56 protein-coding genes and 1 tRNA gene (2 of these 57 only partly in view) are annotated in these 57215 nt (G+C 54.0%); 21 read left to right on the plus strand and 36 right to left on the minus strand.

Annotation, left to right across the window (positions count from 1 at the left end):
• The 7 genes from gyrB to mutM form a co-directional block, all read right to left on the minus strand.
• Positions 1–2155 carry the 5' portion of a DNA topoisomerase (ATP-hydrolyzing) subunit B gene (gene gyrB, locus COO92_RS07735; RefSeq protein WP_101301733.1) on the minus strand. It extends 302 nt beyond the left edge of the window, so 2155 of the gene's 2457 nt are visible here — the first part of the coding sequence; it begins with the start codon at positions 2153–2155; the stop codon falls past the left edge of the window.
• A gap of 20 nt (positions 2156–2175) precedes the next feature.
• On the minus strand, positions 2176–3336 hold the full coding sequence (recF, locus tag COO92_RS07740; RefSeq protein ID WP_101301182.1) for a DNA replication/repair protein RecF: 1161 nt from the start codon (positions 3334–3336) through the stop codon (positions 2176–2178).
• Positions 3337–3399: 63 nt separating this feature from the next.
• Entirely contained in the window at positions 3400–4518 is a 1119-nt protein-coding gene (gene dnaN, locus COO92_RS07745; RefSeq protein ID WP_101301184.1) for a DNA polymerase III subunit beta, read from the minus strand.
• Between the two features lie 323 nt (positions 4519–4841).
• A complete protein-coding gene (dnaA, locus tag COO92_RS07750) occupies positions 4842–6380 on the minus strand; it encodes a chromosomal replication initiator protein DnaA (RefSeq protein WP_101301186.1) in 1539 nt (512 codons plus the stop codon).
• Positions 6381–6771: 391 nt separating this feature from the next.
• Positions 6772–7032 (minus strand): 30S ribosomal protein S20, encoded by a 261-nt coding sequence (rpsT, locus tag COO92_RS07755; protein ID WP_101301188.1) that lies wholly within the window; start codon positions 7030–7032, stop codon positions 6772–6774.
• Positions 7033–7218: 186 nt separating this feature from the next.
• The gene (locus COO92_RS07760) at positions 7219–7995 is read right to left on the minus strand and encodes an enoyl-CoA hydratase (RefSeq protein WP_101301190.1); all 777 of its coding nucleotides are present in this window, start codon (positions 7993–7995) and stop codon (positions 7219–7221) included.
• A gap of 222 nt (positions 7996–8217) precedes the next feature.
• Entirely contained in the window at positions 8218–9057 is an 840-nt protein-coding gene (gene mutM, locus COO92_RS07765; protein ID WP_101301192.1) for a bifunctional DNA-formamidopyrimidine glycosylase/DNA-(apurinic or apyrimidinic site) lyase, read from the minus strand.
• A gap of 237 nt (positions 9058–9294) precedes the next feature.
• On the opposite strand from mutM, the gene COO92_RS07770 reads away from it, so the two are divergent.
• On the plus strand, positions 9295–10098 hold the full coding sequence (locus tag COO92_RS07770) for a TSUP family transporter (protein WP_101301194.1): 804 nt from the start codon (positions 9295–9297) through the stop codon (positions 10096–10098).
• A gap of 72 nt (positions 10099–10170) precedes the next feature.
• On the opposite strand, the gene COO92_RS07775 is transcribed toward COO92_RS07770, so the two are convergent.
• Positions 10171–11379: an MFS transporter gene (locus tag COO92_RS07775; protein ID WP_101301195.1), complete on the minus strand. Its 1209-nt coding sequence runs from the start codon at positions 11377–11379 to the stop codon at positions 10171–10173.
• Between COO92_RS07775 and COO92_RS22055 the strand changes: the two genes are divergently transcribed.
• On the plus strand, positions 11378–11536 hold the full coding sequence (locus tag COO92_RS22055; protein WP_165792301.1) for a hypothetical protein: 159 nt from the start codon (positions 11378–11380) through the stop codon (positions 11534–11536). The two genes, COO92_RS07775 and COO92_RS22055, sit on opposite strands and share 2 nt — an antisense overlap.
• A gap of 143 nt (positions 11537–11679) precedes the next feature.
• Here COO92_RS22055 and pyrF read toward each other — a convergent pair whose 3' ends face one another.
• From pyrF to aroA, 7 genes are all read right to left on the minus strand, one after another.
• Positions 11680–12402, minus strand: coding sequence for an orotidine-5'-phosphate decarboxylase (pyrF, locus tag COO92_RS07780; RefSeq protein WP_022733994.1), 723 nt, complete (start codon positions 12400–12402; stop codon positions 11680–11682).
• A 200-nt stretch (positions 12403–12602) separates the two neighbouring features.
• The gene (locus tag COO92_RS07785) at positions 12603–12917 is read right to left on the minus strand and encodes a LapA family protein (RefSeq protein ID WP_101301197.1); all 315 of its coding nucleotides are present in this window, start codon (positions 12915–12917) and stop codon (positions 12603–12605) included.
• Between the two features lie 206 nt (positions 12918–13123).
• Positions 13124–13399, minus strand: a complete 276-nt coding sequence (gene ihfB, locus COO92_RS07790; protein ID WP_028791807.1) for an integration host factor subunit beta — start codon at positions 13397–13399, stop codon at positions 13124–13126.
• 71 nt (positions 13400–13470) lie between these two features.
• A complete protein-coding gene (gene sppA, locus COO92_RS07795; RefSeq protein ID WP_101301199.1) occupies positions 13471–14394 on the minus strand; it encodes a signal peptide peptidase SppA in 924 nt (307 codons plus the stop codon).
• Between the two features lie 458 nt (positions 14395–14852).
• On the minus strand, positions 14853–16556 hold the full coding sequence (gene rpsA, locus COO92_RS07800) for a 30S ribosomal protein S1 (RefSeq protein ID WP_022733999.1): 1704 nt from the start codon (positions 16554–16556) through the stop codon (positions 14853–14855).
• Between the two features lie 235 nt (positions 16557–16791).
• Positions 16792–17436, minus strand: coding sequence for a (d)CMP kinase (gene cmk, locus COO92_RS07805; RefSeq protein ID WP_101301200.1), 645 nt, complete (start codon positions 17434–17436; stop codon positions 16792–16794).
• 60 nt (positions 17437–17496) lie between these two features.
• Positions 17497–18840 carry a 3-phosphoshikimate 1-carboxyvinyltransferase gene (aroA, locus tag COO92_RS07810; protein WP_101301202.1) on the minus strand — a complete coding sequence of 448 codons (1344 nt, stop codon included), beginning with the start codon at positions 18838–18840 and terminating at the stop codon, positions 17497–17499.
• Positions 18841–19199: 359 nt separating this feature from the next.
• On the opposite strand from aroA, the gene COO92_RS07815 reads away from it, so the two are divergent.
• From COO92_RS07815 to COO92_RS07825, 3 genes are all read left to right on the plus strand, one after another.
• Positions 19200–19505 carry an FYDLN acid domain-containing protein gene (locus COO92_RS07815; protein ID WP_022734002.1) on the plus strand — a complete coding sequence of 102 codons (306 nt, stop codon included), beginning with the start codon at positions 19200–19202 and terminating at the stop codon, positions 19503–19505.
• Between the two features lie 98 nt (positions 19506–19603).
• Positions 19604–19679, plus strand: a tRNA-Ala gene (locus COO92_RS07820).
• Positions 19680–19846: 167 nt separating this feature from the next.
• On the plus strand, positions 19847–20311 hold the full coding sequence (locus COO92_RS07825; RefSeq protein WP_101301204.1) for a YtoQ family protein: 465 nt from the start codon (positions 19847–19849) through the stop codon (positions 20309–20311).
• 21 nt (positions 20312–20332) lie between these two features.
• Here the strand turns inward: COO92_RS07825 and COO92_RS07830 are convergent, their stop codons facing one another.
• The 3 genes from COO92_RS07830 to COO92_RS07840 all read right to left on the minus strand — a co-directional run bounded on the left by COO92_RS07830 (position 20333) and on the right by COO92_RS07840 (position 23220).
• On the minus strand, positions 20333–21502 hold the full coding sequence (locus tag COO92_RS07830) for a pyridoxal phosphate-dependent aminotransferase (protein WP_101301206.1): 1170 nt from the start codon (positions 21500–21502) through the stop codon (positions 20333–20335).
• Positions 21499–22170 carry a TetR family transcriptional regulator C-terminal domain-containing protein gene (locus COO92_RS07835; RefSeq protein ID WP_101301208.1) on the minus strand — a complete coding sequence of 224 codons (672 nt, stop codon included), beginning with the start codon at positions 22168–22170 and terminating at the stop codon, positions 21499–21501. The genes COO92_RS07830 and COO92_RS07835 overlap by 4 nt, the downstream gene beginning before the upstream one ends.
• Positions 22171–22263: 93 nt before the next feature.
• Positions 22264–23220 (minus strand): NAD(P)-dependent oxidoreductase, encoded by a 957-nt coding sequence (locus tag COO92_RS07840; RefSeq protein ID WP_101301210.1) that lies wholly within the window; start codon positions 23218–23220, stop codon positions 22264–22266.
• Between the two features lie 102 nt (positions 23221–23322).
• Between COO92_RS07840 and COO92_RS07845 the strand changes: the two genes are divergently transcribed.
• The 3 genes from COO92_RS07845 (at position 23323) to COO92_RS07855 (ending at position 26115) form a co-directional block, all read left to right on the plus strand.
• The gene (locus COO92_RS07845) at positions 23323–24099 is read left to right on the plus strand and encodes a class II aldolase/adducin family protein (protein WP_101301212.1); all 777 of its coding nucleotides are present in this window, start codon (positions 23323–23325) and stop codon (positions 24097–24099) included.
• Positions 24100–24704: 605 nt separating this feature from the next.
• Complete coding sequence (locus COO92_RS07850) at positions 24705–24923, plus strand: hypothetical protein (protein ID WP_022734009.1); 219 nt, start codon at positions 24705–24707, stop codon at positions 24921–24923.
• Between the two features lie 268 nt (positions 24924–25191).
• On the plus strand, positions 25192–26115 hold the full coding sequence (locus tag COO92_RS07855) for a 50S ribosomal protein L11 methyltransferase (RefSeq protein ID WP_101301214.1): 924 nt from the start codon (positions 25192–25194) through the stop codon (positions 26113–26115).
• A 77-nt stretch (positions 26116–26192) separates the two neighbouring features.
• Here the strand turns inward: COO92_RS07855 and COO92_RS07860 are convergent, their stop codons facing one another.
• Positions 26193–27167 (minus strand): class I SAM-dependent DNA methyltransferase, encoded by a 975-nt coding sequence (locus COO92_RS07860; protein ID WP_101301216.1) that lies wholly within the window; start codon positions 27165–27167, stop codon positions 26193–26195.
• Between the two features lie 254 nt (positions 27168–27421).
• On the opposite strand from COO92_RS07860, the gene COO92_RS07865 reads away from it, so the two are divergent.
• The 7 genes from COO92_RS07865 to COO92_RS07895 all read left to right on the plus strand — a co-directional run bounded on the left by COO92_RS07865 (position 27422) and on the right by COO92_RS07895 (position 32998).
• Positions 27422–27862, plus strand: coding sequence for a YeeE/YedE family protein (locus COO92_RS07865; RefSeq protein WP_101301218.1), 441 nt, complete (start codon positions 27422–27424; stop codon positions 27860–27862).
• Positions 27862–28284, plus strand: coding sequence for a DUF6691 family protein (locus tag COO92_RS07870; protein ID WP_101301220.1), 423 nt, complete (start codon positions 27862–27864; stop codon positions 28282–28284). Before COO92_RS07865 ends, COO92_RS07870 begins: the two co-directional genes overlap by 1 nt.
• Before the next feature lie 175 nt (positions 28285–28459).
• A complete protein-coding gene (locus COO92_RS07875; protein WP_101301222.1) occupies positions 28460–29185 on the plus strand; it encodes a glutamine amidotransferase-related protein in 726 nt (241 codons plus the stop codon).
• A gap of 208 nt (positions 29186–29393) precedes the next feature.
• A complete protein-coding gene (locus tag COO92_RS07880; protein WP_101301223.1) occupies positions 29394–31094 on the plus strand; it encodes an adenylate/guanylate cyclase domain-containing protein in 1701 nt (566 codons plus the stop codon).
• 210 nt (positions 31095–31304) lie between these two features.
• The gene (locus COO92_RS07885; RefSeq protein ID WP_022734016.1) at positions 31305–31802 is read left to right on the plus strand and encodes an Hsp20 family protein; all 498 of its coding nucleotides are present in this window, start codon (positions 31305–31307) and stop codon (positions 31800–31802) included.
• A gap of 15 nt (positions 31803–31817) precedes the next feature.
• Positions 31818–32084 carry a DUF1150 family protein gene (locus COO92_RS07890; RefSeq protein ID WP_022734017.1) on the plus strand — a complete coding sequence of 89 codons (267 nt, stop codon included), beginning with the start codon at positions 31818–31820 and terminating at the stop codon, positions 32082–32084.
• 71 nt (positions 32085–32155) lie between these two features.
• On the plus strand, positions 32156–32998 hold the full coding sequence (locus COO92_RS07895; RefSeq protein WP_133125052.1) for an alpha/beta fold hydrolase: 843 nt from the start codon (positions 32156–32158) through the stop codon (positions 32996–32998).
• Between the two features lie 18 nt (positions 32999–33016).
• Here COO92_RS07895 and COO92_RS07900 read toward each other — a convergent pair whose 3' ends face one another.
• The 7 genes from COO92_RS07900 to cobA all read right to left on the minus strand — a co-directional run bounded on the left by COO92_RS07900 (position 33017) and on the right by cobA (position 40806).
• Complete coding sequence (locus COO92_RS07900) at positions 33017–33769, minus strand: MBL fold metallo-hydrolase (protein WP_101301226.1); 753 nt, start codon at positions 33767–33769, stop codon at positions 33017–33019.
• A 197-nt stretch (positions 33770–33966) separates the two neighbouring features.
• Positions 33967–35457, minus strand: coding sequence for a methyl-accepting chemotaxis protein (locus tag COO92_RS07905; RefSeq protein WP_276307557.1), 1491 nt, complete (start codon positions 35455–35457; stop codon positions 33967–33969).
• A 778-nt stretch (positions 35458–36235) separates the two neighbouring features.
• Positions 36236–36700 (minus strand): YcgN family cysteine cluster protein, encoded by a 465-nt coding sequence (locus COO92_RS07910; protein ID WP_240626361.1) that lies wholly within the window; start codon positions 36698–36700, stop codon positions 36236–36238.
• Positions 36701–36833: 133 nt separating this feature from the next.
• Positions 36834–38192 carry a cobyrinic acid a,c-diamide synthase CobB gene (locus COO92_RS07915; protein ID WP_101301227.1) on the minus strand — a complete coding sequence of 453 codons (1359 nt, stop codon included), beginning with the start codon at positions 38190–38192 and terminating at the stop codon, positions 36834–36836.
• 56 nt (positions 38193–38248) lie between these two features.
• Positions 38249–38863 (minus strand): SCO family protein, encoded by a 615-nt coding sequence (locus COO92_RS07920; RefSeq protein WP_101301229.1) that lies wholly within the window; start codon positions 38861–38863, stop codon positions 38249–38251.
• Between the two features lie 176 nt (positions 38864–39039).
• Positions 39040–39825 carry a sulfite exporter TauE/SafE family protein gene (locus tag COO92_RS07925; protein WP_101301230.1) on the minus strand — a complete coding sequence of 262 codons (786 nt, stop codon included), beginning with the start codon at positions 39823–39825 and terminating at the stop codon, positions 39040–39042.
• 117 nt (positions 39826–39942) lie between these two features.
• Positions 39943–40806: a uroporphyrinogen-III C-methyltransferase gene (gene cobA, locus COO92_RS07930; RefSeq protein ID WP_101301231.1), complete on the minus strand. Its 864-nt coding sequence runs from the start codon at positions 40804–40806 to the stop codon at positions 39943–39945.
• Positions 40807–41038: 232 nt separating this feature from the next.
• Between cobA and COO92_RS07935 the strand changes: the two genes are divergently transcribed.
• Both COO92_RS07935 and COO92_RS07940 read left to right on the plus strand, forming a co-directional pair.
• Positions 41039–42160, plus strand: coding sequence for a cobalt-precorrin-5B (C(1))-methyltransferase (locus COO92_RS07935; protein WP_101301233.1), 1122 nt, complete (start codon positions 41039–41041; stop codon positions 42158–42160).
• A gap of 75 nt (positions 42161–42235) precedes the next feature.
• Positions 42236–43021, plus strand: coding sequence for a cobalt-precorrin-6A reductase (locus tag COO92_RS07940; protein ID WP_101301234.1), 786 nt, complete (start codon positions 42236–42238; stop codon positions 43019–43021).
• A gap of 93 nt (positions 43022–43114) precedes the next feature.
• Here the strand turns inward: COO92_RS07940 and COO92_RS07945 are convergent, their stop codons facing one another.
• From COO92_RS07945 to COO92_RS07955, 3 genes are read right to left on the minus strand one after another with little or no spacing between them, the layout of a single operon-like run.
• The gene (locus COO92_RS07945; protein ID WP_022733807.1) at positions 43115–44410 is read right to left on the minus strand and encodes a TRAP transporter large permease; all 1296 of its coding nucleotides are present in this window, start codon (positions 44408–44410) and stop codon (positions 43115–43117) included.
• Complete coding sequence (locus COO92_RS07950) at positions 44407–44934, minus strand: TRAP transporter small permease (protein WP_101301236.1); 528 nt, start codon at positions 44932–44934, stop codon at positions 44407–44409. The genes COO92_RS07945 and COO92_RS07950 overlap by 4 nt, the downstream gene beginning before the upstream one ends.
• 7 nt (positions 44935–44941) lie before the next feature.
• Positions 44942–45952: a sialic acid TRAP transporter substrate-binding protein SiaP gene (locus tag COO92_RS07955; RefSeq protein ID WP_101301237.1), complete on the minus strand. Its 1011-nt coding sequence runs from the start codon at positions 45950–45952 to the stop codon at positions 44942–44944.
• Between the two features lie 194 nt (positions 45953–46146).
• On the opposite strand from COO92_RS07955, the gene COO92_RS07960 reads away from it, so the two are divergent.
• A complete protein-coding gene (locus COO92_RS07960) occupies positions 46147–47043 on the plus strand; it encodes a dihydrodipicolinate synthase family protein (RefSeq protein ID WP_101301239.1) in 897 nt (298 codons plus the stop codon).
• Complete coding sequence (locus COO92_RS07965; protein WP_101301240.1) at positions 47043–47720, plus strand: GntR family transcriptional regulator; 678 nt, start codon at positions 47043–47045, stop codon at positions 47718–47720. The genes COO92_RS07960 and COO92_RS07965 overlap by 1 nt, the downstream gene beginning before the upstream one ends.
• A 110-nt stretch (positions 47721–47830) precedes the next feature.
• On the opposite strand, the gene COO92_RS07970 is transcribed toward COO92_RS07965, so the two are convergent.
• Together COO92_RS07970 and COO92_RS07975 are read right to left on the minus strand one after the other, a co-directional pair.
• Complete coding sequence (locus COO92_RS07970; RefSeq protein WP_101301241.1) at positions 47831–48838, minus strand: complex I NDUFA9 subunit family protein; 1008 nt, start codon at positions 48836–48838, stop codon at positions 47831–47833.
• A 210-nt stretch (positions 48839–49048) separates the two neighbouring features.
• The gene (locus COO92_RS07975; RefSeq protein WP_101301243.1) at positions 49049–49951 is read right to left on the minus strand and encodes an SDR family oxidoreductase; all 903 of its coding nucleotides are present in this window, start codon (positions 49949–49951) and stop codon (positions 49049–49051) included.
• Positions 49952–50271: 320 nt separating this feature from the next.
• Here COO92_RS07975 and COO92_RS07980 point away from each other — a divergent pair, with 320 nt between their 5' ends.
• On the plus strand, positions 50272–51021 hold the full coding sequence (locus COO92_RS07980; protein WP_240626362.1) for a tetratricopeptide repeat protein: 750 nt from the start codon (positions 50272–50274) through the stop codon (positions 51019–51021).
• A gap of 89 nt (positions 51022–51110) precedes the next feature.
• Entirely contained in the window at positions 51111–52142 is a 1032-nt protein-coding gene (locus tag COO92_RS07985) for a substrate-binding domain-containing protein (protein WP_101301245.1), read from the plus strand.
• A gap of 304 nt (positions 52143–52446) precedes the next feature.
• On the opposite strand, the gene COO92_RS07990 is transcribed toward COO92_RS07985, so the two are convergent.
• From COO92_RS07990 to COO92_RS08010, 5 genes are all read right to left on the minus strand, one after another.
• A complete protein-coding gene (locus COO92_RS07990; RefSeq protein WP_101301246.1) occupies positions 52447–53289 on the minus strand; it encodes a class I SAM-dependent DNA methyltransferase in 843 nt (280 codons plus the stop codon).
• A complete protein-coding gene (locus tag COO92_RS07995) occupies positions 53286–53960 on the minus strand; it encodes a glutathione S-transferase family protein (RefSeq protein WP_101301248.1) in 675 nt (224 codons plus the stop codon). Before COO92_RS07995 ends, COO92_RS07990 begins: the two co-directional genes overlap by 4 nt.
• 214 nt (positions 53961–54174) lie before the next feature.
• Positions 54175–55704, minus strand: coding sequence for a cobyric acid synthase (locus COO92_RS08000; RefSeq protein ID WP_101301249.1), 1530 nt, complete (start codon positions 55702–55704; stop codon positions 54175–54177).
• Positions 55705–55790: 86 nt separating this feature from the next.
• A complete protein-coding gene (gene cobO, locus COO92_RS08005; RefSeq protein ID WP_022733794.1) occupies positions 55791–56417 on the minus strand; it encodes a cob(I)yrinic acid a,c-diamide adenosyltransferase in 627 nt (208 codons plus the stop codon).
• Between the two features lie 78 nt (positions 56418–56495).
• Positions 56496–57215 carry the 3' portion of an endo alpha-1,4 polygalactosaminidase gene (locus COO92_RS08010; protein WP_101301250.1) on the minus strand. It continues 120 nt past the right edge of the window, so the window shows 720 of its 840 coding nt (coding positions 121–840); its start codon lies beyond the right edge, outside the window; it ends in the stop codon at positions 56496–56498.

The raw sequence follows: 57215 nt of genomic DNA on the forward strand, positions 1-57215 counted from the left end.
CACCCTTTTCAAAGAGTTCACGCAATTCGCCCAGAATACCGGCAAGGGCGCGGGCTTCGACGGACCGTAGAATATTGCCATCAATCACGTGGCGCTGCTCAACACCGCGCAACATACGCCACAGAACGATTTCGTCCTGCGGAGCTTCGCCGTGCCAGCCGCGATCATAATCTTCTTCGAGGCTATCAAGATGCTTGGCCAGCGTTTCTGCGGCTTCGCGGCGCTTGGCATCGTCATCAAGCAAGGCCGGGTTGAGTGCGCCTGCAAGTGTTGCCTGCTCCAGAACCGAAATCGGCAGTTTAAGCGACAGCGGTTCAAGCAGCGACTTGGCTTTGCGCGCCAGTTCGACCACCCGCACCAGATCAGGACCGGCAACCTGCACACCACCGGTCAGGGTCAGAACGGCTTCTTCGGTACCCTGTGCGGTCAGGTACTGTTCCATTTCCCGGTCGCCCTTAAGGTACTGGACCGAGTTACCGCGCTTGGCGCGATAAAGTGGTGGCTGTGCGATATAGAGATAGCCACGTTCGATCAGTTCAGGCATTTGACGATAGAAGAAGGTCAACAGCAGGGTTCGGATATGCGCGCCATCGACGTCAGCATCGGTCATGATGATGATTTTGTGGTAGCGGGCTTTTTCAATGTTGAAGTCATCGCGCCCGATCCCCGTCCCCATCGCAGTAATCAGGGTACCGATTTCCTGACTTGAAAGCATTTTGTCGAAACGCGCACGTTCAACGTTAAGGATTTTACCACGCAGCGGCAAAATCGCCTGGAAACCACGTTCACGGCCCTGTTTGGCCGAGCCACCTGCGGAATCACCCTCCACGATGAACAGTTCGGCTTTGGACGCATCGCGTTCCTGACAATCGGCAAGTTTGCCCGGCAGTGACGAAATATCAAGCGCACCCTTACGCCGCGTCAGCTCACGCGCCTTACGGGCGGCTTCACGTGCGGATGCGGCCTCAACCACCTTGCCGACGATCTTGCGCGCATCTTGCGGGTGTTCTTCAAGCCACTGAGCGAGCTTGTCATTGACGATGTTTTCAACAACCGGGCGGACTTCGGATGACACCAGTTTGTCTTTGGTCTGCGACGAGAATTTCGGATCAGGAACCTTGACCGAAATCACACAGGACAGCCCTTCGCGCGCATCATCGCCCGACAGATTGACCTTTTCCTTTTTGGCAATACCACTTTCCTGCGCATAGGAATTGATCTGACGGGTCAGAGCCGCACGGAAACCGGCCATATGCGCCCCACCGTCACGCTGCGGGATGTTGTTGGTAAAGCACAGCGTGGTTTCGTGATAGCTGTCGTTCCACTGCAACGCCACTTCGACGGTGATGCCGTCTTTTTCGCCGACAATGACAATGGCTTCTTCGATCTGACGGGTTTTATTGCGATCAAGATATTCGACAAACGCCCGAATACCGCCTTCGTAATGCAGCTTTTGTTCGACCGGCTCGCCGCTTCGTTCATCACGAAGCGTCAGGATCACGCCAGAGTTCAGGAACGCCAATTCGCGCAAACGGTGCTCAAGGGTCGGGAGATCAAAATCCGTCATGGTGAAAATTTCACCATCTGGATAGAACGTTACCTCGGTCCCGGAAAGCGGTTTGCCGTCTTCGGTCAGCGGCGCATCGCCGACAACTTCCAAAGGCTTGATCGCATCGCCACCGGAAAATTCCATGTAGTGTTCTTTGCCATTGCGCCAGACGCGCAATTTCAAAAGGGTCGACAGCGCGTTGACAACGGAAACGCCCACCCCGTGCAAACCACCGGAAACCTTATAGGAGTTTTGGTCAAACTTACCGCCGGCGTGAAGCTGGGTCATGATGACCTCGGCCGCGGAGACGCCTTCTTCTTTATGCATGTCGGTCGGGATACCACGACCGTTATCGCGGATGGTCGCCGAGCCGTCACCATTGAGCTGTACCCAGACGGTATCACAATACCCGCCCAAGGCTTCGTCAATCGCGTTATCGACGACTTCATAGATCATGTGATGCAAACCGGTTCCGTCATCGGTGTCACCGATATACATGCCCGGGCGTTTACGCACCGCTTCAAGGCCTTTGAGAACCTTGATCGATTCTGCACCGTACTCCTGCACGACTTCGGCAGTATTCGGGGCTTCTGTTTCGTTGGTCATAGCGTCAACAACCTCGGCATTCACGGAGTGGTTTCTAGGGTCAGTGTGGCATCTTCCACGCGGAAAAATTGCGCACGACCGTCCAAACCTTCAAACAGCGCCCGGTCCGTACCTGTCATCCAGGCTTGGACGCCAAGCGCCACGATTTCATCAAACAGGTGTTTGCGGCGTTCTGCATCCAGATGCGCAACCACCTCGTCAAGTAACAGCAGCGGGCCAGCCCCGCGTGCTTTTGTCTGCAGGCGGGTATTGGCCATGATGATCGCCAACAACAACGCTTTTTGTTCCCCGGTGGAACATTGATCGGCTGACTGGCCCTTTGCATCGTGCCACACCAGAAGATCACTGCGTTGCGGGCCAACAATCGCCCCGCCATAGGCTCCATCACGTGACCGTCCGTCGCGCAATGCCGCCCGCATTTTGTCTTCGACCTCAACCGCCGGAAGATTTTCCAGCCAGCTTTCAAGATCCCCCGCCAGCGCCATGCGCGCCGCAGGAAACGGTCCGACCGCCATGGTCCCCGCCCGGCTTAAACGCGCCAGAAGGTCGGCTCTGGCGACGGCAACGGCGATTCCGTGGCGCACCATCGAGTCTTCGATAGAGGCCAGCCATTTATCATCGCCCTTGCCTTCCTTAAGCAGCTTTGCGCGACTGCGCAGGCTATGCTCGTAGGCGGCAACCCGGCTGCTGTGTTCTGGATCAAGGCCATAGACCAGTCGATCCAGAAACCGCCGCCGTGCCGATGGTCCGTCCAGAAACAAACGATCCATTTGCGGCGTTAACCACACAGCGGCACAGACCCGACCCAAGGATGCCTGACCGCGTTTTGTTTCACCGTCAATGCGAACCGCCCGGCGTTCACGTCCCTGTGCAAGGGCTGCCGGGTCAAGGCCACTTCCGACCTGAAAGGCACCATCTGGCGTTTCCAGATCGGCCGAGACGGCCCAAGCGCGGGTTTCACCATCCGGGTTTGCGGGAAAGTTCCGCGCAATTTCACCCAGTTTGGCGCGGCGCAAACCACCGCCTGGCGACAACAGCGACACCGCCTCAAGCAAGTTGGTCTTGCCCGCCCCATTTGGTCCCGTCAACACAACCGGCGTGCTGTTTAACGATAGCCGCAAGCTTTCGTAACAGCGAAATTCGCTCAGCTGGATGCGGGAAACTGCGAGACGGTTTGTCATCGACGCACCGTCTCTTGGCATGAGGTTATTGGCAAGAACAGCCACTGTGTTGTGCGCTTACCGTCAAACACGCATCGGCATAAGAACATACAATGCCGAAAGGTCATCGGTATCGCGAAGGATGGTCGGCGACGATCCGTCCGACATCAGAAGGTTGAGCGTATCGCCCTTGACCTGTTTTGCGATGTCGAGCAAATAGCGCGAGTTAAAGCCGATTTCGATATCCTCGGCGTCATAATTGATTTCAAGTTCCTCGGACGCAGTCCCATGTTCCGGGCTTGATGCCGAAAGCGTCAGAGTCGTGCCCGAAAGAACAACTTTGACCGCGCGCGATTTTTCAATCGAGATCGCCGAAACACGGTCTACCGCATCGGCAAAGCCCTTGCATTCGATATCAAGCGTCTTGTCATTGCCCGACGGAATGACACGCTCGTAATCGGGGAAGGTCCCATCGATCAGCTTGGAGGTCAAAATCGCCTTACCGAAACCAAAACGGATTTTGGTATCAGACATGGCGATATCAACTGCCTCGCCGGTTTCATCAATCAGTTTACGCAATTCCCCAATGGTTTTGCGTGGAACGATGACACCGGGCATGTTTTCCGCCCCATCAGGAAGCGGTGCCTCGACACGCGCCAGACGGTGACCATCGGTCGCAACCGCACGCAGGATTTTCGTCCCTTCGGCGTCGGTGGCGTGGAAATAAATCCCGTTGAGGTAATAGCGGGTTTCTTCGGTCGAGATCGCAAATTCGGCACGATCAATCAGGCCGCGCAGTTCCGCAGCAGCCAGGCCAAAGCTGACCGGCAGATCGCCACCCGACATGACCGGGAAGTCATCGACCGGCAGCACAGCGAGATTAAATTTCGACCGACCGGCCGACAGGGTCAAACGACCTGCACCCGGCTCAAGCGAGATTTGCACTTGCGAGCCTTCCGGCAGCTTGCGGACGATTTCATACAGGGTATGTGCGGGCGTGGTCGTCGCGCCAGCTTCAGCAACTTCCGCGGTCGTTGTTTCAACGACCTCAAGGTCCATATCCGTGGCGGTCAGGGAAAGCTGGTCGTTCTCTGCCCGCAGCAAAATATTGGACAGAATCGGAATGGTGTTGCGGCGTTCGACCACACTTTGAACATGGGTCAGCGATTTCAACAGAGCCGCGCGTTCGATGGTCAGCTTCATGCCCGTCCTATCCGTCTGTCAGTATTGGTTTAACAACTTGATTTTTAATAGGTTTTCTCACCTGACCCCCACCCTTACGGGTGAGGAAGAGGCATTATAACATGCATGTCGGGAAATCGAAGGATTTTTACGGCCTAAACCCAAGCAAATAAAAGGAGTCGACACCCCAAAAAACACCCAAAACGCGCAAACCAGCGCATACCGTGCGACTCCCGGTTTTTCGCATATATTTCAGGCCGGAAAACCCATTGGATTCATTGCATAAAACCCAACAAAAAAGCCGCCTGTTTTTGGCGGCCTTGATGAAAAATATCAAACAGCGATCACCCTTCGAGCATCCGCCGCAAAAGATCGATGTCTTCTGACAATGACGGATCAGTGGTGTGCAGTTCTTCGATCTTGCGCACCGCATGCATGACGGTCGTGTGATCGCGCCCGCCAAACTTGCGTCCGATTTCGGGCAGTGAATGGGTTGTCAGTTGCTTGGACAGATACATGGCCACCTGACGTGGACGTGCAACCGCACGGGCACGGCGGGCCGAATGCATGTCCGATACCTTGATGTTGAACTGTTCGGCGACGCGCTTTTGAATTTCCTCAATCGACACCCGGCGCTCGGATGCGCGCAGGACGTCATGGAGAATATCCTGAACCATCTCAAGGCTGATCTCGCGACCGACCAACTGGGAATGGGCAATCACGCGGTTAAGTGCGCCTTCAAGCTCACGGACGTTGGCCGTAATTTTATGGGCCAGGAATTCCATGACGCGCTGGGGCAGCTCAACCGCCTGACGTTCCGCCTTGGATTCGAGAATCCCCAGACGCAGCTCATAAGTGGTCGCATGGATGTCGGCCACAAGGCCCGATCCAAGACGCGAGCGCAGGCGCTCTTCGATATCTTCAAGATCAGATGGTGACTTGTCGGCAGACACAATGATCTGACGCCCCTGATCCACCAGCGCATTGAAGGTGTGGAAGAATTCTTCCTGGGTCGAGTCCTTGCCCGAGATGAACTGAACATCATCGACCATCAGAACATCGACCGAGCGGAACTGGTCTTTGAAATCAACGGTGTTTTTGTCACGCAACGCGCGGATAAAGCGATACATGAACTTTTCGGCCGACAGGTAGATCACTGTGCGGTGCGGCTGTGTCCGGCGGATATGCCAGGCAATCGCATGCATCAGGTGGGTTTTACCAAGACCAACCCCGCCATACAAAAACAGCGGGTTGAACGGCACCGATTCGGCCTCGGCCAAGCGGCGCGCTGCGGCGTAGGCAAACTCATTTGGCTTGCCGATGACGAAATTATCAAAGGTGTAGCGCGGATCAAGGGCTGCTGAAATGCCGTCATCTGACATGCTGGCAATTGCCGTGCGGCCATTTGACTTTTGCGGATGGGCGGGCTGCTGCGCGGTATTGGCCGCACTGCTGGTCCGGGAATTTTGCGAGTCGCGATAAGACGCATTTTGCGCCGGACGGGTTTCGGTCGCATCAGATGTGCGACGCGCGCCCGCAGCCCCGGCATTGGCCACAGAGACAATGTTGATTTCGATGAAATGAACATTGGGGTCTTCGGCGTGCCAGAAGGCCTGAATACGGTCCAGATAGTGCTGCGTCACCCAATCACGCATGGCCCGGGTCGGCGCGCCCAACCGGGCCACACCGGCTTCAACACCGATCAGGGCAACAGGCTCAAGCCAATAGCGATACGCCGTTGCGCCAAATTCGGCGCGCAGCTTTTCACGAATGACTTGCCATGTTGCTACCGCATGATCGTCTGGTGCTGCCTGCTGCTCACCCGACATCCCCCCACTGGTCTGTCCGAGAGCTGATTGCGTTCCCCTTGCGGCGTGCTGCACTGTTAGAACCTTTCCCCGCTATCCCAATTTCAACACCAACAAGACTGCAAAAGACAAAACAGTACTGCACCGCGTTCATCACGTTTGTGATCAACACGCTGGTCTTCCGCACTATCCTGGAAGCGTACTCGCGCCTTTTGTTTTTTGGTTCTTCGTCACGGACCGCTTTGCGCGGCCTGCGAAGTCGCAACACTGTACTGATGCGACCCACATCAGGCAAGGCGATCTTTAACAGAACGTTAAAAGGATTTCGGGACCAAAACGGCCCTTGATTCCTGCGGTTTTTTGCGCAAGCGGAATCATGGAACAAAAGGTGATTCACCGAAATCCGGGCAGCGAAAAGGCCGCACCAGAGGTGCGGCCTTCGACTCGCCATCCCGTAAGGGATAAATTAAAGCGCTTTAATGCGTGCAGTCAGACGCGAAACCTTGCGAGCAGCGGTGTTCTTATGCAGAACGCCAAGCTGTGCGCCACGCGCCATTTCCGGCTCAGCGATTTGCATCGCAGCCAGAGCAGCATCTTTGTCGCCAACGTTCAGCGCAGCTTCGACCTTCTTAACGTAGGTACGAATACGGCCGATACGTGCACCGTTAACGATTGCACGGGCGGCGTTGCGGCGAATGCGCTTCTTGGCCGATTTATGGTGAGCCATTGCGAACCTGTCTCTTCAAACAAATGTTACGTAATTCGGAGCGCGGCTTATAGCGCCGGGCGCACCCCTCGTCAACCCCCGATACCGTCCTAGCGCCTCATTTTCTGCGGCTTAGGAGTCTTTGGGGCTGCAATACAGATATGCAGCCGTGGAATCAGGGGTCAACTTATAACGATCCCGGCACAATCAACGGTGCTTGAAATCAGCTTTTCTCTTTTCCACAAAGGCTTTCATGCCTTCTGCGCGATCTTCAAGCGCGAAGGTCGAATGGAACTCACGCCGTTCGAACATCAGCCCTTCGGTCAGGGTCATTTCATAGGCCTTGTTGACCGATTCCTTGACCTTCATCGATACCGGCCCCGAGAAGGAGGCGATTTTTTCGGCCAATTGCATGGCTTCATCCATCAGCGAGTCGGCCGGAACGATTCGCGCCACCAATCCGGCACGTTCGGCTTCCTCGGCATCCATCATCCGCCCGGTCAGGCACATTTCCATGGCCTTGGCTTTGCCAACCGCACGTGTCAGACGCTGCGTCCCACCCGCACCGGGAATGGTGCCAATGGTGATTTCCGGCTGACCGAACTTTGCGGTATCGGCCGCCAGCATGATGTCGCACATCATGGCCATTTCGCAGCCACCGCCGAGTGCGAATCCGGCAACCGCCGCAATGGTCGGCTTGCGACAGCTTGCAACACGAGTCCAGCCTTTGGTGATGAAGTCGTTTTTATAGACATCCATATAGTCGTAATCAGCCATTTCCTTAATGTCGGCACCGGCGGCAAAGGCCCGGTCCGATCCGGTAATGACGATGGCACGGATGTTGTCATCGGATTCGAAATCATCAAGTGCAGCGCCGATATCGTCGATCAAGGCCGCGCACAGCGCATTCAGCGCCTTGGGACGGTTGAGGGTGATCAGCCCGACATTGCCCTTTTTCTCCGCGATGATGTTTTCGTATGTCATGCCTTAAGATCCTTTTGTCGCAATCAAGGCCCGCATTTTTCGGGGCCGATTCGCTTGAAACCATATTTTGATACTGTTTTACCGATTTTAACGGCAGACCGCAACCGGACGTCTGTATGGATGGGTATATTTCAGGTGAACCAGCAAAGAAACCAGCACACCCATCCGATATATTTGGGCGGGGTACGCAAGAGGGAGAACGATGTGCCGTCTGACAGGATGTTATCGCTGACAGGTCGGGCAGAAGAATGTTGAACGTCCGGCCTGCACCATGCGTTCGATGGTGCTGTCACACTCCGGCGCGTTGCAACCATCGCCTTCGCGGCCATACACCCGGAAATTATGCTGAAAATAGCCAAGCTCGCCATTGGCCTGACGATGATCCTTCAGGCTTGATCCGCCCGCAAGAATAGCATCTTCAAGCACAAGTCTGATTTCACGGTACAGACGGTCGATTTCCGCAAGCTTGAGGTCCTTTGCCAAACGGTTCGGCGCAATGCCCGACCGGAACAGGGCTTCGCAGACATATATATTGCCAAGCCCCGCCACCAGCTTCTGATCCAGCAACACGGTTTTGATCGGGCTGGCCCGCTTGGCGATCCCGGCCGCCAAGACCGCCGAGTTAAACGCATTACCAAGGGGCTCAGGCCCAATGCCCGCCAGCATTTTATGACTGGTCACCTCATCAGCGGCAATCAGGGTAATCACGCCAAAGCGCCTTGGATCGGTAAAGCGTACGACCGCACCACCTTGCATAACAAAATCAACATGATCGTGTTTTTCAGGTGCAGGCACCGCGGCAGTCCGGTCATCATGGATCGTCATGCGTCCGGACATGCCCAGATGGATCAGTAAAACCTGTCCGTCATCAAGATAGCCCAGAATATATTTCGCCCGACGGGTCAGCTGATCCACCTTGCGCCCGGCCATCCGGTCGACGAAGTTTTCCGGGAAGGGGAACCGCAGATTGGGCCGACGTTGCACCACATGGTCAATAACATGGCCTTCCATCACGGGGGTCAGGCCTCGTGTAACTGTTTCGACCTCTGGCAATTCGGGCATCTGCGTCCTCAATCTTTAACAAAGCGGATACCATATCTAGATGCCGGTCCAATGATTGGCAAGCTGCGTCAGCGTGTGGTTTTGCAACATCAAGACCCTCGCACCAGAACGCGCGTCATTCTTACAATAGACGCCGGTGCCAAAGCTCTTATGATGGCGCGGATTATTCACACTGACTTTAACATAATGTCCGTCAGGCTCTCCTGACCGCCGCCCCACAATATGGAATTTCAAACGATGGAATTTGGTTTCGACCTTCTCTTGATCATGTTTGCCGTCGCAGCACTTGCCGGATTTGTCGATTCGATTGCCGGTGGTGGCGGGTTGATTACCATCCCGGCCCTGCTTTGGGCGGGGATAACTCCGGCACAGGCGCTTGCGACCAACAAACTGCAAGGAAGCTTTGGCAGCTTTTCCGCATCGGTTAGCTTCATTCGCAAAGGCCATGTCGATCCGCGTGATATGGTGCTGGCGATTGCACTGACCTTTGCCGGGTCGGCCCTGGGCACCGTTCTGGTTCAGATGCTTGATCCCGGCATTCTGATGACGATCCTGCCGGGTCTCTTGATCCTGATTGCGCTTTATTTCCTGTTCTCCCCACGTGTCGGGGACATAGATGCGCACCAAATGATCAGCAAAGGTGCCTTTGCCTTTACGGCCGGATTTGGTATCGGATTTTACGATGGGTTCTTTGGGCCGGGTACGGGGTCGTTCTTTTCCATCGCCTTTGTCGCCTTGCTTGGTTTCAACATGACCAAGGCCACCGCGCACACCAAGGTCCTGAACTTTACATCGAACTTTGCGTCCCTTGTCATGTTCATTGCCGGGGGTGAAGTCGTCTGGGTCATTGGTCTGGTGATGGCAGTTGGTGCGTTGATTGGTGCACAGATCGGATCGCACATGGTGATGAAGGTCGGTGCGCGCCTTGTGCGTCCGCTGCTTGTTGTCACCTCTATCGCGATTTCGATCAAACTGATCATTGATCAATATGGCCCGACACTTAGCCAAACATGGGATCAGGTGTATCTGTGGATCGGATGATCCTTGGCACTGCCCCAATGAAAAACCCGTCAACCAACAGGCTGACGGGTTTTGTTTTAAATAATCTCGGAATCAGGCGCTTGCACCACTTTCGACAAAGACTTCGGCGCGACGGTCAAGCAGATGGCTCCAGATGGCAAACATCAAGGCCAGCACCGCAATCACCGCACCAAGCCATGGGAGGTGTTGATAGGAAACCCCGTGCGTGATCGCCAATCCGCCAAACCAAGCCCCACCAGCATTGCCCAGATTAAAAGCACCCTGATTAAGAGTAGAGGCCAAATTAGGCGCATCGGAGGCCTCGCTTACCACGCGCATCTGAAGTGGGGAGACCAGCGCAAAGGCAACAATACCCCACACCATCACCGTGATAACAGCCGGAACGAAGGAGGTCAGGGTTTCGCTAAAGACAGCCAGAACACCAATCAGCATGACAAAGGCAATGATAATGGCCGGCATCAGACGCCAGTCACCCAAACGTCCGCCGACATAGTTGCCCACCGTCAGCCCCACCCCGAACAACAACAGGACGTAGGTCACTTGACGCGGAGCAAGGCCGGTAACTTCGTTGAGCATCGGGGTGATATAGGTAAAGACACTGAACAAGCTGGCAGCCGACAAAACACTGATCAGCATGGCAAACAGGACTTGTGGCTTACCAAGCGATTTTGCCTCGGCCAGAAGACTGCCGGTTGAGGCGGCAATTTTGCGCGGCAGGGCAAAATAAAGCGCAATGGCGGCAAACACGCCAATGCCAACAACCGCCCAGAAAGTCGACCGCCAGCCAAGTTCCTGACCCAGTGCGGTTCCAAACGGAACACCCAGCACGTTGGCAAGGGTTAAACCCGAAAACATCAGGGCGATGGCCTGTACGCGCTTTTGCGGCGATACAAGGTTTGATGCGACGACCGCGCCAAGGCCAAAGAAGGCCCCGTGGCAAAAGGCGGTGATCACGCGGGCGGCCATCAGCAACCAGTAATCTGGCGCGATCGCACACAGCAAATTACCAACGATAAAGATCCCAATCAGCAGCAACAGCGCCCGGCGCCTGTCCATGCGTGCCGTTGCAATCGCCAGAAACGGCGCGCCAAATGTCACACCCAGCGCATAGCCCGTCACCAGCAACCCGGCATCTGGAATGCTGACAGCAAGATCACGTGCGACGTCGGGTAGAAGTCCCATGATGACAAATTCGGTGGTCCCGATGCCAAAAGACGCAAGCGCAAGCGCAAGAATCGGGAAGTTCCCGAGCAAACCCCAACGGGCAGAAGCAGCAGCCATGTCTGAATATCCAGTGAAACGTGATGGCCTGGAGCGCCCATCGCGTTTTGTGCAAGTGCGAGATAGCCATCTTGCACGGTTTCTTGAAACGATTCAATTGTCTCTAATTACGCCCAATGTGACCATCGCGAAAATCGCATGGCGCTATGCAGCATAATCAGCAGGTCGTATGGGAGCGGGAGTGGTGGGAGTGGCGGCAATGGGTTAATTGCTTAATGGGCGATTGGTCCACCAGATCATCTGCTCATTAAAAAGGCCCGATTTGACATCGGGCCTTCTGCATTTGAGTTTTGAGAGGTCTCAGGATACCTCGGCAACGATCCGACGTGCGGCATCAACCGGATCATCGGCCTTGGTGATCGGGCGGCCAATCACCAGCACGTCACTGCCCATGGCAACCGCATCGGCCGGGGTGACAACGCGCTTCTGATCGTTACTTGCGGCCCAGGCCGGACGAATACCCGGTGTAATCAGCTTGAAGTCAGGGCCACAGGCCGCACGTACAGAAGTGATTTCACGTGCCGAACAGACAACCCCGTCCAGCCCGGATTTTTGAGTGAGTTCGGCCAGCTTGACGACACGCTCGTCAATCGGCCCTTTGAGCCCGACATCGTCAAGATCGTGCTGATCCATGCTGGTCAGGATTGTCACCGCAATCACCCATGGGGCATCTACACCGGCCTTCGCCGCTGTTTCACGCGCGGCTTCGCCAGCACGTTTCATCATCTCAATCCCGCCTGCGGCATGGACATTGACAATTTTAAGCCCCATCGGCGTTACCGCCCGAATTGCACCCGCCACCGTATTGGGGATGTCATGATATTTCACATCCAAAAAGATCGGCATGCCCACTTTGGCAACAGCCTGCACACCCTGTGGCCCGTGGGCGGCAAAGAATTCCTTGCCGAGCTTTGCCCCGCCAATCACGCCCGAAAGCTTTGAGGCCAGATCAATCGCATGATCAAGATCGGTTGTATCAATCGCGCAAAAGATACGGTCTTTGGGGGAAATGCTCTGGGCCATGCTGGGTGTCCTCCTGCGGGGTTTGATGGGGGCGTCGGCCCACAATCATCAAACGGGACCAGACATGACTTAGCCGATTTAGCTCAAAAGGCCAATGTCAAATAGGACAACAGAGATGCATGGGGCCATGCGATGTGGCGCGGTCAATATAAAAAAAGGGCCCCTGATGGAGCCCTTTGATTTGAGGATCTGAGACGATCTTAGCTGTGGCCAAGCGCCTTGTGGTCCGATTTTGGGTGATCGGCCTTTGGCGTTTCATCCTCGGCCTTGACCCGTTTAAGTTCGCTGTCCATGCGACGTACGGCACGACGATGTTTGCCATGCACAAGCCATTCATACGCCAGACCAATGCCCAGCCCGACCAACAAGGCAACCATGATCGGCAAGAACAGCGGCAGTTCAAGTTCGTAGGGCAGTGGCCAAAGTGACAATGTCACAGCAGCCCGGTTCGATACGGCGAAAACCGCAATCAGAACCGCAATCGGGATGGCAATAATCCAGTAGAGGACGCGCATTACTTAAGCTCCTTGTGCTGGTCGATGTGCGTCATCTGCGTTTGAGTGCGCACATTCAAGACCAGCTGCAGGTCACGTTTGACAGTCAGACCGGTAGTATGGGGCAAGAACCAGACAAAAGCCATGCCCCCAACGGCACAGGTATCCCTGTGCTATGGTTGGGCAAGCCCATGACCAAAGTCACGTTCGTCGGTCACATGGAAAAATCAGTTCAAACGTTCGCGAAGCTGTTTACCCGTTTTGAAATAGGGCACTTTTTTCTCGCCAACCGGGACCGCGTCGCCGGTGCGCGGATTGCGCCCAACGCGTGCGTCGCGATGCTTGACGGAAAAGGCACCAAAACCGCGAAGCTCGACCCGGTCTCCGCGGGCAAGTGCGTCGGTGATTTCATCAAAGATCGTCGCAACAATCCGTTCGACATCTCGCTGATACAGATGCGGGTTCATTTCAGCAAGGCGGGCAATCAGTTCTGATTTCGTCATTTCCAGGCCCCATCCTGTTCGTTCTAACAGTCTCACTCAACCACGGATTAGATCATCCTATCAGGAAACTCTTATTGAGGTTGCCAGACCGTCAGCAAACCGTCAAGTTTAAGCCCCTCAGATGACAGCACTTTTCCGAGAGTTCCCTCAAGAACCGTGGTCATCAGATCGTCTTCCGGGTACTCAATTTCAAGCGGCACAATCTCCGCTTCGGTCGTGACACCAGCTTTATCTTCAAGCCAGCGCACAGCTTCACGACGGCCACCGATTTCATCAATCAGTCCATTGGCAAGCGCTTGTTGTCCGGTATAGACACGCCCGTCAGCCAAGGTCTTTACGGTATCCATCGGTAGATCACGTCGTTCGGCCACCATCCCGACAAACACGTCAAACATGTCGGAAATCAGGCTCTGCATCGCCGTTCGTGCGGCATCGTCTGTTGGCTCAAACGGATTGGGCACGGCTTTGAGCGGACCACTTTTAACCGTCAGCGGCTCCACACCAAGCTTTTCAAGCGTTCCGGTAAAGTTCATCGATTGGAAAATCACCCCAATCGAGCCGGTGACCGTTCCGCGACGTGCAACAATATGATCTGCGGCAATCGCCGTCATATAACCGCCTGATGCGGCAACGGTTCCCATCTCGGCAACGATGGGACGGGTTTCACCGATACGGCGCAGCGCCTCAAAAAGTGTTTCGCCCCCGACCATCGTTCCGCCGGGGCTGTTGATATGGACAATCACCCCGACAACGTCCGAGTCTTCTTCAACAGCGGCCAGCGCATCCAGAAGATACGGGTCTTCGGTAATCACACCGTCGATCGTGACCTCGACAATCCGGGGTCCAAGCGTGCCAAACACACCCTTGTTCAACCCGGTTCCGGCCAGACCAATCAGGATTACGGCCAGCACCGCAATCGCGGCAACAACCCGCCAGCGAAACACCGATTTTTTCAGTCGACGTCGATCAAGAAGGATATCGGCATCGAGTGCCATGGACGGTGCCCCAGTTCTAATTGTTCAATCAATCACTTACGGGGCGTGCCCCGCAAAACCTGTCTTTTCAAATGGTTTTTCTCAGCACAGAAGGCAAGAACAAAAAGCGTTTAAAATCAAAAATTTCGCGAATTTATACCTTTGCCTGCCCATTCCCGCGAAATGAACGGCAAAATTGAAGACCATATACAGTTTTCAGTGGCGTTTTCGCATGCATGCCAGTGCGTTTGCCAACAGACAGACACAGTGATGACGGGTTGAACCCGCAGGATGAGGAAGAGGGAGAGAATCTGGCTGGGTGCTTAAAGCACAGAATTGCGCGAGAGCTGGTAGGTCAAATACTGGAAATCAGGGACCGGGAAAAAGTACCGAAAGCACAAAAGAAAACGGGCCGCGCACTGCGCGACCCGTCTTTTCGATCCACACAATGTGCAGATCGTATTTTGTCGGAAGCTGGCTTATTCGCCGGTTTCCTGTTTCTTGCGCAGAGCTTCGCCGAGAATATCGCCGAGCGATGCACCGCTGTCTGCCGAACCGTAATCCGCCATTGCTTTCTTCTCGTCAGCAACTTCGAGTGCTTTGACAGAGAGGGAAACTTTGCGGGTTTTGGCATCGATCGCGGTAACACGTGCGTCGATTTTTTCACCAACTGCAAAGCGTTCCGGACGCTGTTCTGAACGCTCGCGCGCCAGTTCAACTTTACGGATGAAGCCTTTCAGCTCGGTGTCGCCAACAGACACCTCGATGCCACCGTCGTTAACTTCGGTGATTTCACAGGTGACAGCTTCGCCACGTTTAATGCCGGTGACAGCTTCTTTGAACGGATCGCCCGAAAGCTGTTTGATGCCGAGCGAGATACGCTCTTTCTCAACGTCAACGTCAAGAACCTTGGCTTTGACGACGTCACCTTTTTTGTATTCTTTGATGACTTCTTCACCAGCGCGGTCCCATGACAGGTCCGAAAGGTGAGCCATACCGTCGATACCGCCGAGCAGGCCAATGAACAGACCGAATTCGGTGATGTTCTTGACTTCGCCTTCGATCTCAGACTCGACCGGATGGGCTGCAACGAAGGCATCCCAAGGATTCGAGGTGCACTGCTTAAGACCAAGCGAGATACGACGTTTCTGTGCATCAACGTCGAGCACCATGACTTCGACTTCCTGCGAGGTCGAAACAATTTTGCCCGGGTGGATGTTTTTCTTGGTCCAGGACATTTCGGAAACGTGGACCAGACCTTCGACACCAGCTTCGAGTTCGACGAATGCGCCGTAATCGGTGATGTTGGTAACGCGGCCTTCGAATTTCGAACCGACCGGGTATTTGGCTTCGACACCTTCCCACGGATCAGCTTCAAGCTGCTTCATGCCAAGCGAGATACGCTGGGTTTCGCTGTTGAAGCGGATAACCTGGACTTTAACAGTCTGGCCGATCTGAAGGGCTTCTGACGGATGGTTGATACGTTTCCAAGCAATGTCGGTAACGTGCAGCAGGCCATCAACGCCACCAAGATCGACGAATGCGCCGTAATCGGTGATGTTTTTGACAACGCCGTCAAGAACCTGACCTTCCTGGAGGTTCTGGATCAACTCAGCACGCTGTTCAGCACGGGTCTCTTCGAGAACTGCACGACGCGATACCACGATGTTCCCGCGCGAACGATCCATTTTCAGGATCTGGAACGGCTGCGGGTTGTTCATCAGCGGGGTAACGTCACGTACCGGACGGATGTCAACCTGGCTGCCCGGCAAGAATGCCACGGCGCCCGACAGGTCAACGGTAAAGCCGCCTTTAACGCGACCAAAGATGGTGCCGTCAACGCGTTTACCTTCGGCGAACTGTTTTTCAAGCTCGACCCAGGATTCTTCGCGACGCGCTTTTTCACGCGACAGAACGATCAGGCCATCTTTGTTTTCGTAACGATCAACATAGACATCGACGGTATCGCCAATGTTTACTTCGCCGGTACCAAATTCTTTAAGCGGAACGCGACCTTCGGATTTGAGGCCAACGTCAACGATTGCGTCATCGTCAGTTTTCTTGACGACCGAACCGGTCATCACGCGACCGACAAAACCTTCGTCTTCAGAACCAAGGGTTTCGGCCAACAGGGCGGCAAAATCTTCGCCAGTTGAGAATTGTGCTTCTTCAGCGGTGGTCATAAACCAGACTTCCTTTCGAGTATCGTCACTAATATTCTGGCCAACCGGTTGTATCCGGTGGTCTTTGCCGCAACATCGCGGCGATCGTGTCAGTCAACGTCCAAACCCGGACAGATATAAAAGGCGAACCTTCCATACGCGAAAAGGTGAACGCACAAGTCGTTCACCTTAGGGACAGGTCATATGACCGGCACCTCGGGATCGTTCATCGCCTGACGGTTAAAACGCCCTTTGATCAGTCATCCGCACTCATATGAGTATGGATATGTGCCATAACGGCGTCATACACTGCGTTGGCATTCAGACGGTCCGTATCAATGTGGATTGCGTCTTCTGCCATCTTGAGCGGTGCGACATCGCGGGCACTGTCTCGGGCATCCCGTTCTTCAAGCTCTTTAAGAACGCGCTCGTATATAGCAGCGGGATTTTTTTCCTGCAACTGTTTGAACCGACGGTTTGCACGTTCTTCGACCGAAGCGGTCAGATAAAACTTGATTGGGGCCTCGGGACAAACAACCGTTCCAATATCGCGACCATCCAGAACAGCCCCGCGTTTGCCGTCCGGCGGGGTGGTGGCAAGACGGCGCTGAAAATCAAGAAGTGCCGCGCGAACCATTGGAATTGCTGCAACTTTTGAGGCAGCAGTCCCGACTTTTTCGCTGCGCAACGCATCGCCGGACAAATCATCCGCCTTGAGGTTTTCGGCCACTTTAACCGCAATTGCCTCATCCGCAGGGTCGGCTTTTTGGGCCAAAACTTTTGCGCCGGTTGCGCGATATAAAAGTCCGGTATCAAGGTAAGCATAATTCATTGCGTCCGCGACTCGACGCGCCAAAGTCCCCTTGCCGGATGCTGCCGGCCCATCAATGGCGATGATCATTTGCTTCGCTCCCTGTGTGTACCTGATTATATAGTTGCTCTCTATATTGGGTCAGATTGATCAGGAATGCAGCGCAAATTTTGCGCCCATGTCACCCATCAGCTTTTCAAAGCTTGGGAAACTTGTGGCAATCGGGTTGGCATCATCCACCGCAACCGGTTTTTCCGCCCCAAGACCAAGCACCAGGAACGACATTGCGATCCGATGATCAAGATGGGTTTCAACCATGCCACCGCCCGGAACTGCCCCGCCCGTCACAATCAAATCATCGCCTTCGATCCGGTGAATAACGCCGTTGGCCTCAAGCCCCGCGGCAACAGCGGCCAGACGATCCGATTCTTTCACGCGCAATTCTTCAAGATCGCACATGCGGGTTTCACCCTCCGCATAGGCCGCGGCAACGGCAAGAACCGGATATTCATCAATCATCGACGGCGCGCGATCTGCCGGAACAACAATCCCCTGCAGACGATTTTTACCGGTCACGACAAGATCACCGATGGTTTCACCGGCTTCTTCGCGTTCGTTGGTGATCGTGATGTCGCCGCCCATTTCAATCAGGGTGGTAATCAAACCGGTGCGCAGCGGGTTCAAGCATACATCGCGAATGGTCACGTTTGAGTCCCGATGGATCAGGGCCGCGACCAGCGGGAATGCTGCCGAACTCGGATCGGTCGGAACAACAATATCAGCAGCCTTCATTTCGGCAGGCCCCGTCAGGCTCACCGTACGCCCACCGTCATCATTGACCTTCACATCCACATCGACCCCGAAATGACGCAACATGCGTTCGGTATGATCACGTGATGGTTTGGGCTCAATCACGGTGGTGGTGCCGGCGGTATTGAGCCCCGCCAGCATCACGGCCGATTTCACCTGGGCGGATGCCATTGGCAATGTGTAGGTGATCGGCTTTGCCTCATCAGTCCCAATGACGGCCATTGGCGGGCGGCCGCGATCACGGGTAATGAATTTCGCACCAAATTCGGCCAGCGGATCAGCAACACGGCCCATCGGGCGTTTGCACAACGACGCGTCGCCGGTGAAAAAGGTCGTGATCGGATGGGTCGCAACAATGCCCGCCATCAGACGAATGCCAGTCCCGGCATTGCCCATGTCAATCACACTATCGGGTTCGCGAAGTGCACCAACACCAACCCCGGTCACATGCCATGTGCCATCATCATCGCGGGTGACGGTCGCACCCAGTTTGCGCATGGCGTCCGCCGTTGCCAGAACGTCTTCACCTTCGAGCAGGCCGGTGACCTTGGTCGTGCCAATCGCAAGACCGCCAAACATCAAGGACCGGTGGGAAATCGATTTGTCACCCGGAACCCGGATATCGCCTGAAATCGGACCTGTTTTGGCCGATGAAAGCGGGCGTTTGGTCTGCGAAGAACTCATGGAGCCATACCTGTCAGTAACGATTTGATCATCATTTGTGGGCCAACTTGAAAAAGCATCGCGCTGCAGCCTTGGTTTTAGCGCTCACGAGCCATTCAATCACCGGGGCAAAGCTCTAGCACAGGCAATTGTAACGCACCAGTATCGAACCCAAATTTTGACAGGTGAATTACACCATTTATGAAGCAAAATTCCATCATCGTCACAGTGAATGGGAAATAGCGTAATTTCCTTTTGACAAGGCGGCAACAAGATGGCAATTGGGCTTCTTAGACATGATGATACGCGCAGCTTCGCAGCACCTTGCGCTTAACAGCCATACTCTTCGAAGATCACGGTAATTAAGAGGATTTGCCGTAATGTCAGCACGCGGTAAGAAACGTCACTGCCTCGCCTGCGGTACCAAATATTACGATTTGAATCGTACCCCGGTCATCTGCCCCAAATGTGCTACGCCAGATGGCGTGACAAAGGTCAAGAAAGCCGCGGTTGCCAAACCGGCACCTGAAGAAGACGAAGATGTCGATGACGTCAACGATCTTGATGACAATGATGATGTGGATGTCGACGACGACATTCTCGAAGATGCATCTGATCTTGGTGAAGATGACGATGATCTCGGAGAAGTCTACGAGCACGTCGAATCAAACGATGATGATCGCTAAGATTTTTTGAAAATAGGTCTTGCCAAGATTTGGTGAACCTTCTAAATATGCGCCGCGCCGCAGCCCAAACCTTGGTTTTGTTGCGACGCGGACAAAGTGGGGCCGTAGCTCAGTTGGGAGAGCGCTACAATGGCATTGTAGAGGTCGTCAGTTCGATCCTGATCGGCTCCACCATTCAAAACCCGTTGCCTTTGGCGACGGGTTTTGTCGTTTCGGGGCTTATTTGACTGGCATCTGTTCCCCCACCCCATGGAAGAAATGCGGATGATGCACTAGCATGCATAACCAGCACATCAGTGGGGCAGTTCACCCCATCACGATAATCAAACAGGGAGAACACGATGAGCATGGTTTGGACCGTTTACTTGTCAGGCGAAATCCATAGCGATTGGCGCGAGCGTATCGAGACGGGTGTTAAGGCACTGGACCTTCCGGTGGAGCTGGTTGCCCCGATCACGGTGCACGAAGATTCAGATGATTGCGGGGTCGCCATTTTCGGGCGAGAGGACAACAAGTTCTGGCATGACCGAAAAGGTGCGCAGCTCAACGCCATGCGTACCAAGAGCTTACTGGCCGGTGCTGACATCGCAATCATCCGCTTTGGCGAGAAATACAAGCAGTGGAATGCGGCTTTTGATGCTGGCCAGGCGGCGGCCCTGGGCATCCCGTATATTACGCTGCATCCGACCGAGCATGATCACGCCCTTAAAGAAGTTGACGCTGCCGCCAACGGTGTTGCGCGCGAGCCTGAGCAAGTGGTTGATGCACTGGCCTATATCATCCGTGGTGACATGCCAAAGTCATAGGGTCAGACCGCGGATCTTTTTCTATGACTTTGCTTCGGCGAACGCCCGAATGCGCCGCGTGGCTTCGCGAAGGTCCTCATCAGGCACGGTAAGGGCCACACGGATCAGGTTTTTGGCGTTTTCGCCAAAAGACGTGCCGGGCATGACGGCGACTTTCTGCTCATCCAGCAGACCCCATGCGAATGCTTCGCCGTCAAGCCCGGTCGCACCGACATCAATCATGGCAAACATGCCCCCCGATACCTTGCCGGGTTTGAGGTGCGGGCAACCGGAAAGCTCGGTTTCGATCAGATCGACGCGGGACGCATAACTTTTGCGCATCCGTGCGGCAGTATCGAAATTCCCGCGCAGCGCCACCTCGGTCATATCGGCGATAAACGGCTGATTGCCAAACAGGATGGTTTCGGAAATCGGCAAAACCTTGGTGCACAGCTCCGCCGGGCCAACCGCCCAGCCACTTCGAAACCCGGTGGCGGCAAAGGTTTTCGAGATTGAGGACACGACAATTGTGCGACCCCGCAATGCGTCGATTTCAAGCGGGGAGGCAAAGGCGCCGTCAAAAATCAGGTCCTCATAAACCTCGTCACAGACAATCCAAAGGTCATGCTCACAGGCAATTTTACCAAGCTCAACCAGTGTCGTGCGATCCAGCAAAGCACCAGATGGATTGTGCGGGGTGTTGAGCAACAAAACGCGGCTGTCTTTGGTGACCGCGGCGCGCAGGTCACCCGGCTGCATGATGAAGCCATTTTCAATGCCCAGCGGAACGGGTTGAAGCACCCCGCCCGATGCCCGGATAATCCCGGCATAGGTCGCATAATAAGGATCGCCGACAAGAACACCCTGCCCCGCATCGACCAATGCGGTGATCACGGTATAAAGGGCGGTCTGGGTGCCGGGAAAGCACAGGACATTGTCCGGTGCGATATCAGGCCAGCAGGGTTTGTATTTATCGACAATGGCACCGATCAACCCATCCTCGCCACGGCCATTGGAATAATGGGTGCGACCGCGTCGCATGGAGGCTTCGCACGCGTCGATCAAGGCGGGATCAATCGGAATGTCGGGCTCGCCAATCGTCAGCTCGATGATTTTTTCGCCCACTGCCCCGCGGTCACGCGCGGCGTTGTGAACTGCCCATTTCGCACCACCAAGTTCGGCGAGACGATCGGTAATTGCGGCATATCTCATGAGACTTCACTTTGTGGTTGCTGGGACGGTTGAGCATTGGCAAGTACGCCGGACGGAATTCCCAAAAGACGTTCACTGGCCTCGATCACCAAGTCGGGCAGAATATCCTGACCATACAGGCCGGAATTCAGGGCTCCTTCCATCCACAGACCATCAATCAAACCATTCAGCGCAATCGCATGGCGCTTGCAGGCGGCAATACTGTGCGGGCGTTGATGGTTGATCAGAACAGGCTCGATCAAGGTTTCAAGAACATTGAGGAACTCGCGATATCCGTCACGATGAATTTCCGCGAAGTCTGCGTCATGACGGACGCGCCCGATAAACGTCGCCCAAAGCGATACTTTTTCCTCGGACATATTGGGCGTCGTCATGTTTGCGCGCAGAAACCGCGCCAACTGTGTTTCAGGGGCCGCCACCGTGTGTTTTGCACTTTCGCTGGCCTGTGCGGTGAGTTGGCCGACGAGATAGGCATAGGCATTTCGGATCATATCGTCTTTATTGCCGAAATAATGGCGCACCAAGCCCACCGTCACCCCGGCTTCTTCGGTAATCCGGCGCACGGTCGCGCCATGCAGCCCATGGCGGGCAACACATGTCAGTGTGGCCTCCATCAAAGAACGGCGGCGGTCATCAAGGGAAAGACGCTGGAAAGTTTTTCTGCTCATTACCTGTTTCCGAATGGCGTGCGGATCGCGTGTCGACCTGCCAGTTATTATACAATTGATTAATTACAAAAGATAATCAAGGCTGGCGCAATTCTAATAGCCCTGCGCCGAATTGACCGACAGACTAAGCGGCGCGCCCGACAACAGCTCCCGGGCAGAGAGCAGGACCTGCTCAGACACAATATGAGGCATTGTGTCGCTTGCGATATGCGGGGTGATGCGCAACCGCTGATCTTGCCAGAATGGATGGTCGGCTGGCAGGGGTTCGGTGCGAAATACGTCCAAAGTTGCGCCGCTCAGCTGTCCGCTTTCAAGGGCGGCGATAAAATCTGCCTCCGCAAGATGTTCGCCCCGACCGATCTGCACAAGCCAGGCTCCCTTGGCCAGCCTGCTAAATAAATTGGCGTTCAGGACGTTTTCGGTATGGGCTGTCAGCGGCAAGGTATTGATCACCACATTCATGCCCACGACCGATTCGGCAACGGAATTATCCCCGGTGAAATAGGTAACCCCCGCAATCGGGTCTTCTGGCGGGCGGCGACAGGCGACGGATACCGCAAATCCCACCGCCGCAAGTGCACGCACAATGGCGGCCCCCATCGACCCATTGCCCAACACGACAACTTTAAGGTCGGCAGGGGCGCGGATTGGCAAAGGATCCCAGTTTGCTGCCACCTGATTGCGTGCCATTTGGGGAAATTCACGTTCAAAATGGACAACTTCATGCACCGCATAACCTGCCATCAAGTGGGCCTGATGCGGATCGCGAACCCTGCAAACTGCAACGTCTTTGTTAAGACCAGAATGATTAAGCAACGCATCAACACCCGCGCCAACCGACATCGCCATTTCCAGATTGGGATATGGCGCAAAGGCATCTGGCCCGGGCAACCAGCATGCTGCAAAACGAATGTCTTCGGGGCGGGTGACCTCGTCAGGGTTCAGCAGACAAACGTCGGGGGCCGCCCCCCCGAAATCGAGCGAATAATACGTTTTTAGATCCATCGTTTCGCTTAAAAGAACACCATAAATCCGCTCGGCGGTCGCCATAAAGAAAAGTCCCCAAAGAAAGTTTGCGCAAATGCTCCAACCTCAGTTAAACAAGTGTATATCAAAGAGTAAAGCCGTTTGATCAAATCAGGTGAGGACAAAATGCAAAGTGCTAATCAGAAAGAAGCCGGAGCAAAAGCTCCGATGAGCGATGCTGAAAAGCAGACCCGCATTGAACTTGCCGCCTGTTACCGGCTTGCCGCCCATTACAAGATGACCGATACCATCTACACCCATATCTCGGCGCGCGTACCGGATGAGCCGGGGCATTTTCTGATCAATCCTTATGGTTTTATGTGGGAGGAAATTACCGCTTCATCGCTGGTTAAAATCGATGTCGATGGCAATAAAATCGACGCCTCGCCACACCGGGTAAACCCGGCAGGATTCACGATCCATAGCGCGGTTCATATGGGTCGCCACAGTGCGGCATGGGTGATGCATACACATACGCGTTCAGGATTCGCAGTGTCATGCCTTGAAGAAGGACTGCTGCCGCTGAGCCAAATCGCGCTGCAGTATTACAGCCAGGTCGGCTATCACGATTATGAAGGCATCGCACTTGACCTTGACGAGCGCGGCCGGATCGTTGACGCACTTGGCGACAACGTCGCTCTGATCCTTAGAAACCATGGCCTTCTGACAGTTGGCGAGACCGCCGGACAGATGTTTTCCAACATGTTTTACCTCAACCGGGCGTGCGAGATTCAGGAATCGACCCTGTCCATGGGCCGCCCCCTTAAAAAAATCGATGACGCGATCATAAAGCGGGTATCCGAACAATTTGGCCAGATGGCCTATGACGATGGTGACCTGCTTCTTGAATGGGACGCACAGATGCGCCTTGCTGATCGACTTGATCCGGGCTTTCGGGACTAGGCCCTGAAACCCACTGGTAATTTTTCTGCACCCCAACTCCGCAGGAAAGACAGGTGCGACGCAACATAGCGCGCCCGTTATTTTGTGCGCCGCAGAGCATGACGTGACCATGGGCCATAATTGATTAAAATTTAATCGAATGATTGTAATGCATAAATTGTAATCAAATACGTCCTTGACACCCACCCAGCACCTCCATACCATTGATCTCAACAACGGTCAGGCCGATCACATATCGGCATGTTTTGGGGCCGGTTTGGAACATCTGAAAAACGCAGATTCCAAATCTATCGCATTTGAATACAGCACCTTGTACCGACGCACGGCAGGTGTAATGCGCAAGAGCTTAAAAACCAGAACGGGTTAGTTGACAAAATTGGCCCTCATGACCGCCCGGTGGGCAAAGCAGTGGTATGATGGGGTTTCCTGTCACACGATATATCCACTGCCGACGTTGCCATTTGACCGGGGTTTGCACATTGGTCGAACGTGTTCCTGTTTGCGTGGCTCCGCCGGAGCGAAGGAACATTAACCGCACCGACATGACACCACCGTCTTCGGGCGGTTCGCCGACGTTCCTACTCGCCAGACAAGGAGAACATGGCATGCAAGACTCAAACACAATCGATTGCAACGGTTTGTCCCCAGCCCCGACTGTCCTGCGAATCATGCAGGCGCTCATTGGGCGGAAAGACAGCAATGTGCCACTGAATGTTCTGGTTGGCTCGGACTGCGATTGTGCACGCCTGTCTGTTTCACTTGGCGATCTGGCTGACGATGTCCAACTGGCAAGCAATCTTCGCCAGTTTGCGACCATCAATTAAAGACAATTTCAAGCCCCGCCTGCGCCGGCCATAGACCCCGGCCAAACTTCCATTTTAGACGCCCAAAGGCGTCACGTCGTGGCTATTTGGCCACGACGAAAACAAGGTTCTTGCGTATCGGCCGTTTCGGCACAGGACTGTCGGCCATCGCTGACAGCCGCAAGGGTTCGCTACGCCTTTATGCCTGTGCGATGTGGTGGTTTCGCCCATGACGATCACTTTCCCGCCTCAACCCACGACCGGTTGATGTGCCACAACAGGAAGCATTATGTTTGAAGACCCTGCCAACGACACCGCCGAACGCCATCGAAAGCAAGGCACGGAACCCGAGGCACCAGATTTCGCCTTCGATCCAGATGATCCGTGGACACAGACTTTTCAGGCAGGGCTTGAACGGGCCGACCTTAAGGGAAAAACCGTCTATGAGGTCGGTGTTGGCACGGGTGTGAACCTCGCATTTATTTTGCGCACCTGTGGCGCGGCACGTGCGTACGGCAGCGATCTTGACCCGCGTCTTGTCATGCTGGCCGAGCGCAATCTTCGCAGCTTATCGCCGCAACACGCCGAACATTTTGAGCCCGTCCACGGCAGCGTCAGCCTTATCGATACGGACGACGCACGTAGCAAAATCACCAAGACCGATGTTGTGATTGCCTGCATCCCGCAAGTCGGTGAACCAAATGACCTGCGCCTGACAGCTTTCCGAAAGGCACAGTCTGTCGAACTTCCCGACGGCGCGGAGACACAAGCCGAAGATCATATCGCGCATTATTACCCGTGGACCGCTTTTGACGAATATCCCTACAACTCTGTTGGGCTGGGGTTGAACGAAGCACTGTTGCGCCGCATTCGTCAGCATGCCCCCAAGGCACAGGTCGTGATGAATTTCGGGTGCCGCATCGGATCGGACATTATTTTTGAATGCTTCGAGGCCAATGGATATCGTCCTGAAAAGCTTGCGTCAAAAATCGTGCACCAACATGTCGGCACAGATATTTCGTTCTTTGTAGCCCTCGAAAAGGCCCTATGCGGAACCGACCTTGAAAAACAGCTTGTCTGCAAATTCTATGCTGACCCGGATGGCACACACCCGCTTTCTGCCACGGACGCGCAGCGCCTGATCGAAAAAGACCCGCATGTCGATCTCTATCACGAAGTCAGCGTCATTCGCGGAATCCCCATCGAGAACTAGGGTCTAAACCCATACTCAAAACCCGCAACCAAAGGCTGCGGGTTAAGGTGTTTCGGCGTACTTTTCGAAGAGCCAGATCAATGAACCGTTTGCGCGACCGGCAAGTCTTGTTCGCTCAATTGCGCAACATCGCCCGCCAAAAGGTCCAGCCCGTCGGTCGCGCGGACCACCATGATGCGACCTTCAACCGGGCTTCCCTTTTCCTGACGCAATGTACCGTATGCATCAGACAGAACAGTAAAGCCGCATTCACGCAGCCATTCATCCATGGCCCGTTCGTGATGACGGAACCGCTGACCGGGGCCAAGGTCATAGGGGAAGACATCCCCGTGCTCGAGGCTAAAGACCATAAGCCCGCCCGGTTTCATGCGCGCATGTGCCGCGCGTAACGCAGGCGCAAGATCGCCAAGGTAGTTCAGCACATCGGCCGCCACCACCAAACCATAGCCGGTCCCAAGCGCGTCGGGCATTGCAGTGATATCCCCGGCAATCAAGGTCCGATACAGGCCCTTGGCCTGTGCGCGGTTGATCATGCGTGGTGACAGGTCAATGCCATCAATCATGTCGACCGCACCGCCAAAGACTTCTGCGACAAGCCCGGTACCACAGCCAAGATCAAGAACCTCAATCGGACCTGCCATCGCATCGAGTTGCTCACGAACTGCTTCAAACAACAGTTCCGGACCCCGATAGGACAAGCGATCGCGCAGGCTGATTTCAAAGCGCGGCGCATAATCATCAAACAATGCGCGCACGTAGTCAGGCGGCAAACGGTCCCGCATGGCAGCCGCCCCCAAAAGGGTCAGGCGCACTTCACCGCCCATACGGTCAATCGGATCAAGAATAAGATACTGACGGTACGCCTCAATCGCGTTTTCGGCCTCACCCGCGCGCTCATAGATGTCGCCAAGGGTAAAGTGGGCTTCGTCCCACCTTGCATCAGCCGAAATTGCCGCTTGTGCCACTTCAGCAGCAGCAGCGTAATCGCCCTGCGCAACCAAGGCCAGGGCAACATCAAGTCGCCGACTGGCCAACAGACGATCTGTACTCATCTCTATTTTGAAATCCGAAAAGACCGCAGCACAATGCACGCGGCGCCTCAACCGTATGTCGCTATATCTGCCAATTTAAGGGCTTTGGCAAGATGGTAATAAATCATCGGCAAAGGCGGATAACACACACAGCATTTTAGCACCCTTTGGTGCCTCGGAATTCTTACTTTTTGGTCTCAATACTTCCTCTTGAAATTGACAAATTAATTATTGCGCATATTTTAATATAAATAAATTTCACAACGGATATTGAGATGGAAAATTTCACACCCGTTTCTGCGTTGATTGGCGGTGGACTGATTGGTTTGGCGTCAGGCATATATCTTTTGCTCAATGGCCGCATCGCCGGGATCAGCGGCATCGTTGGTGGTTTGCTTGGACGTGGCGGCAATGACACCGGTTCGGCAACCTTCGAACGGCTTGCCTTTGTGATCGGATTGATTGCCGGTCCATTGTTTTTGCTGATCGCATCCCCGATCACGGCCACCAGCCTGGTCACAAGCCCGATGCCAATCATCGTGATTGGTGGTCTTTTGGTTGGCTTTGGCACCACACTTGGCAGCGGCTGCACCAGCGGCCATGGCATTTGCGGCCTGTCGCGGTTTTCAACGCGTTCGCTTGTTGCAACTGTGTCGTTCATGGGGGCCGGTTTTGTAACCGTGCTTGTCACCCGCCATCTGATCGGGGGACTATGATGCGTATTTTTGTTTCCCTGTTATGCGGCTTGATATTTGGTGCGGGGCTTTATATTTCCGGCATGATTGACCCGCAAAAGGTTCTTGGATTCCTTGATATCTGGGCCATCGCCGATGGCGGCTGGGACCCGAGCCTTGCCTTTGTAATGGGTGGCGGATTGATCGTCGCCATACCGTTTTTCCAGTTTGCCAAGAACCGCGACGAAGCACTGTGTGGTGGCAAAATGGGGCTTCCAACCAATCGCAAGATTGATCGAAAGCTTATCGTTGGGGGCCTGCTGTTTGGCGCTGGCTGGGGGCTTGTCGGCTATTGTCCGGGGCCTGCGATCAGTGCGCTGGCATTTGGTCAAACCGATACCATCATTTTCGTCGCTGCGATGCTGGTCGGGATGGTCGCCTGCCGTGTTAGCCGCCTGAACTAAACGGCACGTACAGACCCAAGTGACGACAGACCGTGCAACCGCCCGCGCCCAAAGCCGGGTGGTTTCGCATTTCTGGTTAAAAATTGTCTGAAATCTCGCAGGATCGGACTTGTCTTTGGCGCTAAAATCTCATACCTGCTGATAAGCGCCACACCAAAGTGCAAGAAGGTTCTGCATGAAAATCGGTATCCTTGAAACCGGGCTTGCCCCGGAAGAACTTCGCGAAGAATTCACAAGCTATCCAAGCATGTTCGAAGCGCTTCTTGGTGCGGTTGACGCCAGTCTCACTTTTGAAACCTGGACCGTTCTGCAAGACCAGTTTCCGGCATCGATCAACGATGCAGATGGCTGGATCATAACCGGGTCCAAGCACGGCGTTTATGAAAACGCACCGTGGATGATCGAACTGCAACAGTTCCTGCGCGACACAGTCTCGGCCAAGCTTCCGGTGTTTGGTATTTGTTTTGGCCACCAAATCCTTGCGACCGCCCTTGGCGGCAAAGTCGTCAAATCCGAAAAGGGGTGGGGCGTTGGTGTTCATGAATATGCTGTGACAACAGGCGAAAATGACTGGCTGGCCGACAGCGCGCCCACCATGCGCATCAATGCGTTCCATCAAGATCAGGTCGTCGAGCTGCCCGAAGGTGCCACCGTCTGGGCACAGTCGGATTTCTGCCCTTACGCCGGCTTGCAATATGGTGAAAATGCCGCATCGATCCAGCCACACCCGGAATTCATGCGCCCTTATGAACAAGCACTTCTCGAAATGCGATCCGACCTGCTGCCTGATGATGTACATAAGGCGGCGATGGCCTCGCTTGAAACGCCGATCAGCAGCACCGATTTCGCCAAATCAATTGTCAAATTTATGACCCGCAAGCGCGTACAAAACGCCGCCTGATTGCCGTCAAAATATTGATCAAGACCCTAAAAGCCACCTTCATCCGTTGGTGGCTTTTTTCATGACCGTTTTCGTGCAACGCTTTATCAACCAAAAGTATTGTACGCTTTTGGACAATTCATGGTTTGATGCACACTCATCCGCAAACATTGACCATCGAAGACCCTTTGCACGCTGCAACACTCAACAGACACGAGCACCCGACAAGATGATCCAGAACCTGCGTCTGTATTCAGGACTGACAATGTTTGCCTATGTCCTGACCCATCTGCTTAATCATGCAGCGGGGATCATATCGCCGGAATTTATGGAAACGGCGTCTGATTTCAGCACAGGACTCTGGAAGTTCCCACCGCTTGAAATTTTGCTTCTGGTGTCACTTGTCACCCATTTCATCTTGGCCACGGGCCGACTGACCGGCCGCCGGTCGCTGCGCCTGCGCAAATCGGAATGGGCGCAGATGATCTTGGGGCTTTGCATCCCGTTTCTTCTGTTTCGCCATATCATTGCAACCCGCGTCATTGATCTGGGATTTGACGTTGAATCACCCTATGAGCGGGTATTGCTTGATCTTGCGGTATTTCTACCCAGTCAGGGCATTCTTCAAGCCATCACCGTCATTGTCGTCTGGACCCATGGCTGTATCGGCATTCATTTCTGGCTCCGGGTTAAACCGTTCTATCCCAAATGGCGCAATGTTTTGGGCACGCTTGCCATTCTGATCCCGGCTCTGTCATTGGCAGGCTATGGTGCCGCCGCGGCCGAGATCATGCGCCGGGTCGAAGAAGGTGGCCGAAAGTATGTTTTCGGTGTGCTTGAAGCAGCCAATGTCAACGATGCGGCTATTGCCTTTTACGAGAAGATATTAATCCCCTGTATCATCCTGACCATCGCATTGGCCGTCGCCCCCTTTGTCGTGCGCCAAGTACGCCAAACCATTGACCGGGTCAAACGCGGGCCAATATTGAATTTGCCAAATGGCCGCACAATCCGCGTTCCCCCGGGGGCCACAGCCCTTGAGGCGCTGCGCGATGCTGGCATTGCGATGGCATCGGTCTGTGGTGGGCATGGTCGCTGCACGACATGCCGCCTGCATTGCGGATCAGGTCTTGATCAGCTTGCCCAGCCCGGCCAGATTGAAGCCGCCGCCCTTAAAAGCATTCAGGCACCCCATGGCATGCGCCTGGCCTGTCAAATCAGACCGCAGAACGATCTGGCAGTTGTACCCTTGATGGCGCCAAACGCATCTGCCCGCGATGGCCGCCGCCCCGGCGGGCTGTCGGGCAGCGAACGTCAAGTGGTCTCGATGTTTATTGATTTGCGCGATTCGACCCGGCTGGGTGAGATGAAAATGCCCTATGACGTATTGTTCATCCTCAATCAGTTTTTCGCCGAAATGACAGAAGCACTGCGCAGCACAGGCGGCTATTACGCGCAATTTACCGGCGACGGACTGATGGCGCTTTATGGCCATGAAAGCGACGATACCGAACGCATGATCCTCAATGCCTTTGAAGGGGCGGCCGAAATGTTGCGCCGCATCGAGGGGCTTAATGACCATCTGAAATCAGAACTTCCCCATGCCTTACGGATCGGGATTGGCATTCATATGGGCAAGGCAATTGTGGGGGAAATGGGCCCACCGGGCCGCGAAAACATCAGTGCGATTGGCGACACCATCAATACCGCGGCACGGCTTGAAGCACAGACAAAGGGACATGGCGTTCCATTGGTGATTTCAAAGACCCTGTTTGACCATGGGCCAATCCCGTTACCCGAGAATGCCGTGCTTCATGAAGTCGCACTGCGCGGTAAGGATCAGTCTGTTGCCTATTATGCCCTTGATGCCATGCCAGACTTAACCGGGGCAATGACGCGACAGGATCAGAAGCCCGCACTGGCAACCTGACAAACCGACATATCGGGTTTTGCAATGCAGCGTTTCCAAGTCAATTGATACAGGCAACACTTGACTATTTCGGTGAAAACCACATTTATTCGAATATAAAGTACCGTTCGGTGCCGATAGGATCGGGTCGAACAAACAGGCGCCCAAAAACGCATTCTGCGTGGGGTCTGACCACTACTCACACTCGCTCTGACGGAGGAGGTGCTGCAAATGTCACGAATTTCCATGTTCAACAGCCCGCTATTGCTGGGTTTTGATCAGATTGAACGCGTTCTCGATCAGGTTTCAAAAACCAAGGCAGAAGGCTATCCGCCCTACAACATCGAACAGATCAGCGAAAACAAGCTGCGCATTACCGTTGCAGTTGCCGGATTCGCCGAAGACGATCTGTCTGTAACCACAGAAGACAACCAGCTCATTATTCGTGGCAAGCACACCGAAGAGGACAATGAGCGTATCTATATCCACCGCGGTATCGCGTCACGACAGTTTCAGCGTTCCTTTGTGCTGGCAGAAGGTATAGAAGTCGTTGGTGCTCATTTGGATAATGGATTGCTTCATGTTGATTTGAACCGGCCTATTCCTGAACCCGTCGTGCGTGAGATCGCCATTGGGTCAAACAAGAAGAAAGCCGTATCATCGCGTACAATCGACATGAAAGTGGATGACGAAGACAGCAAAGCCGCCAACAAAAGCAGCGATGCCTAATAAGGAGTGGTTCAAATGACAGACCGCACTGCACAGCTCAGCCCAAAAAGCACCCCACGCGGGGCGCAAGACACCGGCCTGTTGTCGAATGTTGATTTCGCCATGCTTGGTATCCATGATTTCGCCTATGTCCGCGAAGTCCCAAGCAACGAAGAAGACAGCGAAGAAATGGTCTTTGGTGTTTTCACCGCTGACGGCACGCACATTGCGTCCTTTGACAGCCATGCTGTCGCGAATGCGGCAATCCGCCAGCATGATATGGAACCGCGCGCGGTGCATTAAACCGGGTAAGAAAAATCGCTCAGTTGCCCGGTCCGCCGGGCAACAATTTCCCGTTTTAGGCGTCACAGCCATTGAACACTTCATCCTGCAAAACCCATATCCCATCCAACTCAATGGCCGAGCGCCACAACTGGCGGCTTATTCCAAATGCATCAGGCATTGAAAATGCGCCGCTCCTTGTTGTCTCGCATGGATTTGGAACCGATCATCGCAGTTGGCGATTGCTCCTTCCCGAGCTTTTACATCACTACGATGTAGGTGTTTATGATCTGGCCGGTGCCGGATCAAACGGTGCGCAGAGCTTCGAGCCAGATCGACATACCTTGATCAATGCTTATGCCGACGATCTTCTCGATTTGCTGAACGAACAGGAAATCAGCCGCTGTCAAATTTTGTGTCATTCAGTCAGCGGAATGGTCGCATTCATTGCAGCATCAAAAAGTCCGTCATTGTTTGAACGCATATTCACGATTGCCGCATCTCCGCGTTATCTTGACGATGACGGCTATCGTGGCGGGTTTTCACAGGCAGATTTGGATGGATTGTTTGCCGCAATGGAAGGAAACTTTGAGGCATGGGCAAATGGTTTTGCCCCTCTGATTGTTGGAGAATCCTTCCCTGCATTCATAAGGGAATTTACCTCCGGGCTATTGCAAATGCCGGCACCCATCGCCCTTCAAACAGCAAAGTTTATTTTCCAGTCCGACTTTAGAAACCTACTGACGGATATCACGGTGCCTACCGTTTTGATCCAGCCAAACAGCGATCTAGCCGTTCCCATTGATGTTGGTCGCTATCTTCATGAAAAACTTGCAAAAAGCGATCTGCATATCTTGGACAGCACCGGTCACATGCCCCATTTAACTGCCCCTTATGCGGTTTTGCATCATCTACGCCCGTATTTCCCACGTTAATGATCATTGGTATAAGATTTATCTGATCTCGATCACCTCACCAGGCACGGCGATGCGGACCTGATCATTGTGCCCGACAATTCTGGAGATCTCCGCGCGGGCGTCGCGCTTGATGTGATACAGCCAGAAACGTGCGCCGGGCATGTCAGATGCCAGTTGCATCACCGTTTCAAGATCACAGTGTGCTGAATGTTGCGGATCATGTTTGGTCAGATAGGTTTCCTGAAACACAAGGTCGGCACGGGTAAACAGTGCGGCGGTTTCCGCCGTTACATTGCCATCCCCGGAATAGGCAAACCCCTTCTCGGCAAAGCGCAACAAAATCGCATGGTTCTGAACACTGTGATCGGACCGGGCAAAACGGCATTCAAACGGACCAATGCTGGTGGTATCGGCAAGTGCATGCCAAATCACCTCAAAAGGCCATGCTGACCCCAATCCGGTAAAGCCAAGCTCCATCAGCTTTTCCAAATGGCTGCGCAGTTGCGGCGTGCACAGAATATGCAATGGTTTTGATCGACCGTCATCGCGCCAGTTCAACATCACCGGCACCAAACCAAAAACATGATCGGGATGCATATGGGTGAAATAAATGGCGTCTATCGCATCAGGGTCGGGATATTTTCCCATCACCAATCCGGAAACCGTCGCCCCACAATCAATCAGCAAACGGTATTCGTCTGCTGTCACCACAACAGATGAGTTTGCGTAATTCGGATCAAACGCTTCGCCAACGCCCAGAACATCAATGCGCAGATGGTCGCTTGTCATTGCCCCTACCGTCCATTTCCTACGTCGTTGGTGAAAGCATATTAGGCTCACTATTTTTGCGACTTCCTCGCAAACAACGCAAGTGGTTCTGAAAACGATGTTGTGATCGTCTTCAAACTGTCACGCAAACAACAAGGGATGGAACCGATCGGTTCCATCCCTTGTTTATTGAAGAAAAATTTGGATTGATTTGGTGATCACCGCGCCAGAACTTCTGCAGCCTCACGTGTTTTGTTGACCGATGACGCCACGGCATCGCTGGTCAAGCGGATGGATTCGAGATTGCGTGACAGGTCTTCGACCGTGCTGGCCATATCACGCATGTTCGCACTGACCCCATCGGTCACAGTCGTTTGTTCGGCCACTGCCGAGGAAATATTGGTCACATCGTTGCGCACGGTTTCAACCGAGCTACGAATGGTCCGAAGAGCACCGGCAACCTCGGCTGAAATCGACTGGATACCGGAAATTTCCTGTGAAATGTCCTCGGTCGCACGTGCGGCCTGATTGGCAAGGTTCTTGACCTCGGTAGCAACAACGGCAAATCCTTTACCCGCCTCGCCTGCACGCGCACTTTCAATCGTCGCGTTAAGCGCCAGAAGGTTAATCTGACCAGCAATATTGCGGATGACTTCGACAATGCTGCCCATTTGATCGACCACATTTGACATGCGATCGGTCATTTCATTTGCGGTTTCGGTCTGATCGAATGCCCGTTCGGTTTCACTTTGCGACTGCGTCATGCTGCGCGAGATTTCCGAAATCGATGCGGCAAGTTGCTCTGCACTGGCCGCCACCGCCTGGGTGATGCCCATGGTATTGTTCGAGACATCAACGCTTTGAACAGTGCGCTGATTAAGGTCGTTGATATTACCGTCAATCTCGGCAAAGTTTCCGTCGATCATTTGCTTAAGGTTCAAAAGCAATTTGGTCTGTTCGGTAACATCGGTGGCAAATTTAATCACCTTGATCGGATTACCAACCGCATCTAGCACGGGGTTATACGTTGCCTCGATCCAGATTTCCTTACCACCCTTGCCCACACGGTTAAATTGACCCGCTTGAAACTTGCCTTGATTAAGGCTCTGCCAGAATGATCGGTATTCCGATGTGTTCCGAAATTCCTTGGGCACAAAAATGCTGTGATGCTTGCCTTTGATCTCATCAAGGCTGTAGCCCATCACCGACAGAAAGTTTTCGTTGGCATTCAGGATATTACCGTCCAGATCAAACTCAATCACCGCCTGCGACGAACTGATCGCCTCAAACACACTTTGCAAAAGTGCACGTTCATTACGACGTTCGGTAATATCGCTGGCAAACTTGACGACCTTGATCAACTTACCCTTGCCGTCAAACACCGGATTGTATGTCGATTCCAGCCAAAGCAACTGACCATTTTTGCGCTTGCGCGGGAAGGCACCGCTTAAAAATTCACCGCTGCCGAGCTTCTTCCAGAACGACTTATACTCAGCCGTATTCACGATTTCTTCGGGCACAAACATCGAATGATGCTTCCCGACAATTTCATCAAGTCCATATCCCATGACTTTCTGGAAATTATCGTTCGCAGTCAGAATTTGACCATTCATGTCAAATTCAATACGCGCCATCGACCGGCTCAGTGCTGCAGCAACCTGTTCTTCTGCCTGCGCATGTTTACCGCTGTTTAAAAAACCAAGTACCACTCTTAAAACCTTTCGAAATTGCGCAATGATGCGCACCTACATACCTACCTATCCTTTTGAAGGACTCGGTAGAATCATCGCCATCAAAATTCATTGCCGAAACCAAAAAATTCGTGGAATCAATTCCACGAAATCGGACTCAGGCAACATAACCATGGCCTATCTGCGGGAGAAATTTTGCACTCGGCGACAGATCATCTTGTCCAGACCTCAAAGCATTTTTTGTGCTGCCAATGTTACGGGCGCAAAAATTTGCAATTTAATTCAATGACCTGTCAAAGTTCGCCAACACATGTGATGTAAGAAAACTTCCCAACTTAGGGCCTTACACCGCACCGTTATTTTCTCTTCATCATATCGTACGACGAAAGAAATAATTCGGATCAAATTTTATCAGTCGCCCACTCCCAGAGCAATTGATCAGTAAATTAAACATATACTTTTGAATAGTTCAACTGGCAATTGCGCAGGACTGATCCGCCAAGTGGTGAAATTTGGCCTTCATCATCGGATTGTTTTCGCATCGCTTGATGTTTTCAGAACACATCCAGATGCTTAATCAGAATCCTGCAATACATGGCAAAGACCCACCACTTGCAGAATATGATGTTTGACCATTGTGGAAATGACAGAAAACACAGATGTCGCGAACGGTTTTATCGTGCTGGACCGATCGCAATATGCGGGAGTCGCTCAACAAAACAGGACTGTGATGATCGCGCTCCAGACATCTTGATGATGCGTTGTCAGTCGCGGAGAAACAGTAGAAACTGGAACCTTACGCTGGCCATTTCACGATATAGCGGGTCAGATCAGGATGAGCTTCTTCTTCGGGGATGCACATGCCCTGTACAGACATGCCGGCATTGATCGGTGACTTCGGATCGCCCGTCACCAACGGATGCCAATCAGGAAGGCCTTTGCCCTCGGACAGCAACCGATACGCGCAGGTCGATGGCATCCACCCCAGTGTGTCGACATTTTCCTTTGAAAGCTGCACGCAATCAGGAACATGTTGCGTCCGGTTGGGGTAATCCTTGCACTGGCAAGACTCGCAATCAAGCAGGCGACACGCGACCGACGTGTAGTAGACGGCATCATCATACTCGTCCTGAAGCTTATGCAGGCAGCATTTACCACACCCATCACACACCGATTCCCATTCTTGCTGGGTCATCTCGGCAAGTGTCTTAACTTCCCAGAACGGTTTGTCGGATCGTGCTGCCATGTCTTTATCGGTCATTGTCTCTCTCGCATCGGCAAAGATGCCATCCAATATATTGGAAACCCTTCGCATCCATCAAGGCCGCTGCTTATCACATCCGACAGGATCGACAATAAGGTAAAATGCCCGAACGGAAAACGGGGTCCTGTCCCTAAGCCCCTTGCACGCGTGCGGAAATCACATGAAAGAAAGAACCAAACACAGTGCCCCGAACCAAACCGGCAGGCCCAAGGGCATCACCCGTTGCGTTGCTCATCTGGCAGAATGGCGTGCCGTCTTCCAAAAGCGTGCTGGCATAATGGAACTCATGCCCGCGCAAAACTGTCCCGGCTGGGCCAAACGGTGTCGGTTGTGTCAGAACCGCCTCGCGGTAGCCCAGATGCAGCTTTCGGTCGGCAAAACTGGTTTCAACCGCCAGAAGCCCCAGCATCTCGTGACTGTGGCCATCGGCATCGATCAACCGATCACCCAGCACCATATAGCCCCCGCACTCGCCGTAAATCGTAACACCGTCCTCGGCGGCCTTGCGCATCGCCGATTTGAAATGCGTTGCCTGGGCCAGTTGGCCTGCAAAAAGTTCGGGATATCCACCGGGAAGATAAATCGCGTCGGCTGACGGGTCCGGGACTTCATTGTTCAACGGGGAAAAGAACGATAACTCCGCCCCGGCCAGCTTCCAGCCATCCAGAAGATGAGCATAGGAAAAGGCAAACGCCATGTCGCGCGCAATCGCGATATGTTGCCCCAAGGGCGGAACGTTCGCGGATGCTCCGTCAACACCCGGAACACAGGGTTTTGCCAGAACTGACGGTGTTACCAACCGTCGAAAGGCCGCCAGATCAACGTCGGCGGCGATGATATCCGCTGCCCGGTCGAGAAACCCATTGAGCTCATCATGTTCACCGGCCTGCACAAGACCAAGATGACGTTCTGGCAATGTCAGATCAGAACTGCGGCGCACGGCACCGATAATCGGAATATCGGGCAGGTATTTGGAACAGGCATCAACAATCATCTGTTTATGGCGGTCGCTGCCAACCCGGTTGAGGATTACACCGGCAATGCGGGTATCGTCGCGAAACTTGGCAAACCCGGAAATCAGGGCTGCGGCAGATGCCGATTGCCCCTTCACATCCACCACCAAAACAACCGGCCAATTCATCGTTGCGGCCAGATCGGCCGTTGATCCGGTGCCATTGGCGGCCCCGTCAAACAGCCCCATCACCCCTTCGCACACCACAAACGCATTTTCGTCATGCTGTGCGGTAAGGTGACGGGCAACAAGGGTGTTGAGCTGATTGCGGTCCATCGCCCAGGGATCAAGGTTGATGCAACCTGTCCCGCAGGCCGCCGCCTGAAAGGCCGGATCAATGTAATCAGGCCCGGTTTTGGCCGCCGCAACCGCAATCCCCTGACGCTTGAGCGCACGCAGCACTGCAAGTGTAATGACGGTCTTGCCACTGTTTGACGACGGGGCGGCAATCACAACGCCGGATGTTTTGTCATGCATTTAACAGTACTCCGGCCTTCATCGCGCAACCCCCACACCAGCCCGTCTTTTCTGGCTTACCCATTGCTTTTGACGGCTTCGGTGATGCCCTTGGCCATATCTTCGGGCGCGGTACCGTAGTTAAAGTGGCGAATAAATTCACCATCGCGGCCCATCAAATAGACAAAGGACGAATGATCCATCAGATAAGAATCGGTATCTTCCGGTTCGCCTTCCGGGATCGATTTGGCGTAATAGATGCGATAAGCCTTTGCCGCCTCGGACGTTTGGGCAACCGTACCGGTCAAACCCACCATACGATCATGGAAATGCGGGACATAGGCCCCAAGCGCGCCAATCGTATCGCGTTCCGGATCAATTGAAATAAAGATCGGGGTTACCTCGGCGGCAGTCTCTTCTGGCATCATGTCCAGTGCCGTGCCCATGACCTGTAATTCGGTCGGGCAAACATCAGGGCAGAACGTATAGCCGAAATAAATCAGCATGTATTTTCCAGCGTAATCCTGCTGGGTGACCGTATCACCGTTCTGATTGACCAGCTCAAACGGCCCACCGATGGCAGCCGCACCTGATGACTGCGTTTCTGAACCCATCATCATCAGGCGATAGGTCAGACCAATGCCGAGTACCAGCGCAATCGCCAGAATAGCCAGAAGCGTCTTTTTGCTCATGCGCCTTACCTCTTTCCGTGCATTTTTCTGTGGCCCGTGCGCGGCCACGAGAAGCATTCAAAACTGTGCGGGCACTATAAATGCCCTTTGTAATCATGCAAGCATCACAGCTGTGCGACAGCTCACACTTGGCCAGACATCTTCAGGTTTTCAGGGATTTGTTGTTCGAAATCTGCCTAGCCAAAGGATTGTGATGCCAGAACAAACAGGATGAGTGCATTAACAATCATCAATCCGCGTCCAACAGGCACCATCAATGCGCGAAACCGCCCGGCGGCATATTGGCCAACAAACCCGGTAACAAACAGCATCGGCACCGTGCCAAAACCAAATACCGCCATCACCATGGCACCACTTGCCACGCCGCCCGACGCCGCGGCCAGCACAAGCGCACCATACACCAGTCCGCAGGGGATAAACCCCAGCATCAATCCCAGAAGATACCCCCGCAGCCCAAATGGTGCGGCAAAAAGGGGACGAATGTGCCTCCCGATCAATTGGTTCCACCAGTCACCGCCAGTCTTGCCAGATGTTTGGGGCAACAACCCGCCCAAATGGGGTACCAGCCCCATGACCCCGAACACCAAGAAGAACACACCGGCCAGTACCAACAAGACCGGACCAATCCACCAAACCTGCACCAGAACCGACACACTATCGGCAAAAAAGCCCGCCAAACCGCCCAGAACGGCATAGGTGGTGATGCGCCCGAGCTGATAGGGCACCAAAGCCGCCCCGGTCAGTCGGCGAAACTCACTCATTTTTTCGAGAGGGAGTTGCTCCATGCGACTGGTGACCTGGCTGATGACGAACGGCCCGCACATGCCGACACAATGGGTCACACTGCCAACCAGACCGGCAATCAAGGCCGTCAAAAGCACCCCGCCATCATCTTGCAGGATTTGCGCACATTGTGCCCAGCCGCTTTCAAGGATGCGGATCAGTATTTGCTGTTCGTCCATGATCCATCCCGGTTCATTCGGTGGATATGATTGTGACAATCAGCGATACAGCCAACAAGGATATAGATCAATTCGCGACAGGGAATCGACGCAGGCTGAATACATTAGGCTCAGGACCTAATCTTTTTGCGGATCCGCCGGGGTCGAGATTAACTCAAGAATCTGTTCGAACGGCACAGTCCGGACCTCTTTGACGTCATCTTGCGGGGACAACCAGTTCAGGCGATCACGCAGGCCAACCACTTTACCAAGGATACAAACCGCAGGCGGTTCAACCCCCACCCGTTCAACATCGTCAGCCGCCTTGGCAAGGGTGGTAATCAAAATACCCTGTGCTGGCGTGGTGGCCTGATTAATCACCGCAAGCGGTTCATCGCCGGACCGGCCATTGGCCATCAGCTCGGCTGAAATCCGGCGTAGGTGTTTCATCGCCATATACATCACCAACACCGGCGATCCATGCGCCAACGCTGCCCAATTGATGTTATCTGGCACATCGCCGCTTGATCCATGACCGGTGACAAAGGTCACCGATGAATTACAATCGCGGTGTGTGGTCGGAATCCCGGCATAGGCCGCACCGGCAATCCCGGCGGTAATGCCCGGCACAACCCGGAACGGCACATTGTGATCGACAAGGGTCATGCCTTCTTCGCCGCCACGCCCAAAGACAAACGGATCGCCGCCCTTAAGGCGCAAAACACGCAAATCTTTTTTGGCATAGTCAACAAGTTGCAGTGAAATGTCGGTTTGCTTGGACGACGGACGTCCGCCGCGCTTACCGGCGTAAACACGCTGCGCATCGGGCCGCAAAAGGTTTAGAATCCGCTCATCGACCAATGCGTCATAGACAACCACATCGGCCTGTTGCATGGCATTGACAGCATGAAGCGTCAGTAAGCCCGGATCACCCGGACCCGCCCCAACCAGCCAAACCCAACCCGGCTCAAAGACCGGAAAATCAAGACCAAGTTTAGTCATTACGCATTACTTTTGTTCGAGCCAATCAGCCCCATCTGTGCAGGACCGCATCAAGAAGATATGTTAAACAATAATCAGACGATAGGTCCAACATATTTCCGAAAATTTATAGTATTATTCTAAATACCACACAGAAAAGTATGTTTAATAGAAAAACTCTGTTCGCAGCCGCTGCTGCCCGTGCCATCAATAAAGGGTACGGTGACGTGATTAACAGGAAAAAATCCGACTGATGGCCAGAAAACCTGATGGACCGCTGCGCAAAGGATGGACAACGGGGGCCTGTGCCACCGCCGCCACCCGTGCTGCGTGGCAGGCCATGTTGTCTGGTCAGTTTCCAAATCCGGTCACCATTACATTGCCACGCGGTGAAACACCGTCCTTTGCCTTGGTCAAAGCCGAAACCGGCGATGGCTGGGCCCGTGCCAGTGTGATCAAGGATGCCGGTGATGATCCCGATGTAACCCATGGGGCGGAAATCATCGCAACCCTGCGCCACGGCAAACCGGGCAACGGCATTACGTTTCATGCCGGTGACGGGGTTGGGCGCATTACCAAACCGGGCCTTCCGTTACCCGTGGGCGAACCGGCAATCAATCCAAAACCACGCGAAATGATGATTGGCCAAATTACTGAACTGGCCACAGAGTTTAACGTGCCCACCGATGTCGAAATCGAAATTTCCATCCCCGGCGGGCAGGAAATCGCCACCAAAACGTGGAACCCGCGCCTTGGCATTGTCGGGGGATTGTCGGTACTTGGCACAACCGGGATCGTCATTCCGTTTAGCTGCTCGGCATGGATCCATTCGATCCACCGGGGCATTGATGTCGCGCGTGCCACGGGCCGCACCCATGTTGCCGGTGCGACTGGCAAAACGTCGGAAGCCGCCATTCGCACCTTTTACGACCTGCCCGACGAAGCCATCCTTGATATGGGTGATTTTGTTGGCGGTATGCTGAAATACCTGCGCAAAAATCCGGTCGAGCATATCAGCATCTGTGGGGGATTTGCCAAACTGGTCAAGCTGGCCCAGGGGCATCTCGATTTGCACAGCAGTCGATCACAGGTTGATTTCGACCGATTGGCACAGACCGTCAAGCACTGCGGCGGTGACGCGATGCTGCAAGACGCCACCCGAACAGCAAATACCGCCAAACAGGTGTTGGAACAATGTCAGGCAGCAAACGTTGATATTGCAGACACGATTGCGCGCCAAGCATGCGAGTCCGCACGCGCAACACTTGATGGCGCAACTGTGGTCGAAATTGTCATCACCGATCGCGATGGTAAAATCATCGCCCGCCATAGTCCCGGTGATTTCGACACATTCCGACCGTCTGTGAAAAAATAAAATACGTTCGGTCTGTCTATTCCGACAGACCCCGCAAAGCCCGATTTCGGGCCAAAACCAAAAAGGTCATTTCTTATGCCGCGTCACCGATCCGCCAAGCGCCCGATGCATATCCTTATTTTCGGCGGAACCGGGGATGCAAACCGAATTATACGCAGCCTGCAACACGAATTTGGTCAGGATATCCGGTTACAGCTTTCGCTTGCCGGGCGGACCAGTGCACCGAGCATACCCGACGGTGTTCCGGTGCGGATTGGCGGTTTTGGTGGGCCCGAGGGCATCATCGCGCATTTCAAGACCGAAAAAATCGATCTGGCCATTGATGCGACCCACCCCTATGCAACCGCAATATCAGCCAACATTGCCAAGGCCTGCCACGCCGTTGCGATGCCCTGCATCCAGTTTCATCGACCTGCCTGGGCGAAAACTGAACAGGACAACTGGATCATCGTTAATTCGATTGAGGAGGCCGCACGTATTTTGCCTGACCATGGCACGCGTGCACTGATCGCAAGTGGGGCGAAAAACCTGCATGCCTTTGAAGGTCTGGAAAAAACATGGCTTCTTGTCCGCACCGTTGATGCCCCGCGCGATACATTTGATCTGGCTTATGGTGAATGGCTGTTCGCACGCGGCCCCTTTAGCGTCGAAGGCGAGACCGAACTTCTCGAACGCAACGAGATTGATGTCATTGTCTGTAAGAACAGCGGTGGCAAAGCAACATTTGCGAAAATAGAAGCCGCACGTGACCTGAAAATTCCCGTTATCATGATCGCCCGTCCCGGTGGGGAGCCCGTTTTGCAAGCGCCAGATGCCAAAACGGTTGTTCAAAATGTGAGAAACTTTCTTGAGCAATTCTGACCTTTTGACTTTGGACACAGCCTATAAAAACCAAAACCCCGCCGAGTTATTCGGCGGGGTTTTGATTTATCAGGTCATCTTTGCCGGTAATCCTTACCCGACATAGCCAAACATGCGCGGCAGCCACAGCACCATGTCGGGGATAAGAACAAGCACAATCAGCGCACACAGCAACGCAAAGACGAACGGCCAGATTTCGCGGATAATGTCACGCAGCGGAATGCCCGTCACCCCGTTCAAAACGAACAGCAAGATGCCATACGGCGGCGTGATCAATCCGATCATAATGTTGATGGTGATCACCACCCCGAAATGCACCAGATCAATGCCCAGCATGCTTGCCGTTGGCAAAAATAGCGGCACGACAATCAACAGCAATGTCGTGGCATCAAACAAGCACCCCAACACCAGAATGATCAGATTGATCATCAACAGGAACATCAGTGGCGACATCTGCGTCGCAGACAGACTGTCGGCAACAAGGGCGGGAATATTTTCGCTCGCCACCAGGTAATTTAGCACCAGTGCCGACGCAATGATCAGCCCGACAACGGATGTCGATTTTGCCCCGTCCAGCACCAATGCATAGAAATCTTTCCAGCTGACCGAACGGTAAAACAATCCGGCCAGAACAAGCGCATAGATGGCCGCAATCGCCGCTGCCTCGGTCGGGGTGGTGACACCACCATAAATCCCGTACAGCAAAATGACCGGTAACATAAGCGCCGGAAAGGCCCGCATGGTCAGTCGCGGTATTTTACGCAAAGGTACGACTTCATCACGTTTGAAATCACGTTTGCGCGCGACAATCACATTCAGCACCATCAGAACCAGAGCCATAAACAGCCCCGGCACAATTCCGGCCAAAAAGAGATACCCGATTGAAGTTCCCGATATCAGCGCATAAAGGATCATCGGGATCGACGGCGGGATAATCGGACCAATCACACTTGAGGCGGCCGTCAATGCCGCAGCATAGCCGCCGGGATAACGGTTATCACGTGTCATCAACTCAATAATGACACGCCCAATGCCCGCCGCATCGGCAATCGCCGACCCGGACATGCCCGAAAAGATCACACTGGCCAAGACATTGACATGCGCAAGCCCACCACGAAACCGCCCGACAATCGCAATACAGAATGTCAGTAAACGATCACTGATCGTCCCGGCATTCATGAAATTGGCCGCCAGAATAAACAGTGGCACGGCAAGAAGAACGTAACTGTTAAACAGGCCGTTCAACGCCTGTTCGGCGACAAGACCAACGTCCTGCCCCGACATAAACATATAGGCAATCGATCCGGCAAAGGCCGCGATTGCGATGGGCATGCCAATTGCGCCAAGCAAAAGAAAGGCACCAAGGCTGATGAGGAAGGCCATGCTCATGCCGTTGGCTCCTTGATATCAGGCACGTCACCGGCAATGGCGGCAAGTTCGCGATCACAACTGTCAGCCCGCATCAAACGCCACAGCGACATCACACCGCGAATGATGAGCGCGGCCATAAAGACCGGGAAAATCGCATAAACATAATCAAGGGAAATGCGCGTCACCGGGGCTTTTTCAATCCGCATGAACATCACGTAGTCGACAATCACCGGGAACCCGGCAATGAAGGCAACTGTGATACATCCCAGACCAAGTATCGCCATCACCCGCCGACCACGGGTCGGCGCCATCAAAAACAGCATGTTAAACGACACATGGTCATGTTCACGCAACAGGAAGGCAGACGTCCAGAACACCAGCCAGATATAGAGGATAATGCATACCTCTACGGTCCAGCCCAGCGGGTTGTTCAGGACATACCGCGCAAAAATCTGCAAAAGAAAGGTCCCGAACATCGCGATGAACAATGTCACCGCGACAAGTTCGGCACCTTTTCTAAAATGTTTGCTCAGATCGGGCACGTGTCGATCACTTTACCGCGTTGATCTGATCAACAATGCCGTCCGGCCAGTCTTGCGCGAACTCGCTCTCAAGATAGGCGTCCTGCACTTTTTTACGGAATGCCGGAACGTCGGGTGCATACACCTTCAGGCCTTCACTCTTAAAGAAGTCGACCAGTGATTTTTCGTCGGCAATCCGCTTTTCATTATTATAGGCGGTGGCAACAGCCGCGGCTTCCTGAACCTTTTCCTGCTGCTCAGCACTCAAATCGTCATAGGTGTCCTTGGCCATCGACAGGAAAATCGCATCGACCAGATGGTCAGTCAGAACGATCTGTTTGGTGACTTCATAGAACTTCACCGCCTTAACCGTCGGCAGCGGATTGTCCTGACCATCAATGGTCCCGGTCTGAAGGCCGGTGTAAACTTCGCCAAAGGCAAGCGGGGTGGCATCCGCGCCCAGTGCATTGCCAAGGAACAGCCACGCATCGGAACCGGGCATGCGCAATTTCACGCCATCAAGATCATCAGGCGTGGTGATTTTCTTGTCCGAAGCAAGGTTAAGCTCACGGGTGCCAAGATAACCGACATCAAGAATTTCGATGTTCATGTCATCGGCAACCATTTTATAGAACTTCTGGCCGATATCGCTGTTGAACACCTTTTTCTGATGGTCCGGGTCGCGGATCAGGTAACCGGCGGTAAAGACCGACCATGCCGGGATCTGTTTGGCAATGTCCTGTGCGGAAATCATCGCCATATCAAGGTTGCCACGCTGCATGGCGGCGGGTTCGGTCCCCTGTTTGAACAGGCTGGCATTCAAATGGATTTCAACATCAAACTCGCCCGGTGCGGTTTTTTCCAGCTCATCCTTGAAGACAGTCAGCATCTTTGCGTGCCAGTCCGACTCAACCGCCGGGGTCGAAATACGCAACTTTACCGGGTCGGCGGCAAAGGATGATGTCGCACTAAGAGCCAGCGTGCACAACGCGGCAGAGGCAATTTTCACAAGGCTGCGCCCTGTCAGTAACTTGGTCATTTGTTTCCTCCCTGACGGGTAAATATCTGATTTTCTACGTTATCGTTCTTATTCTTGATCGGTTGGCAGACGAGAATCAACAACATCTGCACTAACACGATACCTATTGTATAACTAACATGTTAGTGTTAGACAACTGATTACATCACAACAGCCAAAACGCCATCTCCTTTGGCGCCAGACAGGAACGCTCCATGACCGCCCCCAGAACCGAAAAATTCGGCATCTCCGCCGCCATCACCACCCCGTTCACCCAAACCGGGGCGGTCGATACCGCACTGCTGTGCGCGCATGCGAAATCTGTTCTTGATCAGGGATGCGCATCGGTAACGCTTGGCGGCACCACCGGCGAAGGTCCGTCACTGTCATTGAGTGAAACAATTCCGGCGTACAAGGCACTGACCGCCGCATCGATTGATCCGTCCAAGATCGTTTTTGGCATTCTGCAATCGGCCTTGCCCGATGCCATCGATGCCGCACGTCAGGTATCGTCACTGGGCTGCAAATACATACTGGTTGCCCCACCCTATTATTTCAAAGGGGTCAGTGATGCAGGGCAGGTCGCGTGGTTTGATCAGTTTTTGACCGCAATCAGTGACACCGGATTGAACGTCATTTTGTATCATATCCCACAAATGACAGCCGCCCCGATCACCCCGGACATGGTGGGTGCCATTATCAAAGCCCATCCATCGATGATTGCCGGGGTTAAGGACTCATCTGGTGACTGGGACAATGCGATGACCCTGCTCGACCGGTTTTCTGATCGTCATATCCTGATTGGCGATGAGCGCATGCTTGGGGCCGCGATCAAACGCGGCGCATCGGGTGCCATCTGTGGTGTTGCCAATATTGCACCGGGCCTTCTGATCCCGCTTCTTGATGGCAAGGAACCTGATAAAAACCTGACCCCGCTTGTCAATGCGCTGCTGGAATATCCGGTGACCCCGGTGATCAAGGCCCTTGTCGCGCATGTCACAGATACGCCTGCATGGCGACGTGTGCGCGCGCCGCTTGTCGAACTCGATCAGGGGCAGTATGAGTTGATAACAAATACCTATAATCGCCTGTTCGAATCCGGGAACGATTGATGAATGACGCCAAACGGCAGCCACTAAGACAAAGCAGACGCAGTGAAGCCTATGACAGCTTCACTGAACATCTGTTGGCCCGCAATATTCGACCGGGCCAGTTTATCTCCCAGCGTGAGCTGGTCGAGATTACCGGCATGCCGCTTGGCGCCATTCGCGAACTGATCCCCCGGCTTGAGACCGATGGCCTGATCACCACCGTCCCCCAACGCGGAATGCAGGTGGCCCATATCGATCTTGATCTTGTCCGCAATGCGTTTCAGCTGCGTATCTTCCTTGAGCTTGAAGCCGCACGGATGTTCACCGTTCAGGCCAGTGACGAAACGCTGGCGACCTTGCGTAAAGAACACGAAGACGTTCTGAAAGCAGCGGAAAACGGCATTACCACCGAGCTTCTTGAACATGCCCAAAATGTCGATTGGTCCCTGCATGACCAGATAATCGATGCGCTCGATAACGAAATTATTTCAAAGATTTACAAGGTCAATTCCGTCAAGATCCGCCTGATCCGACAGGAAAGATTCCGTCTGACCGAAAACCTTTTGCAAGACGTGATGACCGACCATCTGGCGATCATTGCCGCCTTTGAAACCCGCGACCCGGAACAGGCCGCCACCAGCCTGCGCCAGCATCTTGAAAATGCGCGCGGACGTGCACTTGGTCTTGGCGACCGGTAAGCCAAAAACCGGTTATCCCGTTTTCCCAAACAAAAACCGGCCGGAACAACGTTCCGACCGGTTTGCGCCATCCAATGGATGGAAAGTTCGATGCCCGCGGTTACCCGCGGTTAAACGAAACGACGGAACTCGCCCGATTTACGCGGCGGGCAGAAACGTTTCAAATAGGTCGGCGCAATAGCCTCAACACTATTTGGCGTAATGCCAAGTTCGGCAAAACCATCTGATCCTTCGGACACCACATTGTCGGTTTTAAGCAACCGCACCTGATCAAGCGTCAATGGCGGCACCGGCAACAACTGCAGGAAGAACGCCTTGATTGATGCCAACCAGAACGGAACGGGCATCAGAATGGCGCGCTGACGGGTGATGTGCAGCATGTCGCGCATAAGCGCCATAAACGAATAGACTTCCGGTCCACCCAGCTCATAGGTTTTGCCTGCTGACTTGCCTTCGACCAGTGCGGTCATGAAGGCATCGGCAACGTCACCAACATAAACCGGCTGGAATTTCGGACCACCGTCGCCCAGCATGTCGATCTTGCCTTCGCCCAGATCAACTTTCGGCAGACCCGGCGCGCCAATCACCGGCAACACCGGCGAGAACCGCGCAAGCGTCGCAAATTTGTTCAGGAAATTGTCGTCGTGGCCAAAGATCACCGACGGGCGGAAAATCACCGCATCGGCAAAGGCATCACGAACAGCCTTTTCACCGGCGAGTTTGGATGTCGCGTAATTGGCACTGGTGTTTTTATCCACCCCCAAGGCCGACATATGCAAAAGCGTTTTAACGCCACATGCCTTGGATTCTTCGGCAATGCGTTTGGCGGCTTTGACGTGAACATTCAGGAAATTGTTTTTCCCGCGCTCATACAAAACACCCAGAAGGTTGATCACAGCTTCGGAACCGTCGATTGCCTCTTTGATCGAGTCTTCATTGCGCACATCGCAATAAACCGGAACCACCTGACCCAGATAGCCCATCGGTTTGAGTTTTTTCACACGTTCAAAGCTGCGCGTCGGAACGCGGACGATAAACTCACGCTCAAGCAGACGCTTGACGATATGACGTCCGACAAATCCGGTCCCGCCAAAAACGGTTACGATACGACGATCCATGCTTGCTCTCTCCTTGCCGGTGTCATTGTCCGCGGCGCATTTCCAAGAAAGACACACCGGCGTTAGGTGCCTTCAAGACCGGGTGCGGAGGCCGGTCTGATCAAAATCGGTCCTATGGACACTCATATTGTCACATATGTGGGCAATATGAGTGTCCATAGGCTCTTGGGTTATATACGACGCTAAACCCGCGTCAACAATGCGCTTTTGTTAATCAGCATCACCGTTGGCGGTGTTTTTTGCCAATAATTGATCATAAAGCGCCAAAAGACCGGCCTGATAGTCAGGGTAGCGCAGCTTCACACCCAACTCCTGCTTGATCCGGGTATTTACGACGCGTTTGTTATCTTCATAAAAGCTTGCCGCCATCGGGCTCAGCGTTGCGCTAGCAAAATCTTGTTCAGCAGGGGGATCAACGCCCAACAATCCACAGGCATGCGCAATCACATCCTGTGGCGGGGCGGCATCATCATCGCACACGTTATAGGCCGCGCCGCAATTGGGCTGCTTGATTGATGCCAGGACGGTCTGCGCAATGTCATGGACATGAATGCGCGAAAACACCTGACCGGGTTTGACAATCCGGCGCGCCCGCCCCGATTTCACAGTTTCAAGCGCGTTGCGTCCCGGGCCATAAATCCCGGCAAGGCGGAAACTTTGCACGCACAAGCCATGACGACGGCCAAGATCAAACCATGCCTTTTCCGCCGCAACCCGCCTGCGCCCGCGCTTGCCACTTGGCAATAATTCGTCGTCTTCGGTGACTTCGCCGCCATCGCGGTCGCCATAAACACCCGTGGTCGACAGATAGCCAATCCATGTGCCTTCGGGCAGGATCGCCAGATCGCTACCATGATGGTGAATGACCGGATCTCCCATCCCGCCGGGCGGGGCAGAGATCAGAACATGGGTCACGCCTTTTAGGGCCGCACGGATATCTTCAATCGGCTGATCATCGGCAAAGATAAACGGTTCAATCCCGTGTGATCGAAGCAGTGCTGCTTTATCGGGGCTCCGCGTCGTTCCGGCAATCTTCCATCCATCCTCATGCAGGGCATCTGCGACAAGGCGGGCGGAAAATCCCATCCCGAAACAAAACAGCTTATTGGTCATAAGGGCCTCTGCGCGTTGGCATTCATATGCGGGTCTGAACCCAATGGATGGACCGCACAGTAACGGTCCCGCACGGTCCAGACAAAACCTTTCCGGCACCTTTTGCCGCAGGCCGGAAAATCGCAATGAATAAGACAATCATTATCTTGCCGTTTTCATGCTGTTTTTTGGGCCGTCATACATTCAGGCATGGTCGTCTAGGGGCATTTTCCCCTATGCTGCATGCTGCCGACTTCGCCAGACAGGGAGCTTCTTTCGCCATGGTACGACGCCCGGCTCGCAGATTTTTAAGACAGGCATCTCCGCTTTTGATTGCGGGTATGATCGCAATTGTCTTTGCGCCCGACGCCATTGCCCAGACCGACAGCAATGGCGGCATGACCAATGAAGAAGCCCAGCAATATAAAGACTGCCTGAAACTGGCCCAACTCAAACCTGAAGACGGTTTTGAAAGTGCGATTGCATGGCGCGACATGGGCGGCGGCGAACCCGCCCGCCATTGCGTGGCCGTATCGCTGATGTCGCTTGGCAAATTCGAAGAAGCCGCAACCAGGCTTGATGCGCTTGCCCAAGACAGCACTGCCGACAGAGGCGTTGTTGCCGGTATGCTTGCCCAGGCCGGACAGGCATGGATGTTGGCCAACAATCTTGAGTTTGCCTGGCGCGATCAAACCCGCGCCCTTGAGATTGTTAAAAACGACCCGCAACTTTGGATCGACCGGGCAATGGTGCTTGGCATGGCCGGGGAATATTGGGAATCGATTGACGATCTCAACAAGGCGCTTGATCTTGAACCCGATCAGACGGATGCGCTGATTTACCGGGCGACGGCATGGCGGATGCTTAAAAGCTATGATCTGGCGATGACCGATATCGAAAATGTCCTTGCTCAGGAACCCGGCAATGTTCAGGCCCTTTTTGAACGTGGAAACCTGCATCGGATACAGGGTGAAAACGATCTGGCGCGCCGCGATTGGTTAAATGTCATAGAAAATTCAAACGGAACCCCTGTCGCTGATGCGGCAAAAGCGAATATAGAGAAGATGGATGTTCGCACCGAATCAGAATAGGTTCGCTGCGACCTGTTTGCTTTATATGTGGTCGGTGTGACAGACCGTCGACCATAACCGGATAACACCGGATACCTTTGGGGGCCCAAATGCGTCGCACGCTTGCCTTAACTGCCATTGCCGCGTCCATCGCACTTGTTTCTGCCACGTCTTTGGCACAGGCACGTGACCAGATCAGGATTGTCGGATCCTCGACCATCTTTCCGCTGACCACCAAGGTCGCCGAATATTTTGCCAAAACCACCAATGCCCCGGCACCTGTCGTCGAAAGCACCGGTTCTGGTGGCGGGTTCAAACTGTTTTGTGGCGGCATCGGCGAAGAATATCCCGATATCGTTGATGCATCGCGCCAGATTACCGGATCGGAAACCGCGATTTGCGCGGCCAATTCCGTCAACAACATCAGCGAGATTAAAATCGGCTATGACGGCATTGTTCTTTTGGGGTCGCACGATGCACCGGCCATGGCGCTAAGCGCCCGTCAGCTTTTCTTAGCCCTTGCCCGGACCATTCCGGTTAAGGGGGCAAGCGTGCCCAACCCGAACGAAAAATGGTCGGACATCGACCCGTCCCTGCCGGATTTGAAAATCCGCGTGTATGGCCCGCCGCCCACCTCGGGCACCCGTGACCTGATGGGCCAGCTGTTGCTTGATAAAGGCTGTGCAACCTTTTCCGATATCGCCAGCCTTGAGTCATCCGACCCCGACAGCTTCCGTCTTCTGTGCCGGACCCTGCGCGAAGACGGTGCCTATATTCAGGCCGGCGAGAATGACCGCCTTGTCATCAGCAAGCTGGAAAAAGACCCGACATCCTATGGCGTGATGGGCTTTAACAATCTTGATCGCAACCGCGACAGGCTGCAGGGCATCCCGATTGACGGTATCGAACCTGATTATGACACCATCCTTGATGGCAGCTATTCCGGGTCACGTCCGCTGTATCTCTACATCAAGGACGATCATCAGCAGCTTGTTCAATCGCTTGGTGATTTTGTCTCGACCTATGTGTCTGACGCAGTGATTGGCGACGAAGGTCTTCTGGCAGACAATGGTCTGGTACCCTTGACCGCCGATGAGCGCAAAGAAACCCATGCGCAGGCCGCAAAGTTTGCCGGCAACTAGGGTCTGAACCCAGTTGAATGCTTGAAATGGTCGCGAGGAATTTGTGCGGATATCAGGAGCATTACCACAGCAAGGCTCGCTGCCTTGCAAGGTGATGCGACGTAATAGCCCGTGCAAATTCCTCCGATCCGAAGGACATCAGGACACTCTGCGACCTGCGGCGTCAATCCCCTTGCCCGGGGCAATACCCCGCGCGGCGAAGATTTCCTTGCATGTCTTGCTCGTTCTGATGCCATTTTAAACATTCAATTGGGTTCAGACCCTAATCACATAACACGCACATGAATTAATGCGGCCGGGCCAATCAGTCCGGCCGTTTTGCCATCCAGACCTGATTGGTGGCATAGCGCGGCGGGTTGCCTTTGAAATCAGAAAATTCCGATATCGAAACGAAACCGCAAAGTTCCAGCATCAACCGCATTTCACTGCGATGGACCCAGCGCAGATGATGCCACGCATCTTCGCGCCGAATAACATCCCCGTCGACACCGATTTCCTCAAACCGCCAATGTTCATCGAACCGCTGGGTCAGGGGATCATTGGTGCGTTCCATCGCGGTAATCCGCAAACGACTTCCGGCCTTACCGATGCCGTCGGGCATGGGAAAAATCGGAAGTTCAACCACCTCTGGGTCACCTTCGGGCAGGCAATAACGCAAATCAGGATCGATCAGATCAAACGCGATAACCCCACCGGGCTTGAGGTGCGCAAAAGCACGTTCAAGGGCACGGCGCTGATCATGGGCATCGGTAACTTCCTGCAAGCCGCGAAACGGGATGATGATCAACCCAAATTGCTGCCCCTGATCCCGGCCCTGATCCCGGCCCAGATCAAAATCACACATGTTGGCATGGTGCCATGTCAGCTCAGGATAGTTGGTGCGCGCCTGTGCCAGCATCGCCTCGGACAGATCAAGTCCTTCGACAGAAATGCCCAGTTTGGCAATGGCAGCCGTAATCCGCCCGGTTCCACAGCCAAGCTCCAGAACCTTACCCTCACCCGGCCCGACAACCTGCGAGGCGATGTTGGTATAAAACGGAATGGGATCTTCGAAAATTTTACGATCAAGATCAGCGCGAAGATCGTAACTGGCGGTATTTAGGCCCCCGACAGGGTAGAATTCATCGTAATTGGATGAACCCGTCATTCAAAATCCAGCTCGGCATAATGCGGGGATGCCGGGAAACTTGCCTGCCGATCAGCCAGAATATCGCGCATCGACGGTCGGGATTTAATCCGCATATACCAATCTTTGGCGCGCGGATGTTTTGACCAGTTGATGTCGCCCATGTAGTCGATCACTGAAATCTGTGCGGCGGCGGCAAGATCGGCCATCGTCAGATGATCGCCCGCAAGCCAGTTGCGCCGTTCAAACAGCCAGCCGACATAATCAAGATGATACGCCGCATTGGTTCGCCCCGCACGCAGCACCTTGGTATCGGGCGTGCCAGTCGCAAAGAAGCGTTTTAGCAACTTCTCACCGAGCAAATGGTCGGTGACTTCGCGGTTAAATTTGCCATCAAACCACGCGACAAGGCGGCGGATTTCAGCACGTTCCTTGGCGTCAGAACCAAACAGTTTCAGATCGTCTGAATAGACTTCATCAAGGTATTCACAGATGACAACCGAGTCACACAGAACCAGCCCGTCCTCATCCTGAAGAACCGGCACTTCGCCTGCGGGATTAAGCAACAGAAATTCGTCGCGCCGCTCCCAGACCGGCTCGGCCTTCAATTCGAAATCGAGCTTTTTCTCGGCCAAAACCAGGCGCACTTTGCGCGAAAACGGCGATAGCCAAAAATGATGTAACTGACGCATAAACGTGAAGATACCCGACCAAGGATGAACTTTTTACAAAGACCGGACTGTTGGCGCGGCTTCTTTTTTAAAGCCACCCGCGACATTCGTTTCAGTACCGGAATTTCAAATCTGTCAAACCACGCGGCACAGATTAAGTAAAGAGCTTCTCATCATTAGAACGGTGATTTTGATGCTTTTTATCCACATTGGCACCTTACCCATACAAAGAAGCCTATCTGCCCCGGCTTTTGGCCAGTTCCAGCATCCCGTCAAGATCAAGACAGGCTTCCAAATGATCGGCCAATTCATCAAGGCTGGCATCAATCGACGCTTCAAAATTCATCCCGCTTGAAACACCATCGCCGCCAATATGCCCAAGATAGGCTTGGCGAAACGCATCGCTGCCAAACAGCCCGTGCAAATAACAGCCCATCACCCGACCATCGGCACTGATGGCCCCATCAAGAACCCCGTCCGATGCCCCCCCAAACCGCAACCAACTGCGCGACCGATCCGGGCCATTGGTCTGCCCCATATGAATTTCATAGCCCCAAAGGGCGATATTTGGCGCTATGCCCTGATCATCGCCAACCGTCACCGCCTCAGTCTTGCGAAGGGTTTTATCCCCGGCCATCACCGTTTCAATGTCAAGCAGGCCCAAACCGGCTTCACTGCCCGGCTGCCCCTCAACCCCGTCCGGGTCACGCACCATCCGGCCCAGCATCTGATAGCCGCCACAAATCCCGATCACATGCCCACCGCGACGATAATGGGCGGCAATGTCCACATCCCAGCCCTGATCTTTCAAGAACCTCAAATCGGCCAGTGTCGATTTGCTGCCCGGTAGAACCACCAGATCACAATCACCGGGGATCACTTGGCCCGGCTTGATCAGCAACAATTCAACCCCATCTTCGGCCGCCAGCGGGTCAAGATCATCAAAATTGGCAATGCGGGGCAAATGCGGAACGGCGATGCGCATACGTGCATCACCATTGCTATCACGGTGATATTTGCCTGCATTTTCCAGCGCAACACCATCCTCAGCCGGCAGTTTATATGCCCCCGGCCAATATGTTGCGATACCGTAACTTTTGAGGTTTCCGTGCTTGGCAATGATGTCGGTTGCCGGTTCAAACAGGGACACATCACCGCGAAACTTGTTAATCACATAGCCCTTAAGCCACCGGCGATCGTCCGCAGACAAAAGCGCATATGTCCCGACAATCGATGCAATCACACCGCCCCGGTCAATGTCGCCGACCAGAATAACCGGAATTTCCGCCGCCTCGGCAAAGCCCATGTTGGCGATGTCCGATGCCCGCAAATTGACCTCGGCGGGTGATCCGGCCCCCTCAACCAGCACCAGATCGGCATCGGCTGCCATGATCTCGAAACTTTCAAGAACCTTGGGCAACAAGTCACGTTTTAGTCGGTAATAGTCGCGCGCCTTTGCCGTGGTCAGGACCTTGCCCTGTACCACCACCTGCGCGCCGATATCTGATTGGGGTTTGAGCAACACCGGGTTCATATGCACCGTGGTTGCCACCCCGGCGGCGCGCGCCTGAAGCGCCTGTGCCCGGCCAATCTCCCCGCCATCATCGGTCACGGCAGCATTGTTGGACATGTTTTGCGGTTTGAACGGGCGCACCCGCAATCCACGCCGGGCATAGGCCCGGCAAAGCCCTGCCACCAGCAAGGATTTCCCGACGTCCGAGCCGGTACCTTGTAACATCAGGGCAGGGACAGATCGCACAGTCATTCCGGCTTCAAAACTTTCATGTAAACAGGCTTACATATAGCCATCATCACCCGGCAAACCGCGCCGTCCCCTTGATCGGATAGCAATCAGAACTCAACGCCAATCTGCGCCTTGATGCCTTGTTCGCGGAACGGATGCTTGATCATGGTCATTTCAGTGACCAGATCGGCGGCTTCAATCAGGGTGTCGGGGGCATTGCGCCCGGTCAGAACCACATGCTGATCAGGAAGCTTTTCCGCCAAAGCCCCCAAAACATCCTCAAGCGGTAAGAAATCATAGCGCAGCACGATGTTGATCTCATCAAGGATCACCATCGAGAAGCTGGGATCACGCATCATTTCGAGTGCCTTGTTCCAAGCATCACGCGCAAGCGAAATGTCCTGTGCCCGGTTTTGGGTTTCCCAGGTAAACCCGGCCCCCATGGCGTGAAACTCACACAAATCAGGGAATTTTTTCAGCAATTTGGCTTCACCAGTTTCCCAGCCGCCCTTGATAAACTGAACCACGCCAACCTTCATGTCATGCCCGACACAGCGCATCGCCATGCCAAAGGCCGAAGATGACTTTCCCTTGCCCTTGCCGGTATGGACAATGATCAGGCCCTTTTTATCGATCTTCTGGGCCATCATCTTGTCGCGCGCAGCCTTGATTTTCTTCATCTTTTCGTCATGGCGCGCATTAACGTCCACGTCTGGCTGGGTCTTGTCGGTCATGGTTTTATGCCTTTGTCTTTTCGGGCCGTATCGCTTTGAACATTTGCTGGCGAACAATGCGGCGAAGCGGCCCCGGGATCAAGGGCAGTTTTGCGGCGCACGATCAAGATCAAGATGGGCGATGACGCCCTGAAACCCCAGTTTTCGCGCCGCCGGGCATAGGCTTTGCGGATCGGTACCGTTTTCAGTTTCTTCAAGATACTCAACTGCAAACACCGGCTTTCCCAAGGCGTGATAGGGCACAAATTCCCCCATAAAGCCAAGCCGATAAGCTGATTCCAGCAAGGCAAAATCCATCTTTTCAACCAGTTCGGGCACAAGCTCAGACGCATTTTTCTGCCCGATGGCAAGGCCGCGCGCATGGGCCTGATCAATCAGCCAATCGATGTAGCGCAGTTGATCCACCCGCGTCAGGGTAAACCCGATTTCCTTGCTGCTGTCATCGGCCTCATAGGCATCGATGTTATCAGGCTCAACCGCCAGAAACCCCTTATCACGGCAAAGATCAAACCGGTCGCGCATGACATCGGCAAACCGTTCGAACCGGCTGACATCAAGCCAGTTTTCCCCCGGCCAGCCCCAATAGGCATTGCCAATCACATCGGATGGGAAACGATCCCGGTCATCGCGCCAGTCTTCGACCGCCCCGACATTGATATAACAAATGGGGAAAACCCCGGCATCGCGCCATTGGCGCACTTGTGCTGCGGACGTTTCAAACAAGTCACTGCCAACAACCCTGATATCACCCGCCAGATCAATATCGCCCTGTAACTGCCAGTGAAACGGCCCCGTCGG

The sequence above is a fragment of the Thalassospira lohafexi genome, assembly GCF_002844275.1.
In the GTDB taxonomy this organism is placed as follows: Bacteria; Pseudomonadota; Alphaproteobacteria; order Rhodospirillales; family Thalassospiraceae; genus Thalassospira; species Thalassospira lohafexi.

What these genes read in the sequence shown, in the direction of transcription:
- recF (WP_101301182.1), bottom strand. Translation starts at nt 3,336, where the DNA reads ATGACAAACCGTCTCGCAGTTTCCCGCATCCAGCTGAGCGAATTTCGC.
- dnaN (WP_101301184.1), bottom strand. Translation starts at nt 4,518, where the DNA reads ATGAAGCTGACCATCGAACGCGCGGCTCTGTTGAAATCGCTGACCCAT.
- rpsT (WP_101301188.1), bottom strand. Translation starts at nt 7,032, where the DNA reads ATGGCTCACCATAAATCGGCCAAGAAGCGCATTCGCCGCAACGCCGCC.
- COO92_RS07760 (WP_101301190.1), bottom strand. Translation starts at nt 7,995, where the DNA reads ATGACATACGAAAACATCATCGCGGAGAAAAAGGGCAATGTCGGGCTG.
- mutM (WP_101301192.1), bottom strand. Translation starts at nt 9,057, where the DNA reads ATGCCCGAATTGCCAGAGGTCGAAACAGTTACACGAGGCCTGACCCCC.
- COO92_RS07770 (WP_101301194.1), top strand. Translation starts at nt 9,295, where the DNA reads ATGGAATTTGGTTTCGACCTTCTCTTGATCATGTTTGCCGTCGCAGCA.
- COO92_RS22055 (WP_165792301.1), top strand. Translation starts at nt 11,378, where the DNA reads ATGTCTGAATATCCAGTGAAACGTGATGGCCTGGAGCGCCCATCGCGT.
- COO92_RS07775 (WP_101301195.1), bottom strand. Translation starts at nt 11,379, where the DNA reads ATGGCTGCTGCTTCTGCCCGTTGGGGTTTGCTCGGGAACTTCCCGATT.
- pyrF (WP_022733994.1), bottom strand. Translation starts at nt 12,402, where the DNA reads ATGGCCCAGAGCATTTCCCCCAAAGACCGTATCTTTTGCGCGATTGAT.
- COO92_RS07785 (WP_101301197.1), bottom strand. Translation starts at nt 12,917, where the DNA reads ATGCGCGTCCTCTACTGGATTATTGCCATCCCGATTGCGGTTCTGATT.
- ihfB (WP_028791807.1), bottom strand. Translation starts at nt 13,399, where the DNA reads ATGACGAAATCAGAACTGATTGCCCGCCTTGCTGAAATGAACCCGCAT.
- sppA (WP_101301199.1), bottom strand. Translation starts at nt 14,394, where the DNA reads ATGGCACTCGATGCCGATATCCTTCTTGATCGACGTCGACTGAAAAAA.
- rpsA (WP_022733999.1), bottom strand. Translation starts at nt 16,556, where the DNA reads ATGACCACCGCTGAAGAAGCACAATTCTCAACTGGCGAAGATTTTGCC.
- cmk (WP_101301200.1), bottom strand. Translation starts at nt 17,436, where the DNA reads ATGATCATCGCCATTGATGGGCCGGCAGCATCCGGCAAGGGGACTTTG.
- aroA (WP_101301202.1), bottom strand. Translation starts at nt 18,840, where the DNA reads ATGAGTTCTTCGCAGACCAAACGCCCGCTTTCATCGGCCAAAACAGGT.
- COO92_RS07815 (WP_022734002.1), top strand. Translation starts at nt 19,200, where the DNA reads ATGTCAGCACGCGGTAAGAAACGTCACTGCCTCGCCTGCGGTACCAAA.
- COO92_RS07825 (WP_101301204.1), top strand. Translation starts at nt 19,847, where the DNA reads ATGAGCATGGTTTGGACCGTTTACTTGTCAGGCGAAATCCATAGCGAT.
- COO92_RS07830 (WP_101301206.1), bottom strand. Translation starts at nt 21,502, where the DNA reads ATGAGATATGCCGCAATTACCGATCGTCTCGCCGAACTTGGTGGTGCG.
- COO92_RS07835 (WP_101301208.1), bottom strand. Translation starts at nt 22,170, where the DNA reads ATGAGCAGAAAAACTTTCCAGCGTCTTTCCCTTGATGACCGCCGCCGT.
- COO92_RS07840 (WP_101301210.1), bottom strand. Translation starts at nt 23,220, where the DNA reads ATGGCGACCGCCGAGCGGATTTATGGTGTTCTTTTAAGCGAAACGATG.
- COO92_RS07845 (WP_101301212.1), top strand. Translation starts at nt 23,323, where the DNA reads ATGCAAAGTGCTAATCAGAAAGAAGCCGGAGCAAAAGCTCCGATGAGC.
- COO92_RS07850 (WP_022734009.1), top strand. Translation starts at nt 24,705, where the DNA reads ATGCAAGACTCAAACACAATCGATTGCAACGGTTTGTCCCCAGCCCCG.
- COO92_RS07855 (WP_101301214.1), top strand. Translation starts at nt 25,192, where the DNA reads ATGTTTGAAGACCCTGCCAACGACACCGCCGAACGCCATCGAAAGCAA.
- COO92_RS07860 (WP_101301216.1), bottom strand. Translation starts at nt 27,167, where the DNA reads ATGAGTACAGATCGTCTGTTGGCCAGTCGGCGACTTGATGTTGCCCTG.
- COO92_RS07865 (WP_101301218.1), top strand. Translation starts at nt 27,422, where the DNA reads ATGGAAAATTTCACACCCGTTTCTGCGTTGATTGGCGGTGGACTGATT.
- COO92_RS07870 (WP_101301220.1), top strand. Translation starts at nt 27,862, where the DNA reads ATGCGTATTTTTGTTTCCCTGTTATGCGGCTTGATATTTGGTGCGGGG.
- COO92_RS07875 (WP_101301222.1), top strand. Translation starts at nt 28,460, where the DNA reads ATGAAAATCGGTATCCTTGAAACCGGGCTTGCCCCGGAAGAACTTCGC.
- COO92_RS07880 (WP_101301223.1), top strand. Translation starts at nt 29,394, where the DNA reads ATGATCCAGAACCTGCGTCTGTATTCAGGACTGACAATGTTTGCCTAT.
- COO92_RS07885 (WP_022734016.1), top strand. Translation starts at nt 31,305, where the DNA reads ATGTCACGAATTTCCATGTTCAACAGCCCGCTATTGCTGGGTTTTGAT.
- COO92_RS07890 (WP_022734017.1), top strand. Translation starts at nt 31,818, where the DNA reads ATGACAGACCGCACTGCACAGCTCAGCCCAAAAAGCACCCCACGCGGG.
- COO92_RS07900 (WP_101301226.1), bottom strand. Translation starts at nt 33,769, where the DNA reads ATGACAAGCGACCATCTGCGCATTGATGTTCTGGGCGTTGGCGAAGCG.
- COO92_RS07910 (WP_240626361.1), bottom strand. Translation starts at nt 36,700, where the DNA reads ATGACCGATAAAGACATGGCAGCACGATCCGACAAACCGTTCTGGGAA.
- COO92_RS07915 (WP_101301227.1), bottom strand. Translation starts at nt 38,192, where the DNA reads ATGCATGACAAAACATCCGGCGTTGTGATTGCCGCCCCGTCGTCAAAC.
- COO92_RS07920 (WP_101301229.1), bottom strand. Translation starts at nt 38,863, where the DNA reads ATGAGCAAAAAGACGCTTCTGGCTATTCTGGCGATTGCGCTGGTACTC.
- COO92_RS07925 (WP_101301230.1), bottom strand. Translation starts at nt 39,825, where the DNA reads ATGGACGAACAGCAAATACTGATCCGCATCCTTGAAAGCGGCTGGGCA.
- cobA (WP_101301231.1), bottom strand. Translation starts at nt 40,806, where the DNA reads ATGACTAAACTTGGTCTTGATTTTCCGGTCTTTGAGCCGGGTTGGGTT.
- COO92_RS07935 (WP_101301233.1), top strand. Translation starts at nt 41,039, where the DNA reads ATGGCCAGAAAACCTGATGGACCGCTGCGCAAAGGATGGACAACGGGG.
- COO92_RS07940 (WP_101301234.1), top strand. Translation starts at nt 42,236, where the DNA reads ATGCCGCGTCACCGATCCGCCAAGCGCCCGATGCATATCCTTATTTTC.
- COO92_RS07945 (WP_022733807.1), bottom strand. Translation starts at nt 44,410, where the DNA reads ATGAGCATGGCCTTCCTCATCAGCCTTGGTGCCTTTCTTTTGCTTGGC.
- COO92_RS07955 (WP_101301237.1), bottom strand. Translation starts at nt 45,952, where the DNA reads ATGACCAAGTTACTGACAGGGCGCAGCCTTGTGAAAATTGCCTCTGCC.
- COO92_RS07960 (WP_101301239.1), top strand. Translation starts at nt 46,147, where the DNA reads ATGACCGCCCCCAGAACCGAAAAATTCGGCATCTCCGCCGCCATCACC.
- COO92_RS07965 (WP_101301240.1), top strand. Translation starts at nt 47,043, where the DNA reads ATGAATGACGCCAAACGGCAGCCACTAAGACAAAGCAGACGCAGTGAA.
- COO92_RS07970 (WP_101301241.1), bottom strand. Translation starts at nt 48,838, where the DNA reads ATGGATCGTCGTATCGTAACCGTTTTTGGCGGGACCGGATTTGTCGGA.
- COO92_RS07975 (WP_101301243.1), bottom strand. Translation starts at nt 49,951, where the DNA reads ATGACCAATAAGCTGTTTTGTTTCGGGATGGGATTTTCCGCCCGCCTT.
- COO92_RS07980 (WP_240626362.1), top strand. Translation starts at nt 50,272, where the DNA reads ATGATCGCAATTGTCTTTGCGCCCGACGCCATTGCCCAGACCGACAGC.
- COO92_RS07985 (WP_101301245.1), top strand. Translation starts at nt 51,111, where the DNA reads ATGCGTCGCACGCTTGCCTTAACTGCCATTGCCGCGTCCATCGCACTT.
- COO92_RS07990 (WP_101301246.1), bottom strand. Translation starts at nt 53,289, where the DNA reads ATGACGGGTTCATCCAATTACGATGAATTCTACCCTGTCGGGGGCCTA.
- COO92_RS07995 (WP_101301248.1), bottom strand. Translation starts at nt 53,960, where the DNA reads ATGCGTCAGTTACATCATTTTTGGCTATCGCCGTTTTCGCGCAAAGTG.
- COO92_RS08000 (WP_101301249.1), bottom strand. Translation starts at nt 55,704, where the DNA reads ATGACTGTGCGATCTGTCCCTGCCCTGATGTTACAAGGTACCGGCTCG.
- cobO (WP_022733794.1), bottom strand. Translation starts at nt 56,417, where the DNA reads ATGACCGACAAGACCCAGCCAGACGTGGACGTTAATGCGCGCCATGAC.